Annotated in this window: 46 protein-coding genes and 7 tRNA genes (1 of these 53 cut by a window edge); 38 read left to right on the top strand and 15 right to left on the bottom strand. The window is 71.9% G+C overall.

Annotated features, from left to right (window positions below; genetic code table 11):
* On the bottom strand, window positions 1–897 hold an 897-nt coding region (locus C7C46_RS23075), incomplete at its 3' end, for a serine/threonine-protein kinase (protein ID WP_146259178.1).
* Between the two features lie 422 nt (window positions 898–1319).
* On the opposite strand from C7C46_RS23075, the gene C7C46_RS23070 reads away from it, so the two are divergent.
* On the top strand, window positions 1320–1544 hold the full coding sequence (locus tag C7C46_RS23070; protein ID WP_110671807.1) for a hypothetical protein: 225 nt from the start codon (window positions 1320–1322) through the stop codon (window positions 1542–1544).
* A 167-nt stretch (window positions 1545–1711) separates the two neighbouring features.
* Here the strand turns inward: C7C46_RS23070 and C7C46_RS23065 are convergent.
* From C7C46_RS23065 to C7C46_RS23045, 5 genes are all read right to left on the bottom strand, one after another.
* A tRNA-Val gene (locus C7C46_RS23065) sits at window positions 1712–1786 on the bottom strand.
* A gap of 44 nt (window positions 1787–1830) precedes the next feature.
* Window positions 1831–1902: transfer RNA gene (locus tag C7C46_RS23060), tRNA-Val, on the bottom strand.
* Between the two features lie 80 nt (window positions 1903–1982).
* Window positions 1983–2054: transfer RNA gene (locus C7C46_RS23055), tRNA-Val, on the bottom strand.
* Window positions 2055–2088: 34 nt separating this feature from the next.
* Window positions 2089–2159: transfer RNA gene (locus C7C46_RS23050), tRNA-Cys, on the bottom strand.
* A gap of 55 nt (window positions 2160–2214) precedes the next feature.
* A tRNA-Gly gene (locus C7C46_RS23045) sits at window positions 2215–2287 on the bottom strand.
* Between the two features lie 225 nt (window positions 2288–2512).
* Between C7C46_RS23045 and C7C46_RS23040 the strand changes: the two genes are divergently transcribed.
* From C7C46_RS23040 to C7C46_RS23030, 3 genes are read left to right on the top strand one after another with little or no spacing between them, the layout of a single operon-like run.
* The gene (locus C7C46_RS23040) at window positions 2513–3541 is read left to right on the top strand and encodes a chorismate-binding protein (protein WP_110671818.1); all 1029 of its coding nucleotides are present in this window, start codon (window positions 2513–2515) and stop codon (window positions 3539–3541) included.
* 46 nt (window positions 3542–3587) lie between these two features.
* The gene (locus tag C7C46_RS23035; RefSeq protein ID WP_110671806.1) at window positions 3588–4406 is read left to right on the top strand and encodes an aminotransferase class IV; all 819 of its coding nucleotides are present in this window, start codon (window positions 3588–3590) and stop codon (window positions 4404–4406) included.
* Window positions 4407–4436: 30 nt separating this feature from the next.
* Window positions 4437–5273, top strand: a complete 837-nt coding sequence (locus tag C7C46_RS23030; protein WP_110671805.1) for a GNAT family N-acetyltransferase — start codon at window positions 4437–4439, stop codon at window positions 5271–5273.
* A gap of 18 nt (window positions 5274–5291) precedes the next feature.
* Here C7C46_RS23030 and C7C46_RS23025 read toward each other — a convergent pair whose 3' ends face one another.
* Window positions 5292–5786: a DsbA family protein gene (locus C7C46_RS23025; protein WP_110671804.1), complete on the bottom strand. Its 495-nt coding sequence runs from the start codon at window positions 5784–5786 to the stop codon at window positions 5292–5294.
* Window positions 5787–5840: 54 nt separating this feature from the next.
* Here C7C46_RS23025 and C7C46_RS23020 point away from each other — a divergent pair, with 54 nt between their 5' ends.
* A complete protein-coding gene (locus tag C7C46_RS23020) occupies window positions 5841–6299 on the top strand; it encodes a hypothetical protein (protein WP_110671803.1) in 459 nt (152 codons plus the stop codon).
* A gap of 20 nt (window positions 6300–6319) precedes the next feature.
* On the opposite strand, the gene C7C46_RS23015 is transcribed toward C7C46_RS23020, so the two are convergent.
* The gene (locus C7C46_RS23015) at window positions 6320–6892 is read right to left on the bottom strand and encodes a CGNR zinc finger domain-containing protein (protein ID WP_110671802.1); all 573 of its coding nucleotides are present in this window, start codon (window positions 6890–6892) and stop codon (window positions 6320–6322) included.
* 346 nt (window positions 6893–7238) lie between these two features.
* Window positions 7239–7652 carry an SsgA family sporulation/cell division regulator gene (locus tag C7C46_RS23010; RefSeq protein ID WP_030056266.1) on the bottom strand — a complete coding sequence of 138 codons (414 nt, stop codon included), beginning with the start codon at window positions 7650–7652 and terminating at the stop codon, window positions 7239–7241.
* A gap of 320 nt (window positions 7653–7972) precedes the next feature.
* Between C7C46_RS23010 and C7C46_RS23005 the strand changes: the two genes are divergently transcribed.
* Window positions 7973–8044: transfer RNA gene (locus C7C46_RS23005), tRNA-Val, on the top strand.
* A gap of 212 nt (window positions 8045–8256) precedes the next feature.
* A tRNA-Val gene (locus C7C46_RS23000) sits at window positions 8257–8328 on the top strand.
* Window positions 8329–8392: 64 nt separating this feature from the next.
* On the opposite strand, the gene C7C46_RS22995 is transcribed toward C7C46_RS23000, so the two are convergent.
* Window positions 8393–9136, bottom strand: coding sequence for a 3'-5' exonuclease (locus C7C46_RS22995; RefSeq protein ID WP_110671817.1), 744 nt, complete (start codon window positions 9134–9136; stop codon window positions 8393–8395).
* 233 nt (window positions 9137–9369) lie between these two features.
* On the opposite strand from C7C46_RS22995, the gene thrS reads away from it, so the two are divergent.
* Complete coding sequence (gene thrS / locus C7C46_RS22990; RefSeq protein ID WP_110671801.1) at window positions 9370–11349, top strand: threonine--tRNA ligase; 1980 nt, start codon at window positions 9370–9372, stop codon at window positions 11347–11349.
* A gap of 74 nt (window positions 11350–11423) precedes the next feature.
* Window positions 11424–11984 (top strand): HIT family protein, encoded by a 561-nt coding sequence (locus C7C46_RS22985; protein WP_110671800.1) that lies wholly within the window; start codon window positions 11424–11426, stop codon window positions 11982–11984.
* 61 nt (window positions 11985–12045) lie between these two features.
* On the opposite strand, the gene C7C46_RS22980 is transcribed toward C7C46_RS22985, so the two are convergent.
* On the bottom strand, window positions 12046–13692 hold the full coding sequence (locus C7C46_RS22980) for a hypothetical protein (RefSeq protein WP_110671799.1): 1647 nt from the start codon (window positions 13690–13692) through the stop codon (window positions 12046–12048).
* Between the two features lie 172 nt (window positions 13693–13864).
* Here C7C46_RS22980 and C7C46_RS22975 point away from each other — a divergent pair, with 172 nt between their 5' ends.
* From C7C46_RS22975 to C7C46_RS22960, 4 genes are all read left to right on the top strand, one after another.
* Window positions 13865–14257, top strand: coding sequence for a thiol-disulfide oxidoreductase DCC family protein (locus C7C46_RS22975; RefSeq protein ID WP_110671798.1), 393 nt, complete (start codon window positions 13865–13867; stop codon window positions 14255–14257).
* 143 nt (window positions 14258–14400) lie between these two features.
* Window positions 14401–15048: a phosphatidylinositol phosphate synthase gene (gene pgsA / locus C7C46_RS22970; RefSeq protein WP_110671797.1), complete on the top strand. Its 648-nt coding sequence runs from the start codon at window positions 14401–14403 to the stop codon at window positions 15046–15048.
* A gap of 9 nt (window positions 15049–15057) precedes the next feature.
* The gene (locus C7C46_RS22965) at window positions 15058–15990 is read left to right on the top strand and encodes a phosphatidylinositol mannoside acyltransferase (protein ID WP_110671796.1); all 933 of its coding nucleotides are present in this window, start codon (window positions 15058–15060) and stop codon (window positions 15988–15990) included.
* Window positions 15987–17168: a glycosyltransferase family 4 protein gene (locus C7C46_RS22960; protein ID WP_110671795.1), complete on the top strand. Its 1182-nt coding sequence runs from the start codon at window positions 15987–15989 to the stop codon at window positions 17166–17168. The genes C7C46_RS22965 and C7C46_RS22960 overlap by 4 nt, the downstream gene beginning before the upstream one ends.
* Window positions 17169–17192: 24 nt before the next feature.
* Here the strand turns inward: C7C46_RS22960 and C7C46_RS22955 are convergent, their stop codons facing one another.
* Window positions 17193–18074 carry a hypothetical protein gene (locus C7C46_RS22955; RefSeq protein ID WP_110671794.1) on the bottom strand — a complete coding sequence of 294 codons (882 nt, stop codon included), beginning with the start codon at window positions 18072–18074 and terminating at the stop codon, window positions 17193–17195.
* A gap of 68 nt (window positions 18075–18142) precedes the next feature.
* Here C7C46_RS22955 and C7C46_RS22950 point away from each other — a divergent pair, with 68 nt between their 5' ends.
* From C7C46_RS22950 to C7C46_RS22895, 12 genes are all read left to right on the top strand, one after another.
* A complete protein-coding gene (locus tag C7C46_RS22950; protein WP_110671793.1) occupies window positions 18143–18748 on the top strand; it encodes a LemA family protein in 606 nt (201 codons plus the stop codon).
* A gap of 142 nt (window positions 18749–18890) precedes the next feature.
* Window positions 18891–19805 carry a pyridoxal 5'-phosphate synthase lyase subunit PdxS gene (gene pdxS, locus C7C46_RS22945; protein WP_110671792.1) on the top strand — a complete coding sequence of 305 codons (915 nt, stop codon included), beginning with the start codon at window positions 18891–18893 and terminating at the stop codon, window positions 19803–19805.
* Window positions 19806–19912: 107 nt separating this feature from the next.
* Complete coding sequence (pdxT, locus tag C7C46_RS22940; RefSeq protein WP_110671791.1) at window positions 19913–20539, top strand: pyridoxal 5'-phosphate synthase glutaminase subunit PdxT; 627 nt, start codon at window positions 19913–19915, stop codon at window positions 20537–20539.
* Window positions 20540–20619: 80 nt separating this feature from the next.
* Entirely contained in the window at window positions 20620–21381 is a 762-nt protein-coding gene (locus C7C46_RS22935; RefSeq protein ID WP_110671790.1) for a YebC/PmpR family DNA-binding transcriptional regulator, read from the top strand.
* A 129-nt stretch (window positions 21382–21510) separates the two neighbouring features.
* Window positions 21511–22092, top strand: a complete 582-nt coding sequence (gene ruvC, locus C7C46_RS22930) for a crossover junction endodeoxyribonuclease RuvC (protein WP_110671789.1) — start codon at window positions 21511–21513, stop codon at window positions 22090–22092.
* The gene (ruvA, locus tag C7C46_RS22925) at window positions 22089–22700 is read left to right on the top strand and encodes a Holliday junction branch migration protein RuvA (protein WP_110671788.1); all 612 of its coding nucleotides are present in this window, start codon (window positions 22089–22091) and stop codon (window positions 22698–22700) included. The genes ruvC and ruvA overlap by 4 nt, the downstream gene beginning before the upstream one ends.
* Before the next feature lie 54 nt (window positions 22701–22754).
* Window positions 22755–23837, top strand: coding sequence for a Holliday junction branch migration DNA helicase RuvB (gene ruvB / locus C7C46_RS22920; RefSeq protein ID WP_110671787.1), 1083 nt, complete (start codon window positions 22755–22757; stop codon window positions 23835–23837).
* A 159-nt stretch (window positions 23838–23996) separates the two neighbouring features.
* Window positions 23997–24377: a preprotein translocase subunit YajC gene (yajC, locus tag C7C46_RS22915; protein ID WP_110671786.1), complete on the top strand. Its 381-nt coding sequence runs from the start codon at window positions 23997–23999 to the stop codon at window positions 24375–24377.
* 108 nt (window positions 24378–24485) lie between these two features.
* Window positions 24486–26321 carry a protein translocase subunit SecD gene (secD, locus tag C7C46_RS22910; RefSeq protein ID WP_425470106.1) on the top strand — a complete coding sequence of 612 codons (1836 nt, stop codon included), beginning with the start codon at window positions 24486–24488 and terminating at the stop codon, window positions 26319–26321.
* 4 nt (window positions 26322–26325) lie between these two features.
* Window positions 26326–27447 (top strand): protein translocase subunit SecF, encoded by a 1122-nt coding sequence (secF, locus tag C7C46_RS22905; RefSeq protein ID WP_110671785.1) that lies wholly within the window; start codon window positions 26326–26328, stop codon window positions 27445–27447.
* Between the two features lie 31 nt (window positions 27448–27478).
* On the top strand, window positions 27479–28024 hold the full coding sequence (locus C7C46_RS22900) for an adenine phosphoribosyltransferase (RefSeq protein ID WP_110671784.1): 546 nt from the start codon (window positions 27479–27481) through the stop codon (window positions 28022–28024).
* A gap of 135 nt (window positions 28025–28159) precedes the next feature.
* Window positions 28160–30610 (top strand): RelA/SpoT family protein, encoded by a 2451-nt coding sequence (locus tag C7C46_RS22895; protein ID WP_220040676.1) that lies wholly within the window; start codon window positions 28160–28162, stop codon window positions 30608–30610.
* Between the two features lie 82 nt (window positions 30611–30692).
* Here the strand turns inward: C7C46_RS22895 and C7C46_RS22890 are convergent, their stop codons facing one another.
* A complete protein-coding gene (locus tag C7C46_RS22890; protein ID WP_110671783.1) occupies window positions 30693–31922 on the bottom strand; it encodes a DUF349 domain-containing protein in 1230 nt (409 codons plus the stop codon).
* A gap of 229 nt (window positions 31923–32151) precedes the next feature.
* Complete coding sequence (locus C7C46_RS22885; RefSeq protein ID WP_110671782.1) at window positions 32152–32964, bottom strand: peptidylprolyl isomerase; 813 nt, start codon at window positions 32962–32964, stop codon at window positions 32152–32154.
* 266 nt (window positions 32965–33230) lie between these two features.
* Here C7C46_RS22885 and C7C46_RS22880 point away from each other — a divergent pair, with 266 nt between their 5' ends.
* The 13 genes from C7C46_RS22880 to C7C46_RS22820 all read left to right on the top strand — a co-directional run bounded on the left by C7C46_RS22880 (window position 33231) and on the right by C7C46_RS22820 (window position 48788).
* On the top strand, window positions 33231–33938 hold the full coding sequence (locus C7C46_RS22880) for an MBL fold metallo-hydrolase (RefSeq protein WP_110671781.1): 708 nt from the start codon (window positions 33231–33233) through the stop codon (window positions 33936–33938).
* Window positions 33939–33949: 11 nt separating this feature from the next.
* The gene (gene hisS, locus C7C46_RS22875; protein WP_110671780.1) at window positions 33950–35212 is read left to right on the top strand and encodes a histidine--tRNA ligase; all 1263 of its coding nucleotides are present in this window, start codon (window positions 33950–33952) and stop codon (window positions 35210–35212) included.
* Window positions 35209–37002 carry an aspartate--tRNA ligase gene (aspS, locus tag C7C46_RS22870; protein WP_110671779.1) on the top strand — a complete coding sequence of 598 codons (1794 nt, stop codon included), beginning with the start codon at window positions 35209–35211 and terminating at the stop codon, window positions 37000–37002. The genes hisS and aspS overlap by 4 nt, the downstream gene beginning before the upstream one ends.
* Window positions 37003–37192: 190 nt before the next feature.
* Window positions 37193–38023 carry a polyphosphate kinase 2 gene (ppk2, locus tag C7C46_RS22865; RefSeq protein ID WP_245984732.1) on the top strand — a complete coding sequence of 277 codons (831 nt, stop codon included), beginning with the start codon at window positions 37193–37195 and terminating at the stop codon, window positions 38021–38023.
* A gap of 53 nt (window positions 38024–38076) precedes the next feature.
* The gene (locus C7C46_RS22860) at window positions 38077–39426 is read left to right on the top strand and encodes a replication-associated recombination protein A (RefSeq protein ID WP_110671777.1); all 1350 of its coding nucleotides are present in this window, start codon (window positions 38077–38079) and stop codon (window positions 39424–39426) included.
* A 314-nt stretch (window positions 39427–39740) separates the two neighbouring features.
* Window positions 39741–40355: a 30S ribosomal protein S4 gene (rpsD, locus tag C7C46_RS22855; RefSeq protein ID WP_110671776.1), complete on the top strand. Its 615-nt coding sequence runs from the start codon at window positions 39741–39743 to the stop codon at window positions 40353–40355.
* Window positions 40356–40582: 227 nt separating this feature from the next.
* A complete protein-coding gene (locus C7C46_RS22850) occupies window positions 40583–41059 on the top strand; it encodes a DUF948 domain-containing protein (RefSeq protein WP_110671775.1) in 477 nt (158 codons plus the stop codon).
* A gap of 6 nt (window positions 41060–41065) precedes the next feature.
* Window positions 41066–41482 carry a DUF6167 family protein gene (locus tag C7C46_RS22845; RefSeq protein WP_146259177.1) on the top strand — a complete coding sequence of 139 codons (417 nt, stop codon included), beginning with the start codon at window positions 41066–41068 and terminating at the stop codon, window positions 41480–41482.
* Window positions 41483–41497: 15 nt separating this feature from the next.
* Complete coding sequence (alaS, locus tag C7C46_RS22840; RefSeq protein WP_110671773.1) at window positions 41498–44167, top strand: alanine--tRNA ligase; 2670 nt, start codon at window positions 41498–41500, stop codon at window positions 44165–44167.
* 33 nt (window positions 44168–44200) lie between these two features.
* Window positions 44201–44674 (top strand): Holliday junction resolvase RuvX, encoded by a 474-nt coding sequence (gene ruvX / locus C7C46_RS22835; RefSeq protein WP_110671772.1) that lies wholly within the window; start codon window positions 44201–44203, stop codon window positions 44672–44674.
* A 97-nt stretch (window positions 44675–44771) separates the two neighbouring features.
* Window positions 44772–45971 (top strand): endolytic transglycosylase MltG, encoded by a 1200-nt coding sequence (gene mltG / locus C7C46_RS22830; protein WP_245984727.1) that lies wholly within the window; start codon window positions 44772–44774, stop codon window positions 45969–45971.
* Window positions 45972–46146: 175 nt separating this feature from the next.
* Window positions 46147–47946: an endolytic transglycosylase MltG gene (mltG, locus tag C7C46_RS22825; protein ID WP_110671771.1), complete on the top strand. Its 1800-nt coding sequence runs from the start codon at window positions 46147–46149 to the stop codon at window positions 47944–47946.
* On the top strand, window positions 47943–48788 hold the full coding sequence (locus C7C46_RS22820; protein WP_110671770.1) for a shikimate dehydrogenase: 846 nt from the start codon (window positions 47943–47945) through the stop codon (window positions 48786–48788). Before mltG (C7C46_RS22825) ends, C7C46_RS22820 begins: the two co-directional genes overlap by 4 nt.
* A gap of 16 nt (window positions 48789–48804) precedes the next feature.
* Here the strand turns inward: C7C46_RS22820 and C7C46_RS22815 are convergent, their stop codons facing one another.
* Window positions 48805–48879: the final stretch of a CBU_0592 family membrane protein gene (locus tag C7C46_RS22815; RefSeq protein ID WP_110671769.1), read on the bottom strand. It continues 177 nt past the right edge of the window; only the last 75 of its 252 coding nucleotides appear in the window; its start codon lies off the right edge, out of view; its stop codon occupies window positions 48805–48807.

Genomic DNA, 48879 nt, shown 5'->3' with positions numbered 1-48879 from the left:
CTGCTCGCGGGCCGGGCGCACCGGGGCGGGCGGCGCGGCGGGCTCGGGTGCCGCGGACCGCGGCCGGGCCGCGCCCGCCGCCCGGGCGGCCAGCTCGCTGAGCCGCTCGTGGAGGTGCGCCGCGCCCGGCCGGTCGCCCGGCTCCTTGGCCAGGCAGGCCCCCAGCAGCGGCGCCAGCGGGGGCGGCACGTCCGACAGGTCCGGCTCCTCGTGCACCACCCGGTAGAGCATCACCTCGGAGGAGGCGCCGGAACCGAACGGGGTGTCACCGGTCAGCGCGTAGGCCAGCGTGGCGCCGAAGGCGAACACGTCGGTGGCGGGCGTGACCGCCGCGCCGCGCACCTGCTCGGGCGCCAGGAAGCCCGGCGAGCCGACGGCGGTGCCGACGTGGGTGAGCGTGGAGGCCCCGCGCGACCAGGCGATGCCGAAGTCGATGATCCGCGGACCCTTGGGGGAGAGCAGGATGTTGGAGGGCTTCAGGTCCCGGTGCACCACCCCGGCCTCGTGCACCTTGACCAGCCCGTCGGCCAGCGCGGCCCCGATCCGGGCCACCTCCGGCCAGGCCAGCGGCCCCTCGTCGCCGACCCGCTTGTACAGCGAGGGGCCGGGCACGTAGGCGGTGGCCAGCCAGGGCCGGTCGGCCTCGATGTCGGAGCCGACCACCCGGGCGGTGGCCCCGGCCCGGATCCGGGAGGCGGCGGCCACCTCGCGGGCGAAGCGGGTGCGGAACTCGGCGTCCTCGGCCAGCTCGGCGCGGATCAGCTTGAGCGCCACCCGCTGGCCCCTGCGGTCCGAGCCCAGGTAGACCACGCCCATCCCGCCGGCACCGAGCCGCCGGTGCAACCGGTACGGGCCGACGATGCGGGGGTCCTCACGCCTCAGCCGCATCATCGCCATGTCAGTCCCCGTCGGCCCGTGTGGTGGGCTAACCCCGAGATGGGCCCCGGTCCTGGGGCACCGTCAGTTCCTGTCGGGCACAGCTTACGGAACGTCGGCTGCGGTGTGCTGATACGCAACACGCGAACCGCCGGTGGGATTGTCCGATGCACGTCCGGGGGACCGGCGCGCGGCCGGGCCCGGGCTCCGGTTCGGGGTCGGGTCTCAGGGTTCTCCCGGGGTGGCACCGCCTGCCGCCTCCACCTCGGGTAGTACGCCCGCAGGAGGATCCTCATCCTCCCGGACAGCCTGCGAACGAGACCGAGGCATGACGTCACCGTCCTTGCGGACCATTAGCGTTGGGTACAGCGGTGGGCGGGCACTCGTCCCCCGAGGTCAACGCCCACCGCGCCACCTTCCCCACCAGCCGCAGGAGAACGGACATGGCCACCCCGCTCACCCGAGCCGTGCAGCACCGCCCGCTCCTGCAGCTGCGCGGGTACCTGACCGCCCGTCGCGACCCGGCCCGCCGGGTCCGTGACGATCGTCACCCGGCCGTCGCGCTGGCCATCGTGCTGCCGTGCGCGGCGGTGCTGCTGCTGCTGTTCGGCGGCTGGGAGCAGATGGCCACCCAGACCAAGGCGGTGGCCGACCTGATCGGGCGCTGATTCCCAGGGGACGGGGAGCAGTCGCCGGGCCGCGCGGGACACGCGGCCCACCACGGCCGGGCGCCGGGTCGGGTGTCGGTGAGGACACCTCCACCCGGCGCCCGGCCCCTTGCGCACCGCCGCGGACACGAGGAAGGGCCGGATCCGTGGTGGATCCGGCCCTTCGATGGTGCGCGATACTGGGATTGAACCAGTGACCCCTACCGTGTCAAGGTAGTGCTCTCCCGCTGAGCTAATCGCGCCCGAGCTCGGCGCCGCTGAACGGCACCTGAGTGGCTGGTGGCCGTGCGCGATACTGGGATTGAACCAGTGACCCCTACCGTGTCAAGGTAGTGCTCTCCCGCTGAGCTAATCGCGCCTGTCGAGCATCACCTGATGACACCCGGGCTGGTGGCCGCACCGCCGAGCGGTGCCGCCGAGATCCCCGAGGGAACCGAGTGCGCGATACTGGGATTGAACCAGTGACCCCTACCGTGTCAAGGTAGTGCTCTCCCGCTGAGCTAATCGCGCGGGGAGGCTCCGGGGCGAACCGGAGACCTCATCGAGGTGGAGACGGGATTTGAACCCGTGTACACGGCTTTGCAGGCCGTTGCCTCGCCTCTCGGCCACTCCACCAGGCAACTTCAGGATTGAACTCTATCAGTAAGAACGATCTTGCCGTTCTCCACCGAGCGGACGACGAGATTCGAACTCGCGACCCTCACCTTGGCAAGGTGATGCTCTACCAACTGAGCCACGTCCGCCTGTCTTCGGGGCTCTTCCCCGCCTTGCGGCGGCTCCGTTTCCCGGCGACGTGTTGAACTTTAGCGGAAACCTCGGCCAGCTCAAATTCCGTTCCCGCAGCGTGCCGCCCGCCCGCCGGGTCGAGCAGGCCCGGCGGACCTAAACTTCGAGACACCCCACACCCTCATCTCTGCAGCAGGAGCACCGTGCCCGCCGCCCCGCGCCCCCTCGCCCCCGACCAGCCGATGGCCCGCTTCGGCGGCCGGCTCGCCACCGGCCTGCGCGAGGTCAGCCACGATCCGGCCGTGCTGGACGGGGAGGGCTGGTGGGCCGTCGTGCACGACTTCGAGGGCCGCCTCACCTGCGCCCGGTTCGACCAGGTGCACCCCGACCCGGCGCCCACTCCCGTGCACCACAACTGGCGCGGCCCGGACCCAGGAGGCTGGCAGAGCTCGCTGGACCGGGCCGGGTACACCGCCGGGGTGCGCCGGATCCGCGAGCACATCGCGGCCGGCGAGGTCTACCAGGCCAACCTCTGCCGGGTGCTCACCGCAGCGCTGCCCGACCCCGACCCGGCGCACAGCGACATCGAGGCGCTCACCGGCCTGCTCGCACTCGGCAACCCCGCGCCGTACGCCGGCACGGTGCGGCTGCCCGGGCACGGCGTCGAGATCGCCACCGCCTCCCCCGAGCTCTACCTGCGCCGCGACGGCGACGCCGTCTCCTCCGGTCCGATCAAGGGCACCGGCCGCACCGAGCACGACCTGCTGGAGAAGGACCATGCCGAGAACGTGATGATCGTCGACCTGGTCCGCAACGACCTCGGACGCGCCTGCGCCACCGGCAGCATCACCGTGCCCGACCTGTGCGTGGTGGAGAAGCACCCCGGCCTGGTCCACCTGGTCTCCACCGTCGCCGGCCGACTGCGCACCGGGGCCGGCTGGGCCGAGCTGCTGGCCGCCACCTTCCCGCCCGGCTCGGTCACCGGCGCGCCCAAGTCCAGTGCACTGCGCATCATCGACGCCCTGGAGACGGCCCCGCGCGGCCCCTACTGCGGCGCGGTCGGCTGGGTCGACGCCGACCGCGGCCGGGCCGAACTCGCCGTCGGCATCCGCACGTTCTGGATCGACCGGAGCGGTCCGGCGGGCCCCCTGCTGCGCTTCGGCACCGGCGCCGGGATCACCTGGGGCTCCGACCCCGAGCGCGAGTGGGACGAGACCGAGCTCAAGGCCGCCCGACTGGTAGCGATAGCGTCGGGCCAGCAGGTGCCCTGACCGGCCCCGGCCCCCTCCCACCCCGCGCGTCCCAGGAGTCACCAGGATGATCTGGCTCAACGGAGCACTCGTCGCCGAAGCCCAGGCCGAGGTCTCGGTCCTCGACCACGGACTCACCGTCGGCGACGGCGTCTTCGAGACCGTCAAGACGATCGACGGACAGGCCTTCGCCCTCACCCGCCACCTGGACCGGCTGACCCGCTCGGCCACCGGCCTCGGGCTGCCGGCGCCCGACCTGGAGGAGGTCCGCAAGGCCTGCCAGGCGGTGATCGACGCCAACCCGATGCCGCTGGGCCGGTTGCGGATCACCTACACCGGCGGCCTGGCCCCGCTCGGCTCCGAGCGCGGGCACACCACCCCCACGCTGGCCGTCGCGCTGGGCACCGCCGCCCGTCGGGCCGACACCACGGCCGCGGCCACCGTGCGCTGGACCCGCAACGAGCACAGCGCCGTGGCCGGCCTGAAGACCACCTCGTACGCCGAGAACGTGGTCGCTCTCGCCCATGCCCACCGACAGGGCGCCACCGAGGCGCTGTTCGCCAACACCGCCGGTCAGCTGTGCGAGGGCACCGGCTCCAACGTCTTCGTGGTGCTCGGCGGCAAGCTGCTCACCCCGCCGCTGTCCTCCGGCTGCCTGGCCGGCGTCACCCGGGCCCTGGTGGCCGAGTGGTGCGGCGCCGAGGAGGCCGAACTGCCCTACGCCGTCCTGCGCGAGGCCGAGGAGGTCTTCCTCACCTCCACGCTGCGCGACGTGCAGGCGGTGGCCCGGATCGACGAGCACGAGCTGGCCGCCCCCGGGCCGGTCACCGCCCGCGCCATGGCCCTCTTCGCCGAGCGGTCCGCGCAGGACCCCGATCCCCGTTAGGGCTCTTCCGCATCAGGGAAGAGGCCACCCATGACCACGACCCTGCGCCCCGCCGGCCCCGAGGAGACCCTGCCGGACGGCGGGCGCGCGCGGCCCTGGCTGGTCTGCGCCAACGGGCGCACCGTCGGCAGCGTGCGCACCGCGGCGGTGACCTACGGCACCCACCGAGTGGGCCGGATCGACGCCCTGCGGATCACCGAGGGCCTGCGCCGCGGCCGCGGCACCGTCGCGGCGCTGGCCGCCGAGGAGGTGCTGCGGTCCTGGGACTGCACCCGGGCCGAGGTGGTGGTGCCCGCCGCGACGCAGCCCGCGCTGACCCTGGCCCTCGCCCTCGGGTACACCGAGACCAACCGCAAACTGCTCAAGGACCTGGACCAGGTCCCGCCCCCGGCACCCGGGGTGACGCTGCGTCCGATCTCCGCGGCGGAGTTCCCCGAGTGGCTGACCGCTTCCAACGCCGAGTACCAGGAGCAGTTGGTCCGCTCCGGGCTCACCCCGGAGCAGGCCCGCCAGCGGTGCGCCGCCGACTCCCGCAACGTGCTCCGGGACGGGGCCGCCACAGCCGGCGTCGCGCTGCGCCGGCTGTACGCGGGGGAGCGGGCGGTGGGCAGCCTCTGGGTCGCCCTGGACTGCGGCCCGCTGCCGGACGGGCGGCGGCACAGCTGGGTGATGACGGTCGAGGTGGACCCGGACCGGCGCGGCCACGGCTACGGACGCCAACTGCTGCTCGCCGCCGAACGCGAGGCCCTGGCCGCGGGCATCCACGTGCTGGGCCTCAACGTGTACTGCGACAACACGGTGGCGATCCGGCTCTACACCTCGCTCGGCTACCGGCCCACCACCCACATCCTCGCCAAACCCCTGTGAGCCGGGCAGCGGGAGGAGTTACTCCGGCCCCTCCAGCAGCGCGACGATCCGCTCGCGCAGGCCGTCCTGGCTCTGCCCGCCGTCCAGGCGCCGACCGCGGACCAGGTAGGTCGGGGTGCCCTTGACGCCGATCGCCTTGCCCTCGGCCTGGTCGGCGTCGACGGCCAGGGTGTGCCGCCCGTCGATCATCGCGAGCTCGACCTCCTCGGCGTCCAGCCCGATCTCCCGGGCCACCTCCAGCAGCAGCTCGGGCCCGCGCCGGTCCAGCTCCTCGACCCGGCCCAGCACCGCCTCGACGAACGGCCAGCCCCGGCCCTGCGCGAAAGCCTCCTCGGCCGCCTCGGCGGCCGCGTAGGCATGCTTGTGCTTCTCGAGGGGAAAGTGCCGCAGCGAGACGGTCAGCGCGTCGCCGTACCGCTCACGCAGCGCACGGACGTCGTCGAGCGCGGTGCCGCAGTCCGGGCACTGCAACTCGCACCAGAACTCCAGCGGGGGGAGGGAACCTTCGATCATGCACTCAGTGTTCCACTACCAGGCACCCGCACCGACCAGTGAGGACCGGAGACCATGCTGACCGCCACCGTCTGCTACGGCCTGAGCGGGCTGGCCCTGCTGCTCGCCGCGTTCCAGGGTTTCCGCCGCCGCGGGCGCAGCGCGGTGCGCTGGCTGGGCCTGGCCCTGCTGCCGGCCGGCCTCTACCTGACCGGCCTGGTCCCGGTGGGCCGCACCATCGGCCACGAGCTCGCGCACTGGGCCCGCGAGCTGGTCCTGGACCCCCGGGTGTGGACCGGCATCGGCCTGCTGGCCGGCGGCGTGCTCCTGCTGCTGCTCAGCGGCCTGGGCCGGAGCAAGGCCGCGCCCCCGGCCCCGAAGCAGCAGCGCCCGGCCGCCCAGCCCGGTGCTGCCCAGCCCGGTCTCGCTCAGCCCGGTGCCGCCCCCAAGGCGGTGGCCCCGGCCCCGCCGGCGGGCAACGACCTCGGCGACTTCTCCGACATCGAGGACATCCTCCGCAAGCGCGGCATCTGACCCGGGCCGACCGCCCGGCCTCAGACCCCGACCGCCTCGTCCGCCGCCGAGCGCTGCCGCGCCCGGTAGGCGGCGACGTGCATCCGGTTGCCACAGGTGCGGCTGTCGCAGTAGCGGCGTGAGCGGTTGCGGGACAGGTCGACGAAGAGCCGCGCGCAGTCCGGCGCCTCGCAGCGGCGCAGCCGCTCGCGCTCGCCGGCCATCAGGATCAGCCCGAGCGCCATGCCCAGCTCGGCCGCCAGGTGGTCGGCCACGGCGGCGTGCGGGGCGAAGTAGTGCATGTGCCAGCCGTGGCCGTCGTGGTCGGTCAGCCGCGGCGTCGCGTTCACGGCGGCGACCAGTGCGTTCACCAGGCCGGCCGCGGCCGCGGTGGACGGGGCGGTGAAGATCTCCCGCAGCTGCCCGCGCAGCTCCCGCACCGCGGTGAGGTCGGCCTCCCCGATCGAGTCGACCTCGCTGATGTCGTTGCGCGACACGAACGCGCACAGCGCGGCCGGGTCGGCCAGCTGCTCGGCACCGCTGATCTCGGGCGCCGTGTTCAGCAGCTCGACCAGGATGCCCAGGGCGCACTCGGTGTCATGGGTGATCAGCACGTCGGGGCTCCTCGCGTGCGCCGGGGCGGTCGGTCTCGCCCGCTGGGGGGTACCACCCGGCCGATGGCTGGGGGCCGGTCATCACCGCCGAACTCTACCGGGCACCGCCCGCAGAACGCAGGAGGCGCCCGGCACCGGTGCGGTGTCCACCCGCCGAGGGAGGGTGGACACCGCACCGGCGCCGAGCGCCTGCCCGCCGCGCCTGCTGGGGCGCGGTGCCGCGAAGCTCGGTCCGTGCGGTGTGCGCGGCCCGCGCGCGAGGCGCGCGCCCGGGCCTGTGGCCGTGCCCCCGAGTAGGACGGCCACGAGTGACGACCGGCCGGCGGGGGACGCGCCCCCGGCGGCTTCAGCTCTCGGCGAGAATGTGCGACAGCTCCCGATCCAGATCGAAGTGGCGGTGTTCGGTGCCGGGTGGCACCGCGGCATCCGTCCGCTTGAGAAAGGACTCAAGCGCCCGGGCCGGGGCCTCCAGCAGGGCTTCTCCCTCGGGAGAGCTCAGCGCGATGCAGACGACGCCCTGTCCGTGACTGCGCGAGGGCCACACCCGGACGTCACCGGTCCCGGTGGGGCGGTGCAGTCCCTCCGCGAGGAGGTCACGGGCGAACACCCACTCCACGGTCTCGTCGGCACCGGTGTGGAAGGTGGCGTGCACGGCATAGGGGTCGGCAGTGTCGTAGCGCAGGCCCGCGGGGACGGGCAGTGACGACTCGCTGGACACGATGAGGCGCAGGTGCAGCTCGCAGCTGACCGTGGTGTTCATAAGCGCCAGGGCCTTTCGCTCAGTGTGCGCTCGGGGAATCGCACGTCGGCGAACGGACCATCCCACCTCCGGCGGCGATGTAAACCCGTCTGTCCCGATTCGGGCCCCACCGGTAACCCTTCCGGCGCATTGCGCAATGCACCGGAAGGCCTGCTCCGGCGGATATCGGCAGGTCTCGCGGCGGGTCGAGTCGCACCTCCCGTGCGGTTGCGGAGAGTGACCGTAAGCGGTGAACCGGCTGGTCGGGCCTGTGCCGGGCCTGCGCGGGGGCAGCTGGTCGGGAGCACCCCCGGGGATGCGGTAATGTTTTCCCTGCACCCGGGCGATTAGCTCAGCGGGAGAGCACTTCGTTCACACCGAAGGGGTCACTGGTTCGATCCCAGTATCGCCCACCGGATTGCACAAGAAGGCGTAGGACCCTGGTTATTTTCAACCCGGGTCCTACGCCTTTTCCGGTTCCCTGGAGAAGTCGGCGGATCTGTTTCGTGCTGAGTCCGCGTCAGTTCGCCTTTCTGCAGGCCGGCCTGGCGGCGCGTCGGGCGGGCGGTGATCAACCACGTTGCAGGACCCCCTGGGAGGGGTGCTATTGTTCATCTCGTTGCCCGGGCGATTAGCTCAGCGGGAGAGCACTTCGTTCACACCGAAGGGGTCACTGGTTCGATCCCAGTATCGCCCACCGGACAACATCGGGCCCCAACTGCCACAGCAGTTGGGGCCCGATGCATTTCGCCGACAGGTCGTCAGGCGGCCTCGGCCGGGCGCAGCGGCCAGGAGCGGTCCACCCGCTCCGGGGTGCCGGAGCGGTCGAACCACTCCTGCAGGCCGCGGGCCTGGGCCGCGTGCCAGCCACGCTGGCGCAGGTGCAACTCGGCCGGGGAGAAGGCGCCCAGTGCGCCCTGGTGGCGCTCGCCGAGCACCCGGACCAACTGCAGTGCGGCCCAGGCGTCCGCGCCCGCGTCGTGCGCGCCGTCCAGCACCACGCCGTAGTGCGCGCACAGGTCGGTCAGGGTGCGGCGGCCCTTGCGGTAGCGGTCCACGTGCTTGTCCACCACCCGCGGGTCGACCACCAGCAGTTCGGCGCCGGCCAGGAAGGCGTCCAGTGAGCTGTGCCGGTGCCGGCGCAGCTCGCGGTCCAGCAGGGTCAGGTCGTAGGGCGCGTTCATCACCACCAACGGCACCCCGGCCCTGGCCTGTTCGGCCAGGGCGGCGGCTATCTCCGCGGTGACCTGGGCCGGTGGGCGGCCGTGCGCGCGCACCTGCTCGTCGGTGATCCCGTGCACGGCGCGGGCGCCCTCGGGGATCGGGATGCCCGGATCGGCCAGCCAGGTCAGCCTGGTGGGCTCGGCGCCGGGAGCGGACTGGAGGACCAGGGCGGCGGAGACGATCCGATCCCGTTCCACGTCCACGCCGGTGGTCTCGGTGTCGAAGGAGGCGAACGGGCCCTGGTACCAGTGGCCGTCGTTCGCGCGGAACGGCTGAGTCATGACCACCCCTCACATCCCCTGGGTTCTCCCCGGACCCGCCGGGTGCACCGCCGAGGACTGACGGTGCACCAGCTGGTGGTGCGGTTCCGAGCAGGTGATACCCCTGGCCGGTACCCCTTCAATCCCGTCCGGGCGGCGCGGAGACGGGTGCACGATCGAGCGGGCGGGCTCGGTACCATCGGGGCAGCAGCAGGAGCTGCGGCCATCAGATCCACCACGTCAGGAGAAAACCGGTGACGGACGTCCGGGTAATCATCAACCGCGAACCCGATCGGGAAGAGCGCGTGGTGACGACGGGCACCACCGCCGCCGACGTGTTCGCCGAGGACCGCAGCGTGGTGGCCGCCCGGGTGGCCGGCGTGCTCAAGGACCTGGCCTACCAGCTGCAGGACGGCGACGAGGTCGAGCCGGTCGGGATCACCAGCCAGGACGGCCTCAACATCCTGCGCCACTCCACCGCGCACGTGATGGCGCAGGCGGTGCAGCAGCTGTTCCCCGAGGCCAAGCTGGGCATCGGCCCGCCGATCAAGGACGGCTTCTACTACGACTTCGACGTCGAGAAGCCGTTCCACCCCGATGACCTGAAGGCCATCGAGAAGAAGATGCAGGAGATCATCAAGAAGGGCCAGAAGTTCGCCCGCCGGGTGGTCACCGACGAGTCCGCCCGCGAGGAACTGGCCGGCGAGCCGTACAAGCTGGAGCTGATCGGGCTCAAGGGCTCGGCCGCCACCGCCGGCGAGGGCGCGGACGTGGAGGTGGGCAGCGGCGAGCTGACCATCTACGACAACCTGGACCCGAAGAGCGGCGAGCTCTGCTGGGGCGACCTGTGCCGCGGCCCGCACCTGCCGAGCACCCGGATGATCCCGGCCTTCAAGATCATGCGCTCGGCCGCCGCCTACTGGCGCGGCAGCGAGAAGAACAAGCAGCTCCAGCGCCTCTACGGCACCGCGTGGCCGACCAAGGACGAGCTGAAGGCGCACCTGGAGTTCCTGGAGGAGGCCGCCAAGCGCGACCACCGCAAGCTCGGCAGCGAGCTGGACCTCTTCTCCATCCCGGAGGAGATCGGCTCGGGCCTGGCCGTCTTCCACCCCAAGGGCGGCATCATGCGCCGGGTGATGGAGGACTACTCGCGCAAGCGGCACGAGGAGTCCGGCTACGAGTTCGTCTACTCGCCGCACGCCACCAAGGGCACCCTGTTCGAGCTCTCCGGCCACCTGGACTGGTACGCGGACGGGATGTACCCGCCCATGAAGCTCGACGGCGAGATCGACTACTACCTCAAGCCGATGAACTGCCCGATGCACAACCTGATCTACCGCTCGCGCGGCCGCTCGTACCGTGAACTGCCGCTGCGGCTCTTCGAGTTCGGCACCGTGTACCGGTACGAGAAGTCCGGCGTGGTGCACGGCCTGACCCGGGCCCGCGGCTTCACCCAGGACGACGCGCACATCTACTGCACCAAGGAGCAGATGGCCGGCGAGCTGGACTCGCTGCTCACCTTCGTGCTGGACCTGCTGCGCGACTACGGGCTGAACGACTTCTACCTGGAGCTGTCCACCAAGGACCCGGAGAAGTTCATCGGCTCGGACGAGGACTGGGAGGAGGCCACCGAGACGCTGCGTGCGGCGGCCGAGAAGCAGAACCTCGAGCTGGTGCTGGACCCGGCCGGTGCGGCCTTCTACGGCCCGAAGATCTCGGTGCAGGCCAAGGACGCGATCGGCCGGACCTGGCAGATGTCGACCATCCAGGTCGACTTCCAGCTGCCGCAGCGGTTCGAGCTGGAGTACCAGGGCGCGGACGGCAACCGGCAGCGGCCGGTGATGATCCACCGGGCCCTGTTCGGCTCGATCGAGCGGTTCTTCGCGGTGCTGCTGGAGCACTACGCGGGTGCCATGCCGCCGTGGCTGGCCCCGGTCACCGTGGTCGGCATCCCGATCACCGACGAGCACGTGCCGTACCTGCGCGAGGTGGCGGCCGAGCTGAAGAAGCACGGGATCCGGGTCGAGGTGGACGCCTCGGACGACCGGATGCAGAAGAAGATCCGCAACGCCCAGAAGGGCAAGATCCCGTTCATGCTCATCGCGGGCAACGACGACGTCGAGGCCGGCGCGGTCAGCTTCCGCTACCGCAACGGCGAGCAGAAGAACGGCGTGCCGGTGGCCGAGGCGGTCAGTGAGATCGTGGACGCGGTGGCGCGCCGGATCCAGGTCTGACGCACGGCTGGAGGTGGGGCGGATTCCGACTGGAGTCCGCCCCACCCCTGGTTTGCCGGGCCGGTCCGCCGAATATGCTGACCAGCATGACGAGTGAGCCGGAACTGCAGCAGGGCGTCGGGGAGCCGGACGGCTTCCGGCGTCTGTGGACCCCCCATCGGATGGCGTACATCCAGGGCGAGAACAAGCCGACCGGGCCCGCCGCGGACGACGGCTGCCCGTTCTGCTCGATCCCCTCGCTCAGCGACGAGGACGGCCTGGTCATCCACCGCGGCGAGCACGTCTACGCGGTGCTCAACCTGTACCCGTACAACGGCGGCCACCTGATGGTGGTCCCGTACCGGCACGTGGCCGACTACACGGAGCTGACCGACGAGGAGACCGTCGAGCTCGCCAGGCTCACCAAGCAGGCGATGGCGGCGCTGCGCCGGGCCTCCGGCGCGCACGGGTTCAACATCGGGATGAACCAGGGCGGGGCGGCCGGCGCCGGGATCGCCGCGCACCTGCACCAGCACGTGGTGCCGCGCTGGGGCGGGGACACCAACTTCATGCCGGTGGTGGGCCACACCAAGGTGCTGCCCCAGCTGCTCGCGGACACCCGCAAGATGCTGGCCGAGGCCTGGCCGCAGGGCTGAACCGCCGGGAGAGCCGCAGGGCCCGCACGTCACCGTGCGGGCCCTGCGGCGTGCGGCGGCTTCACCAGGCGTCGTACTGGTCCGACTTGAACGGCCGCACGCCCTGCATCTCGGACTTGAGGATCAGCCCGCGGTTGGCGAACCGCTCGGTGTTGACGTCGTGGTCGGCGAGGAACTCGATGGTGGCCGCCAGGACCGCGCTGACCACCGGGGTGGCGATCCGGATCGAGTCGTCGGACATGAACCGGCTGTTCCACGGGGCGGTGGCCCAGGCGGTGCGCAGACCGAACGGCTCGGGCAGCTTCATGGTGCCGCCGAGCCAGTTGAGCAGGCCGGGCGCCCGGTAGAACGGCGCCCGCAGCGCCTGGCGGACCACCTCCAGGTTGTCCACCAGCGGGAGCTGGATCGTCCGCTCCTCCCAGAACTTGCCGGTCTTGGCCGCGGTGCGCTCCTTGACCTTGGGCTTGTCGTGGAAGATGCCGTTGATCGGGCCCAGCGTGTGGCCGTTGACCGAGACCCGCAGGGTGTTGCTGAGCACGGTGACGGTGACCAGCACGCTGACCACCAGCCGGCCCTTGTTGAGCACGAACTGGGTGCCGAGGTAGTGGCGCGGCCCGTCCTGGCCGAAGCCCTGGCGGTTGGCGAGGTTGACCACGGCGTGGTCGCGCATCCGCTGGCCGTCCATGTCCGGCCCGTCAGGGCGGCCGATCTCGTCGGCGCCGGCCCCGACCTCCATGATCACCCACTGCTCGACCGAGGAGCCGGGCACCGCGCCGTTGCCGACCTCGCTGCGGCTCAGGCCGTTCAGCCGGTCGGTGATCTTGCGGACCAGGTCCCAGGTGTGGAAGGTGCGGAAGTCCTCCAGGCCGGCCACCGGGCGCAGGTCCTCGACCAGCTCCCAGGAGCCCCAGCGGCGGCCGAGGCCGAGTATCCCGTTGACCCCGGCGTAGTGCAGCACGTTGGTGTGCTGCTCGACGGTCAGCCGGTCCAGGCCCTCCTTGAGGGCGGTGGCCTTCTTGTCGTCGTCGTGCCGGGGGACCGCGTTGGGCAGCACCGGGTTGAGGTTGCCGTCCAGCACGTCGGCCCAGCGGGCCCGCAGGTCCTTGACCGAGGCGATCACCATCCGCTTGGCGAGGACCCAGCCGACCAGGGGGACCAGCAGCACGATCCGGGCGTAGAGGCCCCAGAAGCCGGCCAGCGGCGGGTGCCAGGCCAGCGCGCCGGCGATCAGGGTCGGTACCAGCATGACCAGCGGCCCGAACAGCGCGTCGCGGTTCGCGCTGCCGGTCCGCAGCCAGATCCGGCCCCGGATGGAGAGCAGCCAGAGCAGGGCGCCGGGCAGGAAGAGCGCGCCGGTCACGAGGGTGACCAGCATCAGCCGCTTGTCCCGGGCCCGGCGCAGCTCCTCGGCGGCCAGGCAGTGCTCGACCACCATCCGCGGCTCGGTGCCGAAGGCGGGCACGAGCGGCTTGCGTCCGGCGCCCAGGGTGCGGGCGATGACGGCCTTGCTGAACGCCTCGCCGACGTTGGGACGGAACAGCTCGTGCCAGCCCGCCTTGCCCACCACGCCGTCCTGCACCTTGGCGACGAACTCGTCCAGGTCGCTGTCGCGGTAGGCCGCGGACGAGAGTGCCTGGGTGACCGCGGTCTGCGGTCCGGAATCCGTGCGGGGTATCTGCGCACCCGGGGTCATGTCCAGCTTGGTCATGGCGGCGGCCTCCCTCCCTCCCTGTCAGCGGCAGGTTACCGTGCCGCCGGGCCCTTGTGACGGTGATCTTCTGAACTCCCGTCACCTGCTCGGGTGACCGGGCTTGACGGCTTTTCAGCTGGTTCCTTCCCCGGTGCGCCTGGTTCGATCCCGATGGGGCAGGATCGGAGTCATGACTCCTGTTGATCCGGTACTGGTTTTCGACGGGGACTGCGCGTTCTGCAGCTCCTGCGTGCGTTTCGCCGAGCGCTACCTGCGCCAGACGCTCGCCTCCGGCGGCTGGCAGGCGCAGCCCTACCAGTTCGCCGACCTGGCGGCGCTGGGCGTGAGCGAGGAGCGGGCAGAGCGCGAGGTGCTCTGGGTGACCCCGGTCGGGCAGGTGTACGGCGGGGCGGCCGCGGTGGCCAAGCTGCTGCTGCGCTCCGGCAACGCCTGGGCCTGGCTGGGCGGGCTGCTGGAGCTGGCGCCGGCGCGGCCGGTGGCGGAGCTGGGCTACCGCTGGGTGTCGCGCAACCGGCACCGGATGCCGGGCGGCACCAAGGCCTGCGCGCTGCCCCGGCGGTAGCGGCCCGCGCGGCGTCGGGAGCCCGGTGACCAGTGGATACCATGGTCCCGTCGAGCGGCTGATCCACTCGGCTGCCGGTGTGCGCCGCTGCCGGCCCACCGGTGAACCACCCAGGCAGTGAGATCGGAGCGGTCCGGAAGGCCATGCTCAACAAATACGCGCGTGCCTTCTTCACACGTGTCCTGACGCCGTTCGCCGCCCTGCTGCTGCGCTGGGGGGTGAGCCCGGACGCGGTGACGCTGATCGGCACCGCCGGCTCGGTGGCCGGTGCGCTGGTGTTCTTCCCGCGCGGCGAGTTCTTCTGGGGGACCGTCACCATCACCCTGTTCATCTTCTCGGACCTGGTGGACGGGAACATGGCCCGGCAGGCCGGGACCTCCAACAAGTGGGGAGCGTTCCTGGACTCCACGCTGGACCGGGTGGCGGACGCGGCGATCTTCGGCGGCCTGGCGCTCTGGTACGCGGGGTCGGGCGACAACGACCTGCTGTGCGCGATCGCGGTGCTCTGCCTGGCGAGCGGTCAGGTGGTCTCGTACACCAAGGCGCGCGCCGAGAGCCTGGGCCTGCCGTGCGACGTGTCGGGGCTGGTGGAGCGGGCCGAGCGGCTGGTGGTCTCGCTGGTCGCGGTCGGCCTGGCGGGCCTGCACACGTTCGGCGTGCCGTATGTGGAGTGGCTGCTGCCGGTGGCCCTGTGGGCGGTCGGCGTGGGCAGCGTGATCACGGTGTTGCAGCGGATGCTGACGGTGCGCCGCGAGGCCTTCGAGGCGGCGGCCGCGACCCGGGAGGGCTGAGGAAGCGTGATGCGGGACAAGCTGGTCGACGGCGCGTACGCGGCGGGCTGGGCGACGGTCAAGCTGCTGCCGGAGCCGGTGGCGCGGGCGCTGGGCAATACGCTGGCCGACTTCACCTGGCGCCGGCAGGGCAAGGGCGTGCGCCAGTTGGAGGCGAACCTGCGCCGGGTGCGGCCGGGGGCCTCGCCGGCCGAGCTGCGCGAGCTGTCCCGGGCCGGGATGCGCTCCTACCTGCGGTACTGGATGGAGTCGTTCCGGCTGCCGGTGTGGAACGACCGCAAGATCGCCGACTCGATGCGGGTCGACGGCATCGAGCACCTGGTCGCGGCGATGGAGTCGAACCGGGGCGCGGTGCTGGCGCTGCCGCACATGGGCAACTGGGACCTGGCCGGCGCCTGGGTGGTGCGCCACCTCGGCTTCCCGTTCACCACGGTCGCCGAGCGGCTCAAGCCGGAGTCGCTGTTCGACCGGTTCGTGGCGTACCGCCAGGGGCTGGGGATGGAGGTGCTGGCGCTGACCGGCAGCGACATCTCGGTGATAGGGACGCTGGCGCGCCGGCTGCGCGCGGGCAAACTGGTCTGCCTGGTGGGCGACCGGGACCTGTCGGAGTCGGGCACCCCGGTGGAGTTCTTCGGCGAGGCCGCCCGGATGCCGGCCGGGCCCGCGGCCCTGGCCCAGCAGACCGGCGCGGCGCTGCTGCCGGCCTCGCTCTGGTACGAGGGTGCGGTGCAGCGGGCCCGGATCCACCCGCCGATCGAGGTGCCGCCGGAGGTGGACCGCAGGACGGCCAAGGCGCTGATGACCCAGCAGCTGGCCGACGTGTGGGCGGCGGAGATCGCCGAGCACCCGCAGGACTGGCACATGCTGCAGAAGTTCTGGCCGGCGGACCTGCCCGGCCGGCCCCGGCCGGCGGTGCCGCCGACCGAGGAGATCGCCTCGTGAAGATCGGCATCGTCTGCCCGTACGACTGGGACGTGCCCGGCGGGGTGCAGTTCCACATCCGGGACCTGGCCGAGCACCTGATCGGCCTGGGCCACAAGGTCTCGGTGCTGGCGCCGGCCGACGACGACTCGGCGCTGCCCTCCTACGTGGTGTCGGCGGGCCGGGCGGTCGCGGTGCCGTACAACGGGTCGGTGGCCCGGCTGAGCTTCGGGATCATCTCGGCGACCCGGGTGCGGCGCTGGCTGCGGGACGGCGAGTTCGACATCCTGCACGTGCACGAGCCGACCTCGCCGAGCCTGTCGATGCTGGCGGCCTGGGCGGCGACCGGGCCGATGGTGGCCACCTTCCACACCTCCAACCCGCGCTCGCGGGCGATGATCGCAGCCTCGCCGATCCTGCAGCCGGTGCTGGAGAAGATCAACGCCCGGATCGCGGTCAGCGAGTACGCCCGGCGCACCCTGGTGGAGCACCTGGGCGGCGACGCGGTGGTGATCCCCAACGGGGTCGACGTCTCCTTCTTCGCCGAGGCCGAACCGGACCCGCGCTGGGTGGGCCCGACGCTGGGCTTCATCGGCCGGATCAACGAGCCGCGCAAGGGGCTGCCGACGCTGCTGGCCGCGCTGCCGGAGATCCTGCGGGTGCGCCCCGAGGCGCGGCTGCTGGTGGCCGGCAAGGGCGACGAGGAGGAGGCGGTCGCGGGGCTGGCGCCCGAGGTGCGCGCGCGGATCGAGTTCCTCGGCATGGTGAGCGACGAGGAGAAGGCCCGGCTGCTGCGCAGCGTGGACCTGTACGTGGCGCCGAACACCGGGGGCGAGAGCTTCGGGATCATCCTGGTGGAGGCGATGTCGGCGGCGGCCCCGGTGCTGGCCAGCGATCTGGACGCGTTCGCCCAGGTGCTGGACCAGGGGCAGGCGGGCGAGCTGTTCCCGGTGGAGGACGCGGGGGCGCTGGCGGCGGCGGCGATCCGGCTGCTGGGCGATCCGCAGCGGCTCGCGGAGCTGCGCACGGCGGCCTCCGCACACGTGCGCCGGTTCGACTGGTCGGTGGTGGGCGCCGACATCCTGGCGGTGTACGAGACGGTGACCGACGGGACGGCCGGCGGTGCGGGCCCCAAGGTCCGCGAGGACGAGGGCACCAGCTGGCGCGAGCGCCTGGGCCTGGGCCTGGCCCGGGACTGAGCCCGGGCCGGGCCGCGGGCCGCGCTACTTGAGCTCGACCACCTTGTGCATGCCCTCGAAGGCGTGCGGGATGCCGGTGCTGTCGTCGGGGATGAAGCAGAGCAGCACGTAGGTGCCGGGCGCCAGCTTGTCCTCGTGGAAGACCACCGAGTGGTCGGGGGAGACGACGCCCAGGCCGACCGCGGTGCCGGTGAACAGCGGCGGGCCGGTGTAGGTGCCGTCGAAGAACTGCTGGACCTGCTCGTCGGTGGTGCCCGGCGCCACCGGCTGGATCGCCATCTCGTGCAGTTCGGTGGCGGAGTTGTGGACGTAGTAGGAGCCCTCGGCCTTGTCCACGTCCTCGGTCTGGAACCGCGGTCCCTGGTCGGTCTCGTGCTGGATCACGATGCCGTGCGGGAAGTGCGGCAGGTGGTAGCCGGCGTCCTTGCACAGCTCCAGCGGCTTGACCAGGGGCGCGCCGCCGGACTGCACCGGAGTGAGGTCGACCAGGTACACGGTGCCCTCGGCGAGGTCCTCGCTCATGATCGCGGCGTTCGCGGGGGTGGCCGTGGCTCCGCCCAGCGCCTCGCCGTCGGCGTTGAGGGCACGGATGCCCTCGGCGGCGGTGGCCGGGTCGAACGCCCGGGCGGTGTCGGCGAGCATCTGGTCGATGCTCACGCCCGGGTGCGGCTTGAAGATCTGCAGCTGGCGGCTGCCCGGGTCGTCGGTGGAGATCCGGAACGTGACGGTGCCGGCCGGGTGGCTGTCCGGCGCCTGGATGCCGGCGGCGGTGAGGTTGACGTCGACGGTGAAGCCCGAGTGGCCGGGTGCGTCGGCGGTGGCGGTGACCGAGCCGCCGAGCGAGCCGGCCAGGGCGAGAGCGCTGACAGCGGCGAGGCGGCAGCTGCGGCGCAGGGCGTTGCGCATACGGGTCCCTTCTCGAAGTGGCCCCCCGCATACAGATGAGCAGACTGACGGATCGTCAGCCGGTAGCCATGCGGGCAGCGGCGCCGGATGGGCTAAGCAACGGTCGGGGCCCGGTAGGTTTGCGCCTTGTGACTACCTGGATCTGGGTCGCGGCGGCGGTGCTGCTGTTCGCGCTGTACCTGAGCTGGACGGCCGGCCGGCTGGACCGGCTGCACGCGCGGATCGACACCGCCCGGGCCGCACTGGACGCGCAGCTGCTGCGCCGCGCCTCGGCGGCCCAGGAGCTGGCCACCTCCTCACTGCTCGACCCGGCCACCTCGCTGGTGCTCTACCAGGCCTCGCGCGCGGCCCGGCAGGCGGACGCCGAGCAGCGCGAGGTGGCGGAGAGCGAGCTGAGCCAGGCGCTGCGTGCGGTGTTCGCCGAGCCGGAGCAGCTGGCCGAGCTGCGTGCGGCGCCCGGCGGCGAGGAGGCGGTGAGCGAGCTGAGCGCGGCGGTGCGCCGGGTGCCGATGGCCCGCCGGTTCCACAACGACGCGGTGCGCGCGGCCCGCGCGGTGCGCATCCACCGGCTCGTGCGCTACTTCCGGCTGGCCGGCAAGGCCCCGTTCCCGCTGGCCTTCGAGATGGACGACGAGGTCCCGGCCGCCCTCGCACGGCAGGGCGCAGCGGCCTGATCCGGCCCGGCGCAAGGGCGGGTTTCCGGCCTCTTTGTCGATTCCGCCACATCGGGGTGGACCGGGTGGCGCATCGATCCGGCAGTTTGACGGCCTACGATAGGGCGATAGCACACCGGTTCGTCTTCGAGTGAGGTCTCACGTGTCCACCAGCACTCCCGCTTCCGCCGACCAGCCGCAGATCGGTACCGCCCGGGTCAAGCGCGGCATGGCCGAGCAGCTCAAGGGCGGTGTGATCATGGACGTGGTCAACGCCGAGCAGGCCAAGATCGCCGAGGACGCCGGCGCGGTCGCTGTCATGGCGCTGGAGCGGGTTCCGGCCGACATCCGCAAGGACGGCGGCGTGGCCCGGATGTCCGACCCGGACATGATCGACGGCATCATCAGCGCCGTGTCCATCCCGGTGATGGCCAAGTCCCGGATCGGCCACTTCGTCGAGGCCCAGGTGCTGCAGGCCCTCGGCGTCGACTACATCGACGAGTCCGAGGTGCTGACCCCGGCCGACGAGGTGAACCACTCCGACAAGTGGGCGTTCACCACCCCGTTCGTCTGCGGTGCCACCAACCTGGGCGAGGCGCTGCGCCGGATCGCCGAGGGTGCGGCGATGATCCGCTCCAAGGGCGAGGCCGGCACCGGCAACGTGGTCGAGGCGGTGCGCCACATGCGCCAGATCAACTCCGACATCCGCCGCCTGACCACCCTGGACGAGAACGAGCTGTACGTCGCGGCCAAGAACCTGCAGGCGCCGTACGAGCTGGTCAAGGAGGTGGCGCAGCTGGGCAAGCTCCCGGTGGTGCTGTTCTCCGCCGGTGGCGTGGCCACCCCGGCCGACGCCGCGCTGATGATGCAGCTCGGTGCCGAGGGCGTCTTCGTGGGCTCGGGCATCTTCAAGTCCGGCGACCCGGCCAAGCGCGCCGCGGCCGTGGTGAAGGCCACCACCTTCTTCGACGACCCGAAGGTGATCGCGGACGTCTCGCGCGGTCTGGGCGAGGCCATGGTCGGCATCAACTGCGACACCCTGCCCGAGGCCGAGCGCTACGCCAACCGCGGCTGGTAACCGGCTCCCGCGCACCCGCTCCGGCAGCCCGCCGCGCGCACCACCGGCGCGGCGGGCCGCGCTGCTTCCCCACCCGTTCTCCCTCTCCGAGCAGAAGGTGACTCCCCGTGCCCAGCAGTACCCCAGTGATCGGTGTCCTCGCCCTGCAGGGCGACGTCCGTGAGCACCTGATCGCGCTCGCCGAGGCGGACGCACTCGCCCGTCCGGTGCGCCGGACCGAGGAGCTGGCCGAGGTGGACGCCCTGGTCATACCCGGCGGCGAGTCCACCACCATGTCCAAGCTGGCCCTGGCCTTCGACCTGATGGAGCCGCTGCGCGCCCGGGTCGCGGCCGGGATGCCGGTCTACGGCTCCTGCGCCGGCATGATCATGCTGGCCGAGAAGATCCTGGACGGTCGGGACGACCAGCAGAGCGTCGGCGGCATCGACATGACGGTGCGCCGCAACGCCTTCGGCCGGCAGAACGAGTCCTTCGAGTCCGCGATCGACTTCCAGGGCTTCGAGGGCGAGCCGGTGCACGGCGTCTTCATCCGGGCCCCCTGGGTGGAGTCGGTGGGCGCGGGCGTCGAGGTGCTGGCCGAGCTGCCGGCGGCCGACGGCGCCGAGTCGCGGATCGTCGCGGTGCGCCAGGGCAACCTGCTGGCCACCTCCTTCCATCCGGAGCTGACCGGGGACCACCGGGTGCACGCGCTCTTCGTGCGCATGGTCGAGGAGGCGCTGGCCGCCCGCAGCTGACCGGGTGCCAGCTGACCGGGTACGACACCGGTAGGATCTCCTCTGTTTCATTCCCCTTTGGCGACGTAAAGGAGCTGGTGATGTCCGGCCACTCTAAGTGGGCTACCACCAAGCACAAGAAGGCCGTGATCGACGCCAAGCGCGGCAAGCTCTTCGCCAAGATGATCAAGAACATCGAGGTGGCGGCGAAGACCGGCGGTCCCGACCCGGCCGGCAACCCGACGCTCTACGACGCCATCCAGAAGGCCAAGAAGAGCTCGGTCCCGATCGACAACATCAACCGCGCCGTCAAGCGCGGTGGCGGCCTGGAGGCCGGCGGGGCCGACTACCAGACCATCATGTACGAGGGCTACGGCCCCAACGGTGTCGCGGTGCTGATCGAGTGCCTGACCGACAACCGCAACCGCGCCGCCTCCGACGTGCGGGTCGCCATGACCCGCAACGGCGGCTCGATGGCCGACCCGGGTTCGGTCTCCTACCTGTTCTCCCGCAAGGGCCAGGTGATCGTCCCCAAGGCCAACGGCGTGGACGAGGACAAGGTGGTCGAGGTCGTCCTGGAGGCCGACCTCGACGTCGAGGTCAACGACCTCGGCGACACCCTCGAGGTGATCTCCGACCCCTCGGCGCTGGTCACCGTGCGCACCGCGCTGGTCGACGCCGGCCTGGACTACGACTCGGCCGAGTCCCCGTTCGTGCCCAGCATGCAGGTCGAGCTCGACGTGGACGGCGCGCGCAAGATCTTCAAGCTGATCGACGCGCTGGAGGACAGCGACGACGTGCAGAACGTCTTCGCCAACTTCGACATCTCCGACGAGGTCGGCGCCCAGCTCGACGCGGAGTGACCGGCACCTGACGCCCCACCGGCCCGGCGGTCCTGACGGACCGCCGGGCCGGTGTCGTCGGCGGGGCTGTCGGCCGGTGCCGCTAGGGTCTGTGCAGGTGGGACTGGTGTGCGGCGAAAGGGCGGGCGGGTGCGGGTACTGGGTGTGGACCCGGGGTTGACCAGGTGCGGGGTCGGCGTGGTGGAGGGGTCGCCGGGCCGGGCGCTGCGGATGGTCGGCGTCGGCGTGGTGCGCACCCCCGCCGAACAGGACGTCCCGCTGCGGCTGCTGGCGATCGAGCAGGGGCTGGAGGAGTGGGTGGCCGCCCACCGCCCGGACGTGGTCGCCATCGAGCGGGTCTTCGCCCAGCACAACGTCGCCACCGTGATGGGCACCGCGCAGGCCAGCGCGGTGGCCATGCTGTGCGCCACCCGGCGCGGGATCCCGGTGGTGCTGCACACCCCCAGCGAGGTGAAGGCGGCGGTCACCGGGTCGGGGCGGGCCGACAAGGCCCAGGTCACCGCGATGGTCACCCGGCTGCTGCGGCTGGACGCCCCGCCCAAGCCGGCGGACGCGGCGGACGCGCTGGCGCTGGCGATCTGTCACATCTGGCGCGGAACCGCGCAGGACAAGCTCGCGGCGGCGCTGGCCCGCACCGCCGTCCCCAGGCGCATCGTCCCCAAGAGCAACCCCAGGCACATCGTCCCCGAGAACCAGGAGTACCGCCCGTGATCGCCTTCGTGCAGGGGCCGGTCGCGGCCCTGTCGGCCGGTGTGGCCGTGGTCGAGGTCGGCGGCGTCGGCATGGCCGTCCAGTGCACCCCGACCACGCTGGCCGCGCTGCGCCTCGGCGAGCCGGCCCGGCTGGCCACCTCGCTGGTGGTCCGGGAGGACTCGCTCACCCTCTACGGCTTCGCCGACGACGACGAGCGGGCCACCTTCGAGGTGCTGCAGGCCGCCCCCGGGGTCGGCCCGCGGCTGGCCCAGGCGATGCTCGGGGTGCACAGCCCCGACGCGCTGCGGGTCGCGGTGGCCCAGGGCGACGAGCGGGCGCTGATCAAGGTCCCCGGGATCGGCAAGGCCAAGGCGGCCAAGCTGCTGCTGGAGTACAAGGACAAGCTGGGCGCGCCGCACGGCTCGGTACCGGCCCAGCAGCCGGTGGCGAGCGGCCCGGCGCCGTGGAGCGAGCAGCTGCACGCCGCGCTGGTCGGACTCGGCTACGCGCCGCGCGAGGCGGACGAGGCGGTGGCCGCGGTCACCCCGGAGGCCGAGGCGCAGGCCCGCACCGACGTCGGCGCGCTGCTCAAGTCCGCGCTGCGGACGCTGAGCCGGGCCCGCTGACGTCGACCTGACGATCTGACCCTTCATCAACTTGTCGACATGGAGCCAGCACTGATGAGTCCGTACGACTCCGACCCCGCCGACCGGCTGGTGGGCGCCGCCGCCGACGATGCGGACCAGGCGGTGGAGGCGGCGCTGCGGCCCAAGCTGCTGGACGAGTTCATCGGCCAGGAGCGGGTGCGCGAGCAGCTCTCGCTGGTGCTGCGGGCGGCCCGGATGCGCGGCAGCGCCCCCGACCACGTGCTGCTCTCCGGCCCGCCCGGGCTCGGCAAGACCACCCTGTCGATGATCATCGCGGCCGAGCTGAACGCGCCGATCCGGATCACCTCCGGCCCCGCCATCCAGCACGCCGGCGACCTGGCCGCGATCCTCTCCTCGCTCACCGAGGGCGAGGTGCTCTTCCTGGACGAGATCCACCGGATGTCGCGTCCCGCCGAGGAGATGCTCTACATGGCGATGGAGGACTTCCGGGTCGACGTGATCGTCGGCAAGGGCCCCGGCGCCACCGCGATCCCGCTGGAGCTGCCGCCGTTCACCCTGGTCGGCGCGACCACCAGGGCCGGCCTGCTGCCGCCGCCGCTGCGCGACCGCTTCGGCTTCACCGGCCACATGGAGTTCTACGCCCCAGCCGAGCTGGAGCGGGTGGTGCACCGCTCGGCCGCGCTGCTGGACGTCGAGATCGATCCGGCCGGCGCCGCCGAGATCGCCGGCCGCTCCCGCGGCACCCCGCGGATCGCCAACCGGCTGCTGCGCCGGGTGCGGGACTACGCCCAGGTCGAGCACGACGGGGTGGTCACCGCCGCGATCGCGGCCCGGGCGCTGGCCGTCTACGAGGTGGACGAGCGCGGTCTCGACCGGCTGGACCGGGCCGTGCTGGGCGCGCTGCTGCGGCTGTTCGGCGGCGGGCCGGTGGGCCTGTCCACGCTGGCGGTCGCGGTGGGGGAGGAGGCCGAGACGGTCGAGGAGGTGGCCGAGCCTTTCCTGGTCCGCGAGGGGCTGCTGGCCCGGACTCCGCGCGGCCGGATCGCCACCGCCGCCGCCTGGCAGCACCTCGGGCTGGTGCCGCCGGTCCCGGGCACCGCCGGCGGGCGGGTGGTACCTACTCAAACCGATCTCTTCGGGACAAGTGACGCGTGACACAGGCCTTGGTCGCCACTGTTGGCCCTGGGATGCGATGCTTGGCGTTGTCCGATCAGGGCGGGTCTCCTAGACTTCGCCGGACCGCCCCGTCTCACTCCGGCGGGTCGACCTTCGCAACTGGGTAATCAGTCGGGTACCCGCAAAGGACTTTCTGCTGTGAGTTACATCATTTTCCTCCTCCCGATCGCTGCGATCATCCTGATGTTCCGGTCGCAGAAGAAGCGTCAGCAGCAGGCTCAGAGCATGCAGTCGGCGATGGTCGAGGGCTCCGGCGTGCGGACCATCGGGGGGCTGTACGCGACGGTGAAGTCGATCAACGACTCCACCGTGGGGCTGGAGATCGCGCCCGGTGTGGTGACGCACTTCGCCAAGAGTGCCGTTGCCGCCGTGATCGATCCGCAGGAGTACGACGAGATCATCAACGGCCGTCCCGCTGAGGACGAGCCGGTGGATGGTGTCGCCACCGAGTCCGTCGAGGACGCGGTGGACGAGGCCGGCCTGGACACGGCCGGCAGCGAGAAGCCCGCTACCAAGTAGTCCGGGCGGTCTGCACAACTTCACGGTTGTCCGCGGTTCGCGCCGCCGCCCGCTCCCGCGGGTCGGCGGCGCAGTGCCAGCGGCATGGGACAGGGAGAAACGAGCAAGGTGGCAACACCCAAGTCGCGTCCGCGCGACGGTTACCCGGCGAGGGCGCTGGCCTTCATCCTGGTGGTCACCGTCGGACTGGTCGCCCTCATGTTCGGGACGGGCCACAGGACGCCTCGCCTCGGGATCGACCTTGCGGGGGGTACCAGCATCACGCTGACGGCCACGTCCAAGGACAAGGCCGCGATCAACCCGGCCAACATGGACACCGCGGTCAGCATCATCCAGAAGCGCGTCAACGCGTTCGGTGTGTCCGAGGCCGAGGTCCAGACCCAGGGGAGTGACAACATCATTGTCAACATCCCCAAGGGCACCAACAGCCAGCAGGCTGCCGAGCAGGTCGGCACCACCGCGAAGCTGTTCTTCCGCCCGGTGCTGGCCACGGCGATGTCCGGTCCGCTCCCCGCCCAGCCCAGTGCCAAGCCCTCCGGCTCGGCGGCGCCCTCCGGCTCCGCCTCGCCGAGCGCCGCCGCCTCGGCCGGTTCGAGCTCGCCGAGCGCCTCCGCCTCGGCCAGCCCCTCCAAGGCCGGCCGCGCGCTCTCCGAGGGCCTGAAGGCCGCGGACCCCAGCAGCAGCGCGTCGGCCTCCGCCTCGCCGTCTGCCTCCGGCTCCGCCGCGCCCTCGGGCAGCGCCGCGCCGACCGGCTCGGCCGCGCCCACCGCGGTGCCGACCAGCAACGCCGACATCACCGCGCTGACCACCCAGGGCACCGTGCCGCAGGACCTGCAGGCGCAGTTCGCCGGGCTCGACTGCTCGGTGCCCGCCCAGCGGATCGACTACCAGACCGACCCGGCCAAGAACTCGGTCGCCTGCTCCTACAACAAGGAGCAGAACGTCTGGATGAAGTTCGCGCTCGGCCCGGTCGCGGTCAACGGCTCCGACGTCTCCAAGGCCCAGGCCGGGTACGACACCCAGCGCGCCCAGGGCTGGGAGGTCCAGCTCGCGTTCAACGACGCCGGCTCCAAGGCCTTCGCCGACACCACCGGCAAGCTGGCCGCCCTCGGCGCCAGCGGCGGCCCGGGCAACCAGTTCGCCATCGTGCTGGACGGCAAGGTGGTCTCCCACCCGTACGTCTCGCAGGCGATCACCGGCGGCAACGCCGTGATCTCCGGCTCCTTCTCGCAGGACGACGCGACCGGCCTGTCCAACGTGCTGAGCTTCGGCGCGCTGCCGCTGAGCTTCGACAAGAGCGACGTCACCACGGTGACCGCCGCCCTGGGCAGTGACCAGCTGCACGCCGGCCTGATCGCCGGTGCGATCGGCATGGCGCTGGTGATCCTCTACTCGCTGATCTACTACCGCGGCCTCGGCCTGGTGTCGATCGCCGGCCTGGTGGTCTCCGCGGTGCTGACCTACTCGATCATGACGCTGCTCGGCGCCTCGATCGGCTTCGCGCTCAACCTGCCCGCGATCTGCGGTGCGATCGTCGCGATCGGTATCACCGCCGACTCCTTCATCGTGTACTTCGAGCGGATCCGCGACGAGGTGCGCGAGGGCTCCCCGCTGCGCGCGGCCGTCCAGCGCGCCTGGCCCCGGGCCCGGCGCACCATCCTGGTCTCGGACTTCGTCTCCTTCCTCTGTGCCGCGGTGCTCTACTTCGTCTCGGTCGGCAAGGTGCAGGGCTTCGCCTTCACCCTGGGTCTGACCACGCTGCTGGACGTCGTGGTGATCTTCCTGTTCACCAAGCCGCTGATCACCCTGCTGGCGCGCCGCAGGTTCTTCGCCGAGGGCCACCCGTGGTCCGGCCTGGACCCGAAGCGCCTGGGTGCCCGCGCGCCGCTGCGCAGCAGCCGCCGCCGTCCCGCCGCCACCTCCGCCGCCGTCAAGGAGGCCTGACGCAATGTCGCGCTTCAGCCAGCTCGGCCACCGTCTCTACCGGGGCGAGATCAGTTTCGACTTCGTCGGCCGCCGCAAGCTCTGGTACAGCATCTCGGCAGCCATCGCGGGTGCCGCGATCATCGGTCTGACCGTGATCGGCCTGCACCTGGGCATCGAGTTCAAGGGCGGTTCGATCTACACCGTCCAGAAGCAGGGCCTGACGGTCGACCAGGCGCAGACCGAGATCAACAAGATCACCGGGAACTCCACCGCCCAGGTGCAGTCCACCGGTGACGGCAAGATCCGGATCCAGGTCAGCTCCACCGAGAAGGTCTCCTCCGACGAGGTCGTCAAGGACCTCTCCACCGACCTGAAGGTGCCGGCCTCCGACATCAACGCCCAGGTGGTCGGCCCCAGCTGGGGCCACGAGATCTCCCAGAAGGCGCTGCTGGGCCTGGTCATCTTCATGGTCCTGGTCACCGCCTACCTGGCGGTCGCCTTCGAGTGGCGGATGGCGGTGGCCGCCCTGGTCGCGCTGATCCACGACCTGGTGATCACCATCGGTGTCTACGCCCTGGTCGGCTTCGAGGTCACCCCGGGCACCGTGATCGGCTTCCTGACCATCCTCGGTTACTCGCTCTACGACACGGTCGTCGTCTTCGACACCGTGAAGGAGAACACCAAGGACCTCGAGAAGCAGAACAAGCTCACCTACAGCGAGGCGGCCAACGCGGGCCTCAACCAGACCCTGGTGCGTTCGCTGAACACCACCGTGGTCGCCCTGCTGCCGGTGGCCGCGCTGCTGTTCATCGGCGGCGGCCTGCTCGGCGCCGGCACCCTGAACGACATCTCGCTGGCCCTGTTCGTGGGTCTGTCCGCCGGTGCGTACTCCTCGATCTGCGTCGCCACCCCGCTGCTCGCCCAGCTCAAGGAGCAGACCCCGCAGATGCGGGCGCTCGCCAAGCGGGTCGCCCAGCGCCGCGCGGCGGACGCCAAGGCGGCGGCCGCGGCCGAGGCGGAGGGCACCGTGGCCGACTCGGCCGAGGAGGCCGTGGCCGACTCGGTCGCGGCCGGTATGGTCGGACAGCGCAACCAGCCGACCGGCCGTGCCCGCGGCAAGGGCCGGCCGTCCGGCAAGCGCTGATCGACCGCCTGTGCCGAGTAAGGACTGACACGTGACCGACACCGCCCTGGCCGAACTGCTCTCGAGCAGGATCCGGGACGTCCCCGACTACCCGAAGCCGGGGGTGCTGTTCAAGGACATCGCCCCGCTGCTCGCCGACGCCGAGGCCTTCGCGGCCCTCACCACGGCGCTGGCCGGGCGGGCCGGCGAGCTGGGGGCGACCAAGGTGGTGGGCCTGGAGGCGCGCGGCTTCGTGCTGGCGGCTCCGGCCGCCTTCGCGGCCGGGCTCGGCTTCGTGCCGATCCGCAAGAAGGGCAAGCTGCCCGGCGAGGTCTTCGAGCAGTCCTACGACCTGGAGTACGGCTCGGCCACCCTCGAGGTGCAGTGCGACGCCTTCGAGCCCGGCGAGAAGGTGCTGGTGGTGGACGACGTCCTGGCCACCGGCGGCACCATCGCCGCCTCGCTGGACCTGGTCCGGCGCACCGGTGCCCAACTGGTCGGCGTGGTGGTGCTGATGGAGCTCGGCCTCCTCGGCGGCCGGGACCGGCTCAGCACCCACCTGGACGGCGCTCCGCTGGAGACCCTGGTCACGGTCTGAGCCCGATCGAGCACGAGGAGCGGTGATCGCAGCACGCGGTCACCGCTCCTGGCATGTCACCCCTCGGGCCGCGGAACGCCGGGCGTTCCCGCTCGGTACGATGAAGGTTCATCCGGTGCGTACCGAGGAGTGTCCTTGCCAGACGAGGCCCAGCCGACGGCCACAGCGCCCACCAGCCAGACGGGCGGCCAGCCCGCACCCTCCGGTGCCACTCCCGTGCGCCCCGCGGCGCCCGCCGGCCTGGGCCGTGCGGTGGCGCCCACGCTGCGCTCCGGCTCCGGCAGCGGCGGGATGCGGGCCCGGCTGGCCCGGTTCGGCGGCCAGCGCACCACGGTGCTCAACCCCGTGCTGGAACCACTCTTCCGCACCATCCGGGCGGGCGACCCGAAGGCCGATCCGGCGCTGCTGCGCGACATCGAGCGCGCCTACGCGGTGGCCGAGCGCTGGCACCGCGGCCAGAAGCGCAAGAGCGGCGACCCGTACATCACCCACCCGCTGGCGGTGGCCACCATCCTGGCCGAGCTCGGGATGGACGCGCCGACCCTGATGGCCGGCCTGCTGCACGACACCGTCGAGGACACCGACTACGGCCTGGAGACCCTGCGCCAGGACTTCGGCGACTCGGTCGCCCTGCTGGTGGACGGCGTCACCAAGCTGGACAAGGTCAAGTTCGGCGAGGCCGCGCAGGCGGAGACGGTCCGCAAGATGGTGGTCGCGATGGCCAAGGACCCCCGGGTCCTGGTGATCAAGCTGGCCGACCGCCTGCACAACATGCGCACCATGCGCTACCTCAAGCGGGAGAAGCAGGAGAAGAAGGCCCGCGAGACGCTGGAGATCTACGCCCCGCTGGCGCACCGGCTGGGCATGAACACCATCAAGTGGGAGCTGGAGGACCTGGCCTTCGCCATCCTCTACCCCAAGATGTACGACGAGATCGTGCGCCTGGTCGCCGAGCGCGCCCCCAAGCGGGACGAGTACCTGGCCACCGTGATCGACCAGGTCCAGCACGACCTGCGCGGCGCCCGGATCTCCGCCTCGGTCACCGGCCGGCCGAAGCACTACTACTCGGTCTACCAGAAGATGATCGTCCGCGGCCGCGACTTCGCCGAGATCTACGACCTGGTGGGCATCCGGGTCCTGGTCGACACGGTGCGCGACTGCTACGCGGCGCTCGGCACCATCCACGCGCGGTGGAACCCGGTCCCCGGCCGGTTCAAGGACTACATCGCGATGCCCAAGTTCAACATGTACCAGTCGCTGCACACCACGGTGATCGGCCCCGGCGGCAAGCCGGTCGAGCTGCAGATCCGCACCTTCGACATGCACCGCCGGGCCGAGTACGGCATCGCCGCGCACTGGAAGTACAAGCAGCGCGCGGTGGCCGGCGCCTCCAAGGTGCGCACCGACACCCCGAACCAGGTCCGCAAGGAGGACAAGGCCGGCGCGGTCAACGAGATGGCCTGGCTGCGCCAACTGCTGGACTGGCAGAAGGAGACCGAGGACCCGAGCGAGTTCCTCGAGTCGCTGCGCTTCGACCTGTCCAACAACGAGGTCTTCGTCTTCACGCCCAAGGGCGACGTGATAGCCCTGCCGGCCGGCGCCACCCCGGTGGACTTCGCCTTCGCGGTGCACACCGAGGTCGGCTTCCGGTGCATCGGGGCCCGGGTCAACGGGCGGCTGGTGCCGCTGGAGTCGACCCTGGAGAACGGCGACGCGGTCGAGGTCTTCACCTCCAAGGCGGAGGGCGCCGGGCCGTCCCGGGACTGGCTGACCTTCGTCAAGTCGCCGCGGGCCCGCAACAAGATCAAGGCCTGGTTCTCCAAGGAGCGCCGCGAGGAGGCGATCGAGCAGGGCAAGGAGGCCATCGCCCGGGCGATGCGCAAGCAGGGCCTGCCGATCCAGCGCATCCTCACCGGCGACTCGCTGGTCACCCTGGCCCACGAGATGCGCTACCCCGACATCTCCTCGCTCTACGCGGCGATCGGCGAGGGGCACGTCTCCGCGCAGTCGATCGTGCAGAAGCTCGTCCAGGCGCTCGGCGGCGAGGAGGGCGCCACCGAGGAGTTCGCCGAGACCGCGACCGTCCCCGGCCACGAGAACCGGGCGCAGCGCCGGCGCCGGGCCAAGGGCGACCCGGGGATCATCGTCAAGGGCGTGGAGGACGTCTGGGTCAAGCTCTCCCGCTGCTGCACCCCGGTGCCGGGCGACCCGATCGTCGGCTTCGTGACCCGCGGCAACGGGGTCTCGGTGCACCGCGCCGACTGCGTCAACGTGGACTCGCTGACCCAGCAGCCGGAGCGGATGATCGAGGTCGAGTGGGCGCCCACCCAGTCCTCGGTCTTCCTGGTGGCGATCCAGGTCGAGGCGCTGGACCGGTCCCGGCTGCTCTCCGACGTCACCCGGGTCCTCTCCGACCAGCACGTCAACATCCTGTCCGCGGCGGTGCAGACCTCCCGGGACCGGGTGGCGATGAGCCGGTTCACCTTCGAGATGGGCGACCCCAAGCACCTGGGCCACGTGCTCAAGGCGGTGCGCGGGGTGGAGGGCGTCTACGACGTCTACCGGGTCACCTCGGCCCGCAAGTAGGTCCGCGCGGCAGCACTGCGTCCCCGCAACGCGGCAGGGGCCCTCGAAAGAGGGCCCCTGCCGCGTGTGCCGGTGGTGTGCGTCAGCCGCTGAACTCCTGCAGGCTCTTCAGCGCCTGGTCGAGCAGCGCCTGACGGCCCGCCAGCTCGTTCTCCAGCTTGGCGGCCTTGCTCGCGTTGCCGGCCGCCCGGGCCTTGTCCAGCTCGGCCTGGAGCTTGTCCACGGCCGACTGGAGCAGGCTGGTCATGCCGGTCGCCCGAGCCCGGGCCTCCGGGTTGGAGCGCTGCCACTCGGCGTCCTCCGCCTCGCGGACGGCCCGCTCGACCGCGTTCAGCCGACCGTCCAGCTTCGGCTTGGCGTCGCGCGGCACGTGCCCGATCGCCTCCCAGCGCTCGTTCACCTCCCGCAGCGCCGCCTTGGCCGCCTTGAGGTCGGTGATCGGCAGGATCGCCTCGGCCTCGGCGGCCAGCGCCTCCTTGAGCTTCTGGTTCTCCGTCTGCTCGGCGTCGCGCTCGCTGAACACGGCGGAACGGGCCTGGAAGAACACGTCCTGGGCGCCGCGGAACCGCGCCCACAGCTCGTCCTCGGCGTCCCGCTGGGCGCGCCCGGCGGACTTCCACTGCGCCATCAGGTCGCGGTAGCGGGCCGCGGTGTCGCCCCACTCGGTGGAGCTGGACAGCGCCTCGGCCTCGGCCACCAGGCGCTCCTTGACCAGCCGCGCCTGGTCGCGCTCGGCGTCCAGCTGGGCGAAGTGCGCCTTGCGGTGCTTGGAGAAGACCGAGCGGGCGTGCGAGAACCGGTGCCACAGTTCGTCGTCGCTCTTGCGGTCAAGGCGGGGCAGGCCCTTCCAGGTGTCGACCAGGGCGCGCAGCCGGTCGCCGGCCTCCCGCCACTGGGTCGACTGGGCCAGCTGCTCGGCCTCGGCGACCAACGCCTCCTTGGCACTGCGGGTCTCGTCGGCCGCCTTGGCCCGGGCCGCCTTGCGCTCGGCCTGGCGCGACTCGATCTCGCCCGCCAGGACGTCCAGGCGCTTGCCGAGCGCGGCCAGGTCGCCGACGGCGTGCGCCTCGACCACCTGGGCACGCAGGTGGTCGAGCGCGGTCTGCGCGTCCTTGGCGGCCAGGTCGGTCTTGCGTACCCGGTGCTCCAGCAGCGCGATCTCCGCGGCCAGGCCCTGGTACTTGCGCTCGAAGTAGGCGAGGGCCTCGTCGGGGGAGCCCGCCTGCCAGGAGCCGACGACGCGTTCGCCATCGGCGGTCCTGACGTAGACGGTCCCCTGCTCGTCGACACGGCCCCACGGGTCGCTGCTCACAGCGCCTCCTCCACATGACGTGCCGCCGACCGCTCACGGCCCGGCGCACGTCGTCCACAGTTGAATGTGCGGCGGACCGATGGCCCGCCGTCCCCGCCCACCCGGTTCGCTGCCGAGGGTGACGGCTAGCGGGTCAGGGCACCCTACACAACAGCAACATAGGCGACCAGGCCCGGTGCTGTCCGCATCCGGGCCCGGCCAATTCGCGCGGCGGGCGCGCAGCTGCGGCTCAGCTCTTGACCGTGGTGACCTTGTTCAGCACCACGTTCGCGTTGGGCGCACCGTCGCCCGGGCCGTTGGCGTCGTTCTCGCCGCCGCCGGCGATGTTGGTCAGCACGTCCAGGCCGCCGGTGATCTTGCCGAACGGGGTGTAGTTCGGCGGCAGCTGGGTGTCCTTGTAGACCAGGAAGAACTGGCTGCCGTTGGTCCCCGCACCGGAGTTGGCCATCGCCACGGTGCCGGCCGGGTAGGTGGCGCCGGTCAGGTTCTCGTCCTGGAACTTGTAGCCCGGGCTGCCGGAACCGGTGGCCGTCGGGTCGCCGCACTGCAGGACGTAGATGCCCTGGGTGGTCAGGCGGTGGCACTTGGTGTGGTCGAAGTACTGCTCACCCGACAGGAAGTTGAAGGAGTTGACGGTGTGCGGGGCCTTCGAGGCGTCCATGGTGAAGACGACCTGGCCGCAGCTGGTCTCCAGGGTGGCGGTGTAGGTCGACTTCTGGTCGATCGACATGGCCGGCTCGTTCTGCCACTGCTTCTTGTTCGGCGCGCCCGGCTGCGGGGCGGTGCAGCCCTTGACGTCGACCGGCTTCGCCGAGGACGGCGCCGCGGTGGGCGCGGCGTTCGCGGTGCTGGTCTTCTTGCCGTCGGACTTGAAGGCGCCCATCGCCGTCGCGGTGCCGGCACCGATCACGACCAGGGCGACCACGGCCCCGATCACGACGTTGCGCTTCCTGGCCTTGGCGGCTGCTTCGGCGCGGTGCTGCTGCTGCCGCTCGTACTTCTCGCGGGCGAGCTGCCGCCGCCGCTGTTCGCTGCTGACCACTGGGGCTGGTTCTCCTCGTTCGCGCTGCACATTCGGTGTTGTGGAGGTGCTCGAGGCGGATCATCGCATCCACCGGCGGCCCAGTGTAAGGACCGGACGCCTAAGAACACGGTGAGCGGGCGCAAAAAGGCGGTCACGAACCAACCGGATGCCCCCTCACCAGCGGCGCGCGGCCGGGCACGGCAGTATCCGGTTCGCAACCGGTGCCTTACCGCCGGTAGGCTGCGGGGAGGACCTCTTCCGCCCCGAGACTTCAAAGGACTGCCGTGTTCATCGCCGGATTTCCCGCCGGAGCCTGGGGCACCAACTGCTACCTGGTCGCGCCGGCCGCCGGCGAGGAGTGCGTGATCGTCGACCCCGGCCACCAGGCGACCGCCGGCGTCGAGGAGATGATCCGCGAGCACCGGCTCAAGCCGGTCGCGGTGGTCCTCACCCACGGTCACATCGACCACGTGGCCTCGGTGGTCCCGGTCTGCGGCGCCCAGGACGTGCCGGCCTACCTGCACCCCGAGGACCGGTTCATGCTGACCGACCCGGAGAAGGCGCTCGGCCGGTCGATCGGCGCGCAGCTGCTCGGCGAGCTGACCATCGGCGAGCCCAGCGACCTGCGCGAGCTGACCGACGGCGCGGTGCTGCGGCTGGCCGGTCTGGAGCTGACCGTCGATCATGCGCCCGGCCATACCAAGGGGTCGGTGACCTTCCGGACGCCCGCCACCGAAGAGGTCCCGCCGGTGCTCTTCTCGGGCGACCTGCTGTTCGCCGGCTCCATCGGGCGCACGGACTTCCCGGGCGGCAGCCATGAGGCGATCATGCGGTCGCTGGCCCGGGTCTGCCTGCCCCTCGACGACGCCACCGTGGTGCTGTCCGGCCACGGCAACCAGACCACCATCGGCCGCGAGCGTGCCACCAACCCCTTCCTCATGCAGGCTGCGGGGCTGGGAGAGGGCCCCGCGGCCCCGCGACGAGGAATGTGACGGAAGAGAAGTTGAGCACCTTCACCGCCCCCAAGGGCACCTACGACCTGCTGCCGCCCAGCTCCGCAGCCTTCCTGGCGGTCCGTCAGGAGCTGGCCGCCCCACTGCGCCGGGCCGGCTACGGCTACATCGAGACCCCGGTCTTCGAGGACACCAAGCTCTTCTCCCGCGGCGTCGGCGAGTCCACCGACATCGTCACCAAGGAGATGTTCACCCTCACCAAGCGCGGCAGCGAGGACTTGGCGCTGCGCCCCGAGGGAACCGCTTCGGTGGTCCGCGCGGTGCTCCAGGCCAACCTGCACAAGCAGGGCAACCTGCCGGTCAAGCTCTGGTACTCGGGCAACTTCTACCGCTACGAGCGGCCGCAGAAGGGCCGGTACCGGCAGTTCTCCCAGATCGGCGCCGAGGCGCTGGGCGCCGAGGACCCGGCGCTGGACGCCGAGCTGATCATCCTGGCCGACGACGGGATCCGCGCGCTCGGGCTGACGGACTACCGACTGCTGCTGAACAGCCTGGGTGACAAGCAGTGCCGCCCGGTCTACCGGGCCGCCCTGCAGGACTTCCTGCGCGGCCTGGACCTGGACGAGGACACCCAGCGCCGGGCCGAGATCAACCCGCTGCGCGTCCTGGACGACAAGCGCGAGGCCGTGCAGGCCCAGCTGGCCGGCGCCCCGCTGCTGCGCGACTACCTGTGCGAGGACTGCAAGGCCTACGACGAGCAGGTCCGCGCACTGCTGACCGCCGCCGGGGTGGCCTTCGTCGACGACCCCAAGCTGGTCCGCGGCCTGGACTACTACACCCGCACCACCTTCGAGTTCGTGCACAACGGCCTGGGCGCGCAGTCCGCGATCGGCGGCGGCGGCCGCTACGACGGCCTGGCCGAGATGCTCGGCGGTCCGTCGCTGCCCTCGGTCGGCTGGGGCCTGGGCGTGGACCGGATCTACCTGGCGCTGGAGGCCGAGGGGGTCACCCTGGACCTGCCCGCGACCACTTCGGTGTATGCGGTGGCGCTCGGCGAGGAGGCCAAGAACGTGCTCTTCGCCAAGGCCACCGAGCTGCGCCGGGCCGGTGTGGCCACCGACCTGGCCTTCGGCGTCAAGGGCATCAAGAACGCCATGAAGTCCGCCGACCGCTCGGGCGCCCGGTTCGCGCTGATCGCGGGCGACCGCGACCTCGCCGACGGCGTCGTGCAGCTCAAGGACCTGACCTCCGGCGAGCAGACCGCCGTCCCCCTCGACGCACTCGTCACCACCCTGAAGGAGAAGCAGCTGTGATCCGCACGCACGACGCGGGCACGCTCCGCGCGGAGCACGCCGGAGCGACCGTCACCCTGGCCGGCTGGGTCGCCCGCCGCCGCGACCACGGTGGCGTGGCCTTCATCGACCTGCGCGACGCCTCCGGCACCGTGCAGGTCGTGGTCCGCGACCTCGACTCCGTGCACGGGCTGCGCTCCGAGTACTGCGTCAAGGTGGTCGGCGAGGTCCGGGTCCGCCCCGAGGGCAACGAGAACCCGGACATCCCGACCGGCGCGGTCGAGGTGGTGGTGGAGAGCATCGAGGTGCTCTCCGAGGCCGCCGCGCTGCCGTTCCAGGTGGCCGAGTACGAGCCCGGCTCGGTCAACGAGGAGGTCCGGCTGCGCTACCGCTACCTGGACCTGCGCCGCGAGGGCCCGGCCAAGGCGCTGCGGCTGCGCTCCAAGGTCAACAACATCATCCGCCGGGTGATGGAGGAGAACGACTTCCTCGACATCGAGACCCCGTACCTGACCCGCTCCACCCCCGAGGGCGCCCGCGACTTCCTGGTCCCGGTCCGCCTGCAGCCGGGCCACTGGTACGCCCTGCCGCAGTCCCCGCAGCTGTTCAAGCAGCTGCTGATGGTGGCCGGCATGGAGCGCTACTACCAGATCGCCCGCTGCTTCCGCGACGAGGACTTCCGCGCCGACCGGCAGCCGGAGTTCACCCAGCTGGACATCGAGGCCTCGTTCGTCGACCAGGAGGACATCCTGGCCCTCGGCGAGAAGATCGTCGGTGCCGTCTGGCGCGAGGTGCACGGCTACGAGCTGCCCAACCCGCTGCCGCGCCTGTCCTACGCGGACGCGATGGCCCGCTACGGCTCGGACAAGCCGGACGTGCGGTTCGGCCAGGAGCTGACCGACCTCACCGAGTACTTCAAGGGCACCGAGTTCCGGGTCTTCCAGGCCCCGTACGTCGGCGCCGTGGTGATGCCCGGCGGTGCCTCGCAGCCGCGCAAGCAACTGGACGCCTGGCAGGACTGGGCCAAGGCGCGCGGCGCCCGGGGCCTGGCCTACGTGCTGATCGACGAGGAGACCGGCGAGCTGCGCGGCCCGGTCGCCAAGAACCTCTCCGCGGAGCACCTGGCCGGCCTGGCGGCCGCCGTCGGCGCCAAGAACGGCGACGCGGTCTTCTTCGCGGCCGGCAAGCGCACCGCCTCGCAGGAGCTGCTGGGCGCGGCCCGGCTGGAGATCGGCCGCCGCTGCGACCTGATCGACGCCTCGCAGTGGGCCTTCCTGTGGGTCGTGGACTTCCCGATGTTCGAGCCGATCGAGGACGACAAGGGCGAGTTCCAGGGCTGGCACGCGGTGCACCACCCGTTCACCGCGCCCACCGCCGAGTCGCTGGCCAGCTTCGACACCGACCCGGGCAGCGCCCTGTCCAACGCCTACGACCTGGTGCTCAACGGCTCCGAGCTGGGCGGCGGTTCGATCCGTATCCACCAGCGCGAGGTGCAGAAGCGGGCCTTCGACGCGATCGGCCTGTCCGAGGAGGAGGCGGCCTCGCAGTTCGGCTTCCTGCTGGACGCCTTCAACTACGGCCCGCCGCCGCACGGCGGGGTGGCCTTCGGCCTGGACCGGATCGTCACGCTGCTCGGCGGCTACGACACCATCCGGGACGTGATCGCGTTCCCGAAGACCTCCACCGGCGGTGACCCGCTGACCGGCGCCCCGACGCCGATCACCGCGGCCCAGCGCAAGGAGGCCGGCGTGGACGCCACGCCGAAGAGCGAGGTGGTGAAGGCCGAGGCCAAGGCGGCCACCGAGGGCTGACCCCGGTCCGCGCCGACTGCTGACGGTGCCGTCCTGTCCGACCGTGACAGGACGGCACCGTCACTCGTCTGCCCTACTGCCGGGCCACCGCACGGCCTGAGCCGGTACCCGCCGCGGCCCCGTTCGGAAGAGCTGAGCCGCCCGGTGACGGGCGGACTCCGGTGATCCGGCCTAACCTGAGGGATCATCAGTGTCCGTCCCTCCGGAGGCGCACCCCGTGGCCGACCACCGCCGACTCGACAAGAAGACGTACGAAACCGAGCTCCTCCGGCTGCAGAACGAGCTGGTGAAGCTGCAGGAGTGGGTGCGGGCCGAGGGCGTGCGGCTGGTGGTGGTGTTCGAGGGGCGGGACGCGGCGGGCAAGGGCGGGGCGATCAAGCGGGTCACCGAGTTCCTCAACCCGCGGCTGGCCCGAATCGTGGCGCTGCCCGCGCCCACCGAGCGCCAGCGCGGGCAGTGGTACTTCCAGCGGTACGTGGAGCAGTTGCCGGCCGCGGGGGAGATCGTGCTGTTCGACCGCAGCTGGTACAACCGGGCCGGGGTGGAGCGGGTGATGGGCTTCTGCACCGAGGAGGAGTACTGGCAGTTCCTGCACCAGTGCCCGACCTTCGAGCGGATGCTCATCGAGGCCGGGATCGAGCTGCGCAAGTACTGGTTCTCGGTCAGCGACGTGGAGCAGGAGCGCCGGTTCCGGGCCCGGCTCGGCGACCCGATGAAGCGCTGGAAGCTCTCCCCGATGGACACCGAGTCGATCAGCCGCTGGGAGGACTACTCCCGGGCCAAGGACGAGATGTTCGTGTACACCGACATGCCCGAGTCGCCGTGGAACGTGGTGGAGAGCGACGACAAGCGCCGGGCCCGGGTCAACATGATCGCCCACCTGCTCTCCACCCTCCCCTACCGCGACGTGACCAAGCCGCCGGTGGCCCTGCCGGCCCGCCCGCCGTCCAAGGGCTACCAGCGCCCGCCGCGCGACCTGCAGAAGTACGTGCCCGACCACGCGGGCCGGCTGTCCCGGTAGCGACCGGGCACTCGTCCCCCGTGGCTGTCGGCGCCGCGCATTAGGGTGGCGGGGTGGACGAACCGGACCTCTTCACCGCCGCCGCCGAGCAGCACCAGGCCGCCGAACCGGGCCGGGCCCCGCTCGCCGTGCGGATGCGCCCGCGCACCCTGGACGAGGTGGCCGGCCAGCGGCAGCTGCTGAAGGACGGCTCGCCGCTGCGCCGCCTGGTGGCCGGGTCCAAGGGGCCGGCCGCGACCAGCTCGGTGATCCTGTGGGGCCCGCCCGGGACCGGCAAGACCACCCTGGCGCACGTGATCAGCCAGGCCGTGCAGGGCCGGTTCGTCGAGCTGTCCGCGATCACCGCCGGCGTCAAGGAGGTGCGCGCGGTGATCGAGGGCGCGCGCCGGGCGATCGGCATGAGCGGTCGGGAGACGGTGCTCTTCCTGGACGAGATCCACCGCTTCTCCAAGGCCCAGCAGGACTCGCTGCTGCCCGCGGTGGAGAACCGCTGGGTCACCCTGATCGCCGCCACCACCGAGAACCCGTACTTCTCGGTGATCTCCCCGCTGCTCTCCCGCTCGCTGCTGCTCACCCTGCAGTCGCTGACCGACGAGGACGTCCGGGCCCTGCTGCGCCGCGCGGTGGTCGACGAGCGCGGCCTGAACGGCGAGGTGACGCTTGGTCAGGAGGCCGAGGACCACCTGGTCCGGCTGGCCGGCGGCGACGCCCGGCGGGCCCTGACCACCCTGGAGGCCGCGGCCGGCGCCGCGCTGGAGCAGGGCCTGGCCGAGATCACCCTGGCGGTCACCGAGACGGCCGTGAACCAGGCCGCCGTGCGCTACGACAAGGACGGCGACCAGCACTACGACGTGGCCAGCGCGCTCATCAAGTCGATCCGCGGCAGCGACGTGGACGCGACCCTGCACTACCTGGCCCGGATGATCGAGGCGGGGGAGGACCCGCGGTTCATCGCCCGCCGGCTGATGATCTCGGCCAGCGAGGACATCGGCCTGGCCGATCCGACCGCGCTGTCCACCGCGGTGGCCGCGGCCCAGGCGGTGGCGCTGATCGGCTTCCCGGAGGCCCGGATCATCCTGAGCCAGGCCGCCATCGCCCTCGCCCTGGCCCCCAAGTCCAACGCGGCCTACCTGGCGATCGACGCCGCGCTGGCCGACGTCCGGCAGGGCCTGGCGGGGGCGGTGCCGCCGCACCTGCGGGACGCGCACTACGGCGGGGCCGGCAAGCTCGGCCACGGCCAGGGCTACCAGTACCCGCACGACCTGCCCGGTTCGATCGCCGCCCAGCAGTACGCGCCGGACGAGGTGCACGGCAAGGCCTACTACCAGCCCACCCGCAACGGCGGCGAGGCCCGCTACGCCGACACCGTGGAGTGGACCAGGGCGCGGCTCAAGGGCCAGTGAAGAACCCGGGCGAGCAGCCGGTATACTCGCTCGGAGTGCCACGTCCCGGGTTCGGCAGCAGACTCCAGCGCTGACCGGCCGCCACCAGCGGGGCGATGGCCCGTGGTACCGCTCGCGGTACCACCAGGAGCGTCGCGCACCGGTCATCGGTGTCACGGATCACCGCGTGGTCCGCGTACCAGCACATTGTGCCCGGCTCCGGAGAGCGGCTGATCGCCCCCGTCCGCGGGTGCGGTTTTCTCCGGGTCGCGACAGGCGACCTCCGTCAACACCTGGTGACAGCCGTATTCGCAACTGAAAGAGGTAATGGTTCCATGGCGAACCAGAAGCGTCCCAAGGTCAAGATTGCTCGTGCCCTGGGCGTTCCGCTGACCCCGAAGTCCGTCAAGTACTTCGAGGCCCGCCCGTACCCGCCCGGCCAGCACGGCCGTGGCCGCAAGCAGAACTCGGACTACAAGGTCCGTCTGCTCGAGAAGCAGCGTCTGCGCGCCCAGTACGACCTGAGCGAGAAGCAGATGGCTCGCGCCTTCGACCGTGCCCGCAAGGCCGAGGGCAAGACCGGTGAGGTCCTGGTTGCCGAGCTCGAGACCCGTCTCGACGCCATGGTGCTGCGTTCGGGCATCGCCCGGACCATCTACCAGGCCCGCCAGATGGTCGTGCACGGCCACATCCAGGTCAACGGCGGCAAGGTCAACAAGCCGTCGTTCCAGATGAAGCCGGGCTTCGTCGTCACGGTCAAGGACAAGTCCAAGGAGAAGGTCCCGTTCCAGGTCGCCCGTGAGGGTGGCTACGCGGGTGAGGGCCAGACCCCGAAGTACCTCGAGGTCAACCTCAAGGCGCTGGCCTTCCGCCTGGACCGCATGCCGCAGCGTCGTGAGGTCCCCGTGATCTGCGACGAGCAGCTGGTCGTCGAGTACTACTCGCGTTGATCCGCGAGTAGCGCCGCGCGCGCCACGGACCCCCGCAGCCTCCGGGCTGCGGGGGTCCGGTCTTTTCCCGGCGGCACCGGGCCCCGCGCGCAGCACCCCGGCCGGGTCGGCGAAGTGACTGGTCGGTAGGTTGCCCGGGGCAGCGCGCCCCGCCAGCCGCGATACGGGTCGGGCGCAGGGGGCGCGGCGCGATAGGGTTCCGTCTGAGGGAGCGAAGGGAGTGTGCGGTGTCCGTCTCAGAGCTGGCCGGTCTTCTGGTGGCCGTGGGCTGGGCCGTGCTGGTCACCCTGCTCGCCGTCGTCCTGGTGCGGCTCTCCAAGGTGCTGCGGGAGGCCACGGTGCTGGTCTCGGCCGTGACCGAGCAGGCCGTTCCGCTGCTGCACGACGCCGCCGACGCGGTGCACGCCGCCCAGCAGCAGCTGGAGCGGGTGGACGACATCACCGCCAACGTGCAGGACGCCGCCGCCAACGCCAACGCGCTCTCCTCGACCGTGGCCGCCACCCTGGGCGGGCCGCTGGTCAAGGTCGCAGCCTTCAGCTACGGCGTGCGCAAGGCCGTCAGCCGGCGGCAGTCCGCCCTGACGGTTCCCCAGCAGCCCGGCGAGCGCGACGAGTTGGCCCGGCTGATCCGGGCCGAGGTGCGGGCGGCCACCGCGCCGAAGTTCGGTCTGCTGTCCCGCATCCGGCGAGCCGTGAAGGGCTGATGCACCGTGGTTCGACGCATCTTCTGGATGACGGTCGGCGCCGGCGCCGCCGTCTGGGCCATGAACAAGGCCAACGAGGCCACCCGCCGGCTCACCCCGGACAGCCTGTCCGGCACCGCGGCCCGCGGCGCGCTGCAGGTGGGCGACGCCGCCCGCCGGTTCGCCCAGGAGGTGAAGGCCGGCATGGCGGAGCGCGAGGAGCAGCTCCGCGGTGACCTGGGCCTGGACGGGTCGGCCGTGGTGGAGCCGCGCCGCCGTCAGGTCGCGCGCGACGGCGGCTACCGAGCTATCTCGGCGGCACCGGGATCCCCCGCTGTCGCCCTGCCCCCCTCGCGCCGCAGCACCGCCACACCCCCCAGCACGCCCCAGACCACTGCGTCAACGCCCCGTCAGCTGGAACAGCGCCGGGGCAAGCACTCTTAACCGGAAGGACCACTCATGGAGTCGGCAGAGATTCGCCGCCGCTGGCTGCGCTTCTTCGAGGAGCGCGGCCACACCGTCGTTCCCTCGGCGTCCCTGGTCGCCGACGACCCCACCCTGCTGCTGGTCAACGCCGGCATGGTGCCGTTCAAGCCCTACTTCCTGGGTGAGGTCAAGCCCCAGTTCTCGCGGGCCACCAGCGTCCAGAAGTGCGTGCGCACGCTGGACATCGAGGAGGTCGGCAAGACCACCCGGCACGGCTCCTTCTTCCAGATGTGCGGCAACTTCTCCTTCGGCGACTACTTCAAGGAAGGGGCCATCAAGTTCGCGTGGGAGCTGCTGACCTCCTCCGTCGCGGACGGCGGCTACGGCCTGGAGAAGGAGAAGCTCTGGATCACCGTCTACCAGGACGACGACGAGGCCGAGCAGATCTGGCGCGAGGTCATCGGCGTGCCCGCCGAGCGGATCCAGCGCCTGGGCATGAAGGACAACTTCTGGTCGATGGGCGTGCCCGGCCCGTGCGGCCCGTGCTCGGAGATCAACTACGACCGCGGCCCCGCCTACGGCGAGGAGGGCGGCCCCGCGGTCAACGGCGAGCGCTACCTGGAGATCTGGAACCTGGTCTTCATGCAGTACGAGCGCGGCCACGGTGACGGCAAGGACGGCTTCGAGATCCTCGGCGACCTGCCGAGCAAGAACATCGACACCGGCCTCGGCCTGGAGCGGCTGGCCGCGATCCTGCAGGACGTCGACAACCTCTTCGAGATCGACACCAGCCGGATGATCCTGGACCGGGCCGCCGAGCTGACCGGCCACCGCTACGGCGCCGACCACAAGTCGGACGTCTCGCTGCGCGTGGTCACCGACCACTTCCGCACCGCGATCATGCTGATCGGCGACGGCGTCACCCCCGGCAACGAGGGCCGCGGCTACGTGCTGCGCCGGATCCTGCGCCGCGCGATCCGCAACATGCGCCTGCTGGGCGCGACCGAGCCGGTGGCCAGGGAGCTCACCGACGTCACGATCAAGGCGATGGGCCCGCAGTACCCGGAGCTGGAGACCGACCGCAAGCGGATCGAGACGGTCGCCGTGGCCGAGGAGACCGCCTTCCTGCAGACCCTGCGCTCGGGCACCAACCTGCTGGACACCGCCGTCACCGAGACCAAGCAGTCCGGCGGCGCCGTGCTCTCCGGCGAGCAGGCCTTCAAGCTGCACGACACCTACGGCTTCCCGATCGACCTCACCCTGGAGATGGCCGAGGAGCAGGGCCTGCAGGTGGACGAGGCCGGTTTCCGCCGCCTGATGCAGGAGCAGCGGGACCGGGCCAAGGCGGACGCCAAGGCCAAGAAGATGGGCCACGCCGACGTCGCGGCCTACCGCGAGGTGGCCGACAAGGCGGGCGCCTCGGTCTTCACCGGCTACCTGAACACCGAGGGCGAGGCCACCGTGGTCGGCCTGCTGGTGGACGGCGTGCCGGCCCCCGTCGCCGGCGAGGGCGACGAGGTGGAGATCGTCCTGGACCGCACCCCGTTCTACGCCGAGGGCGGCGGCCAGCTGGCCGACCACGGCCGGATCCGGCTGGACTCCGGCGCCGTGGTGGAGATCCGCGACGTGCAGCAGCCGGTGCCGGGCGTCACCGTGCACTCCGGCGGCGTGCTCTTCGGCGAGGTGCTGCTCGGCGCCGCCGCCTACGCCACCATCGACATCGACCGCCGCCGCGCGGTCTCCCGCGCCCACTCGGCCACCCACCTGACCCACCAGGCGCTGCGCGACGCGCTCGGCCCCACCGCCGCCCAGGCCGGGTCGGAGAACGCCCCGGGCCGGTTCCGCTTCGACTTCGGCTCGCCCGCCGCCGTCCCCGGCAGCGTGCTGACCGACGTCGAGCAGAAGATCAACGAGGTGCTCAGCCGCGAGCTGGACGTGACCGCCGAGGTCATGACCATGGACCAGGCCCGCAAGCAGGGCGCGATCGCGATGTTCGGCGAGAAGTACGGCGACTCGGTGCGCGTGGTCACCATCGGCGACTTCTCCAAGGAGCTGTGCGGTGGCACCCACGTCGGCAACACCGCCCAGCTGGGCCTGGTGAAGCTGCTCGGCGAGTCCTCGATCGGCTCCGGCGTGCGCCGGGTCGAGGCCCTGGTCGGCGTGGACGCCTACAAGTTCCTGGCCCGCGAGCACACCGTGGTGTCCCAGCTGACCGACCTGGTCAAGGGCCGTCCGGAGGAGCTGCCGGAGAAGATTTCCGGGATGCTCGCCAAGCTCAAGGACGCCGAGAAGGAGATCGAGAAGTTCCGCGCCGAGAAGGTGCTGGCCGCCGCCGCGGGCCTGGCCGACTCGGCCGAGGACGTGCGCGGGGTGGCCGTGGTCGCCGCCCGGGTGGCCGACGGGGTCGGTGCGGACGAGCTGCGCAAGCTGGTGCTCGACGTGCGTGCCCGGCTCGGCTCCCGCCCGGCCGTGGTCGCCGCGTTCACGGTGGCGGGCGACCGCCCGCTGACCGTGATCGCCACCAACGAGGAGGCCCGCGCGCGCGGCGTCAAGGCCGGCGAGCTGGTCCGCACCGCGGCCAAGACGCTCGGCGGCGGCGGTGGCGGCAAGGACGACGTGGCGCAGGGCGGTGGCACCAACCCGGCCGCCGTCGGCGAGGCCGTCGAGGCGGTCCGCGCCCTGGTCGCGGAGCGCGCCGCCTGATGGAAGGCCGTGCTTGATGGAAGGCCGTGCTTGATGGAGGAACGTGTCTGGCGCCGGGGCCGGCGGCTCGCCGTCGACGTCGGTGACGCCCGGATCGGGGTCGCCTCCTGCGACCCCGACGGGCTGATCGCCACGCCGGTGGAGACGGTCCCCGCGGGGGGCCGCTCCCAGGCGCGGCTGAAGCAGCTCGTCGAGGAGTACGACGCCGTCGAGGTGGTGGTCGGCCTGCCCCGCTCGCTGAACGGCAAGGAGGGCCCGGCCGCCGCCAAGGTGCGCGGCTACGCGGGCCGGCTGGCGGCGCTGCTGGCACCGGTGCCGGTGCGGCTGGTGGACGAGCGGATGACCACGGTCACCGCCGCCGCCGGGATGCGGGCCTCCGGGGTCAAGGCCAAGAAGGGCCGGGCCGCGATCGACCAGGCCGCCGCCGTGGTGATCCTGCAGAACGCGCTGGAGACCGAACGGGTGAGCGGTCGGCCGCCCGGCGAGAGTGTCGAGCCGGTCGTCTGATCGGCCCGGCCTAGCGTTGCTGCCCAAAGGGCCCGTCCGGACGCGTCCGGACGGGCCCTTTGCCGTATCGGTGGCCGAGCCCGGGGAGAGTCGTCGGATGGACGCGTTGCCGGGGCTGACGCCGGGTCACCTGGGCGCCCCGGTCGAGGAGCCCGGGCCCGACCCGGTGCGCGAGCCCGCTGCGCCCGGGCCGCGCCGGCCGCGGCGGACCGGGCTGGCCTGCTCGGTCACCGCGGTGCTGCTGGCCGCGCTGGTCGGCGGTGCGCTGTGGACCGGGCAGCGGGTGGTGGACTCCTTCCGGGTCCGCGGCCCGGCGCCGGCCGTCGACTTCCCGGGCACCGGCGACGGTGCGGCGCTGCAGATCTCGGTGCCGCAGGGCGCCAGCCTGACCCGGATCGGGCAGATCCTGCAGCGCAGCCAGGTGGTGGCCAGCGTCAAGGCGTTCACCGACGCGGCCGCCGGCGCCGGGCTGGCGGACCGGATCCAGCCGGGGACGTACGCGCTGCACCGGCGGATGTCCGCGGGCGCGGCGCTCGCGGTGCTCGGCGACCCGGCCAACGCCAACGCGCTCACCGTGCCGGAGGGCTGGCGGGCGCTGCAGGTGTACGCCGCGGTGGACCAGCGGCTGGCGCTGCCGGCCGGCACCACCCAGCGCGCCGCCGAGCAGCACGCCACCGAGCTGGGCCTGCCGGACTACGCGGCGGGCAACCCGGAGGGCCTGCTCTTTCCCGCCACCTACAGCGTGACCGGGGAGACCACGCCGCTGAGCCTGCTGCAGCAGATGGTGCACCACGGCGCGGGGGAGTTCACCACCGCCGGGCTGGACGAGGGCAGCGGCCGGCTGACGGCCTACCAGGTGCTGGTGGTGGCGAGCCTGGTGCAGGGCGAGTCGGACAATCCGGAGGACATGGCCAAGGTCGCCCGGGTGGTCTACAACCGGCTGGCCAAGCAGCTGCCGCTGCAACTGGACTCCACCATCAACTACGCGCTCGGGCGCACCACCCTGCACACCAGCGTCACGGACACCCAGCTCGACTCGCCCTACAACACCTACCGCGCGCCCGGCCTGCCGCCGACCCCGATCGACAACCCCGGGCACGACGCGCTGGCCGCGGCGCTCAACCCCGCACCGGGGGACTGGCTCTACTTCGTGACGGTCCGCCCCGGGGACACCAGGTTCACGGACAGTGAGGAGCAGCACCGCAAGAACGTCGACGAGTTCAACGCCTACCAGGCCCAACACGGTTCCCCGGCACCGGGGGTGGCGGGCGGCTCGCCGAGCGCGAGCAGCCGCTGAGCGCCGAGATGGCGACTCGGCGCGTACCCTGCGGTACGGTAACGTCTCCCCCCAGGCGGTGCGCTAGCACGCCGGTTCGACCGTTGGGTGGTCGGGCCACGGGGGGACACCGTACGGGACGCCGTCCCGGACCGCCGGCCGCGGGGCCGGTTGTCTTCGTCACCTGAGGGATTCGATGACTGATCTGGGCCGGGACCAGGGCGCGCAGCCGTGGCACCCCAGCGCTCCCGGTTACGGTGAGCAGTCGCCGCAGGCTGCCGCTCCCGGCGGCCCGGAGTACCTCCCGCAGGGCCAGTACCCGGTGCAGGGCAGCGGGCAGCCGTACGGGCAGCCGGGGTACCAGCCGATGGACCCGTACCAGCAGCAGATGCAGCAGCAACAGCAACAGCAGCAGCACGGGCAGTGGCAGCAGCAGGGGGGCTACCCCCAGCAGGGGGTGCCGCCGCAGGGGATGCCCCAGCAGCCCGGCTACCCGCAGCAGGGCATGCCGCAGCCGGTCTACCCGCAGCAGCAGGGGTACGGGCAGCAGGGCCTGCAGCAGCCGGGCTACCCCCAGCAGGGCGGGTACCCGCAGCAGATGCCCCCGGGACAGCAGATGCCCCCCGGTCAGCAGGTGCCGCCCAGCATGCAGCAGCCGCCGATGCAGCAGCAGCAGCCGCCGCGCCCGCCCGCGCCCGAGCCGGTGACCGGCCCCGGACCGGACGGGATCGACTGGGAGGCCGAGGCCGCCGCGCTCGACGCCCCGCAGGCCGACCAGGAGCTCGACGAGTACCAGGAGTACGAGGAGCACGGCGCCTACACCGAGGACGAGTACGCCGAGGAGGAGCCCGAGCGCTCCGGCTTCCTGAGCGACCGCACCGAGGACGAGGACGGCGGCAAGAAGTCCAAGAAGGCGAAGAAGTCCGGCCGCCGCAACGGCGGCGCCTGCCTGCTGGTCGCCCTGGTGCTGCTCGGCGGCGTGGGCGGCGCGGGCTGGTGGGGCTACGGCTTCTACCAGCGCACCTTCGGCCCGCCGCCGGACTTCTCCGGTGCCGGCACCGGCAAGGTGCAGATCCAGATCAAGGAGGGCGCCACCGCGGCCGACATGGCCAAGGTGCTCCAGGACGCCGGCGTGGTGAAGAGCGTGGGCGCCTTCAACAACGCCTACAACAAGCTCAACAAGCCGATCCAGCCCGGCTACTACTACATGCAGCTGCAGATGTCCGGCGACGCCGCGGTGCAGCTGATGCTCAGTGAGGCCGGCGGCGACGCGCTGATCATCCCCGAGGGCAAGCGGGCCAGCGACATCTACGCCATGATCGACAAGAAGCTGAAGCTGCAGTCCGGCGCGACCGCCGACGCGGCCAAGGCGAACGCGGCCGGGCTGGGCCTGCCGGCGGAGGCGAACAACAACCCCGAGGGCTACCTCTGGCCCGCCAAGTACTCGGTCAGCCAGGGCATGAAGCCCGAGGAACTGCTCAAGCAGATGGTGACCAACGCCACCAACGAGTACAACCAGCTGGACCTGGCCGGCGGGGCGCAGAAGATCGGCCTGAAGAACGCCTACGAGGTGGTCACCGAGGCCAGCATCCTGCAGGCCGAGGGCAACAACACCGCCGACTTCGGCAAGATGGCCCGCACCATCCAGAACCGCCTGAACAGCGAGGGCATCACCCACCACAAGCTGGGCATGGACACCACGCTGCAGTACTCGGTGGGCTCCAAGACGCTGACCAAGCAGCAGATCGCCGACGGGTCGAACAAGTACAACACCTATGTCAACGCCGGCCTGCCGCCCACGCCGATCTCCAACCCCGGCGAGGACGCGCTCAAGGCGGTGCTCGACCCGACGCCGGGCAGCTGGATGTACTTCATCGCGATGAGCCCCACCGAGACCCGGTTCTCCACCGACTCGAAGGAGTTCGCGGCGAACGTCAAGGAGTACTGCACCGCGCACAACCAGGGCTTCGACGACAAGAACATCACCTGCACGTGAGCGCCTCCGTGACCCCCGTCCGGCACCGGGCCGCCGTGCTCGGCGCGCCGATCGCGCACTCGCTCTCGCCCGTGCTGCACAACGCCGGGTACCGGGCCGCGGGCCTGGCCGGCTGGGAGTACGGGCGGTTCGAGGTCCAGGAGGCCGAACTGGCCGACTTCCTGGCCGGGTTGGACCCGGCGGCCGGGTGGGCCGGGTTCTCGCTCACCATGCCGCTCAAGCGGGTGGTGATCCCGCTGCTGGACGAGGTGAGCGAGACCGCACTGGCGGTCGACGCGGTGAACACGCTGGTCCTGGCCGCCGACGGGCGCCGGACCGGGGACAACACCGACGTGCCGGGCCTGGTCGCGGCGCTGCGCGAGCGCGGGGTCGAGCGGGTGCCGGTCGCGGCGGTGCTGGGGGCCGGGGCCACCGCCTCCTCGGCGCTGGCCGCGCTGGCGCAGCTGTGCACCGGCGAGGTGTCGGTGTACGTGCGCAGCCCGGAGCGGGCCAAGGAGATGCTCGCGCTGGGCGAGCGGCTCGGGCTGGTGGTGCGGGCGGTGGCCTGGGAGCGCGGCGCCGAGGCGCTGGCCGGGCCGCTGACGATCTCCACCACGCCGGTCGGGGCCACGGACGCCTTCGCCGCCGGGGTGCCGGGTGCGCCCGGGGCGCTGTTCGACGTGCTCTACCACCCGTGGCCGACTCCGCTGGCGGCCGCCTGCGCGGACCGGGGCGGGGTGGTGCTGGGCGGGCTGGACCTGCTGGTACACCAGGCGGTGCTCCAGTTCGAGCGCTTCACGGGGGTGGCCCCGGGCCCGCTGGCCGCCATGCGCGAGGCGGGCGAGCGGGCCCTGGCGGGCTGACCGGACGGCGCGCCGGTCAGTGGGCGCCGCGCGGTTCGCGGCCGCGCAGCACCGCGATCAGGCCCGCCAGCGAGACCACCGCCCACACCCC

This window comes from Streptomyces tateyamensis, assembly GCF_003205575.1.
Classification (GTDB): domain Bacteria; phylum Actinomycetota; class Actinomycetes; order Streptomycetales; family Streptomycetaceae; genus Kitasatospora; species Kitasatospora tateyamensis.
This window is presented reverse-complemented; position numbering and strand designations above follow the sequence as displayed.

Bases quoted from the DNA above. Each gene is read 5' to 3' on its own strand.
- C7C46_RS23070 (WP_110671807.1), top strand. From the start codon at position 1,320: ATGGCCACCCCGCTCACCCGAGCCGTGCAGCACCGCCCGCTCCTGCAG.
- C7C46_RS23040 (WP_110671818.1), top strand. From the start codon at position 2,513: ATGGCCCGCTTCGGCGGCCGGCTCGCCACCGGCCTGCGCGAGGTCAGC.
- C7C46_RS23035 (WP_110671806.1), top strand. From the start codon at position 3,588: ATGATCTGGCTCAACGGAGCACTCGTCGCCGAAGCCCAGGCCGAGGTC.
- C7C46_RS23030 (WP_110671805.1), top strand. From the start codon at position 4,437: ATGACCACGACCCTGCGCCCCGCCGGCCCCGAGGAGACCCTGCCGGAC.
- C7C46_RS23025 (WP_110671804.1), bottom strand. From the start codon at position 5,786: ATGATCGAAGGTTCCCTCCCCCCGCTGGAGTTCTGGTGCGAGTTGCAG.
- C7C46_RS23020 (WP_110671803.1), top strand. From the start codon at position 5,841: ATGCTGACCGCCACCGTCTGCTACGGCCTGAGCGGGCTGGCCCTGCTG.
- C7C46_RS23010 (WP_030056266.1), bottom strand. From the start codon at position 7,652: ATGAACACCACGGTCAGCTGCGAGCTGCACCTGCGCCTCATCGTGTCC.
- C7C46_RS22995 (WP_110671817.1), bottom strand. From the start codon at position 9,136: ATGACTCAGCCGTTCCGCGCGAACGACGGCCACTGGTACCAGGGCCCG.
- C7C46_RS22985 (WP_110671800.1), top strand. From the start codon at position 11,424: ATGCTGACCAGCATGACGAGTGAGCCGGAACTGCAGCAGGGCGTCGGG.
- C7C46_RS22980 (WP_110671799.1), bottom strand. From the start codon at position 13,692: ATGACCAAGCTGGACATGACCCCGGGTGCGCAGATACCCCGCACGGAT.
- C7C46_RS22975 (WP_110671798.1), top strand. From the start codon at position 13,865: ATGACTCCTGTTGATCCGGTACTGGTTTTCGACGGGGACTGCGCGTTC.
- pgsA (WP_110671797.1), top strand. From the start codon at position 14,401: ATGCTCAACAAATACGCGCGTGCCTTCTTCACACGTGTCCTGACGCCG.
- C7C46_RS22965 (WP_110671796.1), top strand. From the start codon at position 15,058: ATGCGGGACAAGCTGGTCGACGGCGCGTACGCGGCGGGCTGGGCGACG.
- C7C46_RS22955 (WP_110671794.1), bottom strand. From the start codon at position 18,074: ATGCGCAACGCCCTGCGCCGCAGCTGCCGCCTCGCCGCTGTCAGCGCT.
- C7C46_RS22950 (WP_110671793.1), top strand. From the start codon at position 18,143: ATGCGGGCAGCGGCGCCGGATGGGCTAAGCAACGGTCGGGGCCCGGTA.
- C7C46_RS22935 (WP_110671790.1), top strand. From the start codon at position 20,620: ATGTCCGGCCACTCTAAGTGGGCTACCACCAAGCACAAGAAGGCCGTG.
- ruvB (WP_110671787.1), top strand. From the start codon at position 22,755: ATGAGTCCGTACGACTCCGACCCCGCCGACCGGCTGGTGGGCGCCGCC.
- secF (WP_110671785.1), top strand. From the start codon at position 26,326: ATGTCGCGCTTCAGCCAGCTCGGCCACCGTCTCTACCGGGGCGAGATC.
- rpsD (WP_110671776.1), top strand. From the start codon at position 39,741: ATGGCGAACCAGAAGCGTCCCAAGGTCAAGATTGCTCGTGCCCTGGGC.
- alaS (WP_110671773.1), top strand. From the start codon at position 41,498: ATGGAGTCGGCAGAGATTCGCCGCCGCTGGCTGCGCTTCTTCGAGGAG.
- ruvX (WP_110671772.1), top strand. From the start codon at position 44,201: ATGGAGGAACGTGTCTGGCGCCGGGGCCGGCGGCTCGCCGTCGACGTC.
- mltG (WP_245984727.1), top strand. From the start codon at position 44,772: ATGGACGCGTTGCCGGGGCTGACGCCGGGTCACCTGGGCGCCCCGGTC.
- mltG (WP_110671771.1), top strand. From the start codon at position 46,147: ATGACTGATCTGGGCCGGGACCAGGGCGCGCAGCCGTGGCACCCCAGC.